The sequence below is a fragment of the Corynebacterium sp. genome (assembly GCF_030152825.1).
In the GTDB taxonomy this organism is placed as follows: domain Bacteria; phylum Actinomycetota; class Actinomycetes; order Mycobacteriales; family Mycobacteriaceae; genus Corynebacterium.
Map to the genome: position 1 here is coordinate 57672 of NZ_JASLIP010000006.1, position 56437 is coordinate 114108.

The 56437-nt window shown below is 66.9% G+C and carries 52 protein-coding genes (2 of these 52 only partly in view); 30 read left to right on the top strand and 22 right to left on the bottom strand.

All coding sequences use genetic code 11. From position 1 onward, the window contains the following. From Q1V78_RS00700 to Q1V78_RS00710, 3 genes are all read left to right on the top strand, one after another. Positions 1-487, top strand: partial view of a substrate-binding domain-containing protein gene (locus Q1V78_RS00700; protein WP_300610687.1) — the 3' portion only. Its footprint begins 488 nt before the window's first position; the window shows 487 of its 975 coding nt (coding positions 489-975); its start codon lies off the left edge, out of view; it ends in the stop codon at positions 485-487. A gap of 231 nt (positions 488-718) precedes the next feature. Further along, positions 719-1636: an ABC transporter permease gene (locus Q1V78_RS00705; protein WP_300610689.1), complete on the top strand. Its 918-nt coding sequence runs from the start codon at positions 719-721 to the stop codon at positions 1634-1636. Positions 1637-1794: 158 nt separating this feature from the next. Next, complete coding sequence (locus tag Q1V78_RS00710) at positions 1795-2538, top strand: ATP-binding cassette domain-containing protein (RefSeq protein ID WP_300610691.1); 744 nt, start codon at positions 1795-1797, stop codon at positions 2536-2538. Between the two features lie 153 nt (positions 2539-2691). On the opposite strand, the gene Q1V78_RS00715 is transcribed toward Q1V78_RS00710, so the two are convergent. The 4 genes from Q1V78_RS00715 to Q1V78_RS00730 all read right to left on the bottom strand — a co-directional run bounded on the left by Q1V78_RS00715 (position 2692) and on the right by Q1V78_RS00730 (position 5778). Next, positions 2692-3969 (bottom strand): hypothetical protein, encoded by a 1278-nt coding sequence (locus Q1V78_RS00715; protein ID WP_300610506.1) that lies wholly within the window; start codon positions 3967-3969, stop codon positions 2692-2694. Positions 3970-3980: 11 nt separating this feature from the next. Continuing rightward, positions 3981-4121: a hypothetical protein gene (locus Q1V78_RS00720; RefSeq protein ID WP_168167014.1), complete on the bottom strand. Its 141-nt coding sequence runs from the start codon at positions 4119-4121 to the stop codon at positions 3981-3983. Positions 4122-4285: 164 nt separating this feature from the next. Further along, positions 4286-5404, bottom strand: a complete 1119-nt coding sequence (locus Q1V78_RS00725; protein ID WP_300610534.1) for a C40 family peptidase — start codon at positions 5402-5404, stop codon at positions 4286-4288. Further along, positions 5404-5778: a hypothetical protein gene (locus Q1V78_RS00730; protein ID WP_300610536.1), complete on the bottom strand. Its 375-nt coding sequence runs from the start codon at positions 5776-5778 to the stop codon at positions 5404-5406. The genes Q1V78_RS00725 and Q1V78_RS00730 overlap by 1 nt, the downstream gene beginning before the upstream one ends. 135 nt (positions 5779-5913) lie before the next feature. Between Q1V78_RS00730 and upp the strand changes: the two genes are divergently transcribed. After that, positions 5914-6561, top strand: coding sequence for a uracil phosphoribosyltransferase (upp, locus tag Q1V78_RS00735; protein WP_300610539.1), 648 nt, complete (start codon positions 5914-5916; stop codon positions 6559-6561). Here the strand turns inward: upp and Q1V78_RS00740 are convergent. Together Q1V78_RS00740 and Q1V78_RS00745 are read right to left on the bottom strand one after the other, a co-directional pair. Continuing rightward, positions 6502-8109, bottom strand: coding sequence for a phospho-sugar mutase (locus Q1V78_RS00740; RefSeq protein WP_300610541.1), 1608 nt, complete (start codon positions 8107-8109; stop codon positions 6502-6504). The two genes, upp and Q1V78_RS00740, sit on opposite strands and share 60 nt — an antisense overlap. Next, entirely contained in the window at positions 8106-8954 is an 849-nt protein-coding gene (locus Q1V78_RS00745; protein WP_300610543.1) for a purine-nucleoside phosphorylase, read from the bottom strand. The genes Q1V78_RS00740 and Q1V78_RS00745 overlap by 4 nt, the downstream gene beginning before the upstream one ends. A 143-nt stretch (positions 8955-9097) precedes the next feature. Between Q1V78_RS00745 and Q1V78_RS00750 the strand changes: the two genes are divergently transcribed. Next, a complete protein-coding gene (locus Q1V78_RS00750; RefSeq protein WP_300610545.1) occupies positions 9098-10309 on the top strand; it encodes an amidohydrolase in 1212 nt (403 codons plus the stop codon). Positions 10310-10421: 112 nt separating this feature from the next. Here the strand turns inward: Q1V78_RS00750 and Q1V78_RS00755 are convergent, their stop codons facing one another. The 4 genes from Q1V78_RS00755 to Q1V78_RS00770 all read right to left on the bottom strand — a co-directional run bounded on the left by Q1V78_RS00755 (position 10422) and on the right by Q1V78_RS00770 (position 15266). Beyond that, the gene (locus tag Q1V78_RS00755) at positions 10422-10979 is read right to left on the bottom strand and encodes a DUF1707 domain-containing protein (RefSeq protein WP_300610547.1); all 558 of its coding nucleotides are present in this window, start codon (positions 10977-10979) and stop codon (positions 10422-10424) included. 9 nt (positions 10980-10988) lie between these two features. Next, positions 10989-12614, bottom strand: coding sequence for a glycerol kinase GlpK (gene glpK, locus Q1V78_RS00760; RefSeq protein WP_300610550.1), 1626 nt, complete (start codon positions 12612-12614; stop codon positions 10989-10991). A gap of 18 nt (positions 12615-12632) precedes the next feature. Continuing rightward, positions 12633-13211, bottom strand: a complete 579-nt coding sequence (locus Q1V78_RS00765; protein WP_300610553.1) for a hypothetical protein — start codon at positions 13209-13211, stop codon at positions 12633-12635. A gap of 312 nt (positions 13212-13523) precedes the next feature. Further along, positions 13524-15266 (bottom strand): biotin carboxylase N-terminal domain-containing protein, encoded by a 1743-nt coding sequence (locus Q1V78_RS00770; protein ID WP_300610693.1) that lies wholly within the window; start codon positions 15264-15266, stop codon positions 13524-13526. 331 nt (positions 15267-15597) lie between these two features. On the opposite strand from Q1V78_RS00770, the gene prpD reads away from it, so the two are divergent. Beyond that, the gene (prpD, locus tag Q1V78_RS00775; protein ID WP_300610695.1) at positions 15598-17121 is read left to right on the top strand and encodes a 2-methylcitrate dehydratase PrpD; all 1524 of its coding nucleotides are present in this window, start codon (positions 15598-15600) and stop codon (positions 17119-17121) included. Between the two features lie 130 nt (positions 17122-17251). Next, the gene (locus tag Q1V78_RS00780) at positions 17252-18439 is read left to right on the top strand and encodes a bifunctional 2-methylcitrate synthase/citrate synthase (RefSeq protein ID WP_300610555.1); all 1188 of its coding nucleotides are present in this window, start codon (positions 17252-17254) and stop codon (positions 18437-18439) included. Positions 18440-18538: 99 nt separating this feature from the next. On the opposite strand, the gene Q1V78_RS00785 is transcribed toward Q1V78_RS00780, so the two are convergent. Genes Q1V78_RS00785 through Q1V78_RS00795 form a run of 3 tightly spaced genes read right to left on the bottom strand, consistent with a single transcriptional unit; the run spans position 18539 to position 21124 of the window. Beyond that, positions 18539-19189 carry a nucleoside triphosphate pyrophosphatase gene (locus Q1V78_RS00785; protein ID WP_300610558.1) on the bottom strand — a complete coding sequence of 217 codons (651 nt, stop codon included), beginning with the start codon at positions 19187-19189 and terminating at the stop codon, positions 18539-18541. A 59-nt stretch (positions 19190-19248) separates the two neighbouring features. Beyond that, complete coding sequence (locus Q1V78_RS00790; RefSeq protein WP_300610560.1) at positions 19249-19581, bottom strand: hypothetical protein; 333 nt, start codon at positions 19579-19581, stop codon at positions 19249-19251. Between the two features lie 46 nt (positions 19582-19627). Further along, positions 19628-21124, bottom strand: a complete 1497-nt coding sequence (locus Q1V78_RS00795; protein WP_300610562.1) for an acyl-CoA carboxylase subunit beta — start codon at positions 21122-21124, stop codon at positions 19628-19630. A gap of 102 nt (positions 21125-21226) precedes the next feature. On the opposite strand from Q1V78_RS00795, the gene Q1V78_RS00800 reads away from it, so the two are divergent. Genes Q1V78_RS00800 through purE form a run of 4 tightly spaced genes read left to right on the top strand, consistent with a single transcriptional unit; the run spans position 21227 to position 24538 of the window. Continuing rightward, positions 21227-22108, top strand: coding sequence for a biotin--[acetyl-CoA-carboxylase] ligase (locus Q1V78_RS00800; protein WP_300610564.1), 882 nt, complete (start codon positions 21227-21229; stop codon positions 22106-22108). Beyond that, entirely contained in the window at positions 22108-22650 is a 543-nt protein-coding gene (locus tag Q1V78_RS00805) for a hypothetical protein (protein ID WP_300610567.1), read from the top strand. The genes Q1V78_RS00800 and Q1V78_RS00805 overlap by 1 nt, the downstream gene beginning before the upstream one ends. Next, entirely contained in the window at positions 22647-23981 is a 1335-nt protein-coding gene (locus tag Q1V78_RS00810) for a 5-(carboxyamino)imidazole ribonucleotide synthase (protein ID WP_300610569.1), read from the top strand. The genes Q1V78_RS00805 and Q1V78_RS00810 overlap by 4 nt, the downstream gene beginning before the upstream one ends. A 29-nt stretch (positions 23982-24010) precedes the next feature. Then, a complete protein-coding gene (gene purE / locus Q1V78_RS00815) occupies positions 24011-24538 on the top strand; it encodes a 5-(carboxyamino)imidazole ribonucleotide mutase (RefSeq protein ID WP_148791974.1) in 528 nt (175 codons plus the stop codon). Positions 24539-24677: 139 nt separating this feature from the next. On the opposite strand, the gene Q1V78_RS09375 is transcribed toward purE, so the two are convergent. The 5 genes from Q1V78_RS09375 to Q1V78_RS00840 form a co-directional block, all read right to left on the bottom strand. Then, positions 24678-25022 (bottom strand): hypothetical protein, encoded by a 345-nt coding sequence (locus Q1V78_RS09375; RefSeq protein WP_331550926.1) that lies wholly within the window; start codon positions 25020-25022, stop codon positions 24678-24680. 12 nt (positions 25023-25034) lie between these two features. Further along, on the bottom strand, positions 25035-25865 hold the full coding sequence (locus tag Q1V78_RS00825) for a carbohydrate ABC transporter permease (protein WP_012359712.1): 831 nt from the start codon (positions 25863-25865) through the stop codon (positions 25035-25037). Continuing rightward, positions 25862-26920 carry a carbohydrate ABC transporter permease gene (locus tag Q1V78_RS00830; RefSeq protein ID WP_300610699.1) on the bottom strand — a complete coding sequence of 353 codons (1059 nt, stop codon included), beginning with the start codon at positions 26918-26920 and terminating at the stop codon, positions 25862-25864. The genes Q1V78_RS00825 and Q1V78_RS00830 overlap by 4 nt, the downstream gene beginning before the upstream one ends. 307 nt (positions 26921-27227) lie before the next feature. Beyond that, positions 27228-28481 carry an ABC transporter substrate-binding protein gene (locus tag Q1V78_RS00835; RefSeq protein ID WP_300610575.1) on the bottom strand — a complete coding sequence of 418 codons (1254 nt, stop codon included), beginning with the start codon at positions 28479-28481 and terminating at the stop codon, positions 27228-27230. Between the two features lie 188 nt (positions 28482-28669). Further along, positions 28670-29746 (bottom strand): ABC transporter ATP-binding protein, encoded by a 1077-nt coding sequence (locus tag Q1V78_RS00840; protein WP_300610577.1) that lies wholly within the window; start codon positions 29744-29746, stop codon positions 28670-28672. Between the two features lie 61 nt (positions 29747-29807). Between Q1V78_RS00840 and Q1V78_RS00845 the strand changes: the two genes are divergently transcribed. The 4 genes from Q1V78_RS00845 (at position 29808) to Q1V78_RS00860 (ending at position 33929) form a co-directional block, all read left to right on the top strand. Further along, positions 29808-31061 carry a sensor histidine kinase gene (locus Q1V78_RS00845; RefSeq protein ID WP_300610579.1) on the top strand — a complete coding sequence of 418 codons (1254 nt, stop codon included), beginning with the start codon at positions 29808-29810 and terminating at the stop codon, positions 31059-31061. A 99-nt stretch (positions 31062-31160) separates the two neighbouring features. Beyond that, positions 31161-31958, top strand: coding sequence for a response regulator transcription factor (locus Q1V78_RS00850; protein ID WP_300610701.1), 798 nt, complete (start codon positions 31161-31163; stop codon positions 31956-31958). 174 nt (positions 31959-32132) lie between these two features. Further along, a complete protein-coding gene (locus Q1V78_RS00855; protein ID WP_300610581.1) occupies positions 32133-33104 on the top strand; it encodes an ABC transporter ATP-binding protein in 972 nt (323 codons plus the stop codon). Positions 33105-33170: 66 nt separating this feature from the next. Next, complete coding sequence (locus Q1V78_RS00860; protein WP_300610583.1) at positions 33171-33929, top strand: ABC transporter permease; 759 nt, start codon at positions 33171-33173, stop codon at positions 33927-33929. 96 nt (positions 33930-34025) lie between these two features. Here the strand turns inward: Q1V78_RS00860 and Q1V78_RS00865 are convergent, their stop codons facing one another. Further along, positions 34026-34811 carry a TIGR03089 family protein gene (locus Q1V78_RS00865; protein WP_300610585.1) on the bottom strand — a complete coding sequence of 262 codons (786 nt, stop codon included), beginning with the start codon at positions 34809-34811 and terminating at the stop codon, positions 34026-34028. A 203-nt stretch (positions 34812-35014) separates the two neighbouring features. Continuing rightward, complete coding sequence (locus Q1V78_RS00870) at positions 35015-36799, bottom strand: LCP family protein (RefSeq protein ID WP_300610586.1); 1785 nt, start codon at positions 36797-36799, stop codon at positions 35015-35017. Positions 36800-36984: 185 nt separating this feature from the next. Between Q1V78_RS00870 and Q1V78_RS00875 the strand changes: the two genes are divergently transcribed. From Q1V78_RS00875 to Q1V78_RS00890, 4 genes are all read left to right on the top strand, one after another. Then, complete coding sequence (locus tag Q1V78_RS00875) at positions 36985-38040, top strand: sugar nucleotide-binding protein (RefSeq protein ID WP_300610588.1); 1056 nt, start codon at positions 36985-36987, stop codon at positions 38038-38040. A 10-nt stretch (positions 38041-38050) separates the two neighbouring features. Beyond that, on the top strand, positions 38051-39007 hold the full coding sequence (locus tag Q1V78_RS00880; protein ID WP_300610590.1) for a glycosyltransferase family 2 protein: 957 nt from the start codon (positions 38051-38053) through the stop codon (positions 39005-39007). A 296-nt stretch (positions 39008-39303) separates the two neighbouring features. Continuing rightward, positions 39304-40416, top strand: a complete 1113-nt coding sequence (locus Q1V78_RS00885) for an NDP-sugar synthase (RefSeq protein WP_300610592.1) — start codon at positions 39304-39306, stop codon at positions 40414-40416. Positions 40417-40902: 486 nt separating this feature from the next. Next, complete coding sequence (locus Q1V78_RS00890; RefSeq protein ID WP_012359725.1) at positions 40903-41211, top strand: WhiB family transcriptional regulator; 309 nt, start codon at positions 40903-40905, stop codon at positions 41209-41211. Between the two features lie 125 nt (positions 41212-41336). Here the strand turns inward: Q1V78_RS00890 and Q1V78_RS00895 are convergent, their stop codons facing one another. Further along, positions 41337-41801, bottom strand: coding sequence for a metallopeptidase family protein (locus tag Q1V78_RS00895; RefSeq protein WP_300610594.1), 465 nt, complete (start codon positions 41799-41801; stop codon positions 41337-41339). Between the two features lie 79 nt (positions 41802-41880). On the opposite strand from Q1V78_RS00895, the gene Q1V78_RS00900 reads away from it, so the two are divergent. From Q1V78_RS00900 to manA, 3 genes are all read left to right on the top strand, one after another. Beyond that, positions 41881-42363 carry a DUF3499 family protein gene (locus tag Q1V78_RS00900; RefSeq protein WP_300610706.1) on the top strand — a complete coding sequence of 161 codons (483 nt, stop codon included), beginning with the start codon at positions 41881-41883 and terminating at the stop codon, positions 42361-42363. A gap of 76 nt (positions 42364-42439) precedes the next feature. Next, positions 42440-43828, top strand: coding sequence for a phosphomannomutase/phosphoglucomutase (locus tag Q1V78_RS00905; protein WP_300610597.1), 1389 nt, complete (start codon positions 42440-42442; stop codon positions 43826-43828). A 129-nt stretch (positions 43829-43957) separates the two neighbouring features. Next, entirely contained in the window at positions 43958-45229 is a 1272-nt protein-coding gene (manA, locus tag Q1V78_RS00910; protein WP_300610599.1) for a mannose-6-phosphate isomerase, class I, read from the top strand. Positions 45230-45327: 98 nt separating this feature from the next. Here manA and Q1V78_RS00915 read toward each other — a convergent pair whose 3' ends face one another. Further along, complete coding sequence (locus tag Q1V78_RS00915) at positions 45328-46137, bottom strand: hypothetical protein (RefSeq protein ID WP_300610600.1); 810 nt, start codon at positions 46135-46137, stop codon at positions 45328-45330. Positions 46138-46372: 235 nt separating this feature from the next. On the opposite strand from Q1V78_RS00915, the gene ahcY reads away from it, so the two are divergent. The 8 genes from ahcY to secA form a co-directional block, all read left to right on the top strand. Next, positions 46373-47860 carry an adenosylhomocysteinase gene (gene ahcY, locus Q1V78_RS00920; protein ID WP_300610602.1) on the top strand — a complete coding sequence of 496 codons (1488 nt, stop codon included), beginning with the start codon at positions 46373-46375 and terminating at the stop codon, positions 47858-47860. Positions 47861-47923: 63 nt separating this feature from the next. After that, positions 47924-48619: a dTMP kinase gene (locus tag Q1V78_RS00925; protein ID WP_300610604.1), complete on the top strand. Its 696-nt coding sequence runs from the start codon at positions 47924-47926 to the stop codon at positions 48617-48619. 81 nt (positions 48620-48700) lie between these two features. Continuing rightward, entirely contained in the window at positions 48701-49381 is a 681-nt protein-coding gene (gene mtrA, locus Q1V78_RS00930) for an MtrAB system response regulator MtrA (protein ID WP_300610607.1), read from the top strand. Positions 49382-49384: 3 nt separating this feature from the next. Then, positions 49385-51478 (top strand): MtrAB system histidine kinase MtrB, encoded by a 2094-nt coding sequence (gene mtrB / locus Q1V78_RS00935; RefSeq protein ID WP_300610609.1) that lies wholly within the window; start codon positions 49385-49387, stop codon positions 51476-51478. Continuing rightward, positions 51475-53205 (top strand): MtrAB system accessory lipoprotein LpqB, encoded by a 1731-nt coding sequence (gene lpqB / locus Q1V78_RS00940; RefSeq protein WP_300610612.1) that lies wholly within the window; start codon positions 51475-51477, stop codon positions 53203-53205. Before mtrB ends, lpqB begins: the two co-directional genes overlap by 4 nt. 116 nt (positions 53206-53321) lie before the next feature. Then, positions 53322-54041: a ComF family protein gene (locus tag Q1V78_RS00945; RefSeq protein WP_300610614.1), complete on the top strand. Its 720-nt coding sequence runs from the start codon at positions 53322-53324 to the stop codon at positions 54039-54041. Positions 54042-54178: 137 nt separating this feature from the next. Next, positions 54179-54856, top strand: a complete 678-nt coding sequence (gene raiA, locus Q1V78_RS00950; RefSeq protein WP_300610616.1) for a ribosome-associated translation inhibitor RaiA — start codon at positions 54179-54181, stop codon at positions 54854-54856. A gap of 174 nt (positions 54857-55030) precedes the next feature. Continuing rightward, on the top strand, positions 55031-56437 hold the 5' portion of the coding sequence (secA, locus tag Q1V78_RS00955; RefSeq protein ID WP_300610618.1) for a preprotein translocase subunit SecA. Its footprint extends 1188 nt past the window's final position; only the first 1407 of its 2595 coding nucleotides appear in the window; its start codon is at positions 55031-55033; its stop codon lies off the right edge, out of view.

A 56437-nucleotide genomic window follows, 5' to 3' on the forward strand; every position in this document is an offset into this window, starting at 1 on the left:
CTGCGTGATCCACGAGCAGGGCAATCCCTCCCAGGAGGCCCGCTGCGGTGGTGCCAAGAAGGCCCTCCAGTCCAAGGGCGGCGGCACGCTGGAGACCCTCTACGTTAACGGCATGGATATGACCAGCGTGACCTCCACGGTTCAGGCGAAGCTCGCCCAGGACCGCAACATCGACTGGGTGCTCAACCTCGTCGCCCCGGTCGCCCTGGCCTCCGTCAACTCCGCCCGCGCCGCTGGCTCTGATGCCAAGATCGCCACCTTCGACACCGACGCCGAGCTCGTCACCGCCATCAAGGACGGCAAGGTGCAGTGGGCCGTAGACCAGCAGCCCTACCTGCAGGGCTACCTCGCAGTCGACGCCCTCTGGCTCGCCAAGCGCAACGGCGCGATCCCGGGCGGCGGCCAGCCCGTGTTCACCGGCCCGGCCTTCGTGGACGCCAGCAACGTGGACAAGATCGAGGACGCCGCGAAGGAGGGCCTGCGCTAAATGACTGACCCGAAGCCCGAGCAGGCCACCGGCCCGGCAGCAGCGAAGAAGATCGACGAGGCGGCGCCGAACCTGACGTCGTCCCCTAAAAAGGAGACCACCGCGGAGACCGCAGCCGACGGCGCCGCGGACACGAACGCAGGCAAAGACGGCGAGAGCGCGATCCTCGCGGCCTTCAAGCGCCCCGAGCTGACCTCCCTGGTCGGCGCGATCCTCATCTTCGCGCTGTTCATGATCCTCGCCCCGGCCTTCCGCAGCGCGGATGCCTTCGCCACGGTGCTGTACTCCAGCTCCACGCTGGGTATCATCGCGCTTGGCGTGGGGCTGCTGATGATCGGCGACGAATTCGACCTCTCCTCCGGCGTGGCCGTGACCACCGCCGCGCTCGCCGCCACGATGCTGAACTACAACCTGTGGTTGAACTCGTGGACGGGCGTGTTCCTCTCCCTGATCATCTCGCTGTCCATCGGCGCGATCAACGGCTACCTGGTCACGAAGACCGGCATCCACTCCTTCCTCATCACCCTGGCGATGTTCCTCATGCTGCAGGGCATCAACCTCGCCGTGACCAAGCTGGTCACCGGGCAGGTCGCCACCCCGACGATCTCCGACATGGAGGGCTATAACTCCGCCAAGGCGTTCTTCGCCTCCAGCTTCGAGGTCTTCGGCGTGGACGTGCAGATCACCGTGATCTGGTGGCTGCTGTTCGTGGCGCTGGCCAGCTGGTTGCTGTTCAAGACCCGCTTCGGTAACTGGATTTTCGCCGTAGGTGGGGACGCCGACGCCGCACGCGCCGTGGGTGTTCCCGTGCGGCGCGTGAAGATCACCCTGTTCATGTTCGTGGCCTTCTCGGCGTGGTTCGTGGGGATGCACAACCTATTCGCCTTCGACTCGATCCAGGCCGGGCAGGGCGTGGGTAACGAGTTCCTGTACATCATCGCTGCCGTGATTGGTGGCTGCTCGCTGACGGGCGGCCGCGGCACCGCGATCGGCACGGCCATCGGTGCGCTGATCTTCGGCATGACCAACCAGGGCATCGTCTACGCCGGTTGGAACCCGGACTGGTTCAAGTTCTTCCTGGGCGCGATGCTGCTGCTGGCCGTGTTGACCAATAATTCCTTCTCTCGGGTGCAGGGAGGTGCCAAGTGACTCGCGGAAACAAGCGGAAGGACGCGGCGACGGTGACGTCGACCGGGAAGGGTGCGACAGGCGACGTCGACGTCGTTGATAAGGGCGTTGTCGCGGACGGCGCCGCTGATAAGGACGCCGCCGGTGCCGAGGGCGGCGCCACCCTGCCGATCATCGAGATGCGCGGTCTGGAGAAGGCCTACGGCGAGCGGCTGGTGCTCAAGGGGATCGACATGGAGATCCGCCCCAGCACCGTGACCTGCGTGCTGGGCGATAACGGCGCCGGTAAATCCACGCTTATTAAGGCGCTCTCCGGGCTGCACCAGCCCACCGGCGGCGAGATGCTGATCGACGGGGAGCCAGCGCGGCTGCGCAACCCGAAGGACGCCCTCGACCGGGGGATTGCCACCGTGTATCAGGACCTCGCGGTGGTGGGGCAGATGTCCGTGTGGCGGAACTTCTTCCTGGGCCAGGAGCTCACCGGTGCGCTGGGGCGGCTGAAGGCCGACGAGATGCGCGAGATCACCGCCGAGCAGCTGGAAAAGATGGGCGTGAACCTGCCGGACGTGGAGGTGCCGATCAGCACGCTGTCCGGTGGCCAGCGGCAGGTCGTGGCGATCGCCCGGGCGATCTACTTCGGCGCGCGCGTGCTGATCCTGGACGAGCCCACCGCAGCACTGGGTGTGAAGCAGTCCGGCATGGTGCTGCGCTTCGTGAAGAAGGCCCGGGAGTCCGGGGTGGCGGTTATCTTCATTACTCACAATCCGCACCACGCCTACCTGGTGGGGGATCGCTTCATGATGCTGAACATGGGCGAGCAGGTGATGAACGCCGACCTGGCGGACGTGACTCTGGAGGAGCTCACGGTGGAGATGTCCGGCGGTGGGGAGCTGGACGCGCTGAGCCACGAGCTGCGCAGCTAGGCGGGCGCCTGGCTGCGGGGGGACCCAGAGCAGGGGGCTGGGGTCAGCTCAGTGCCGGGGCTACGAACCTAGATGAATATCAAAGGGCGCCTGGCGAAAGATCATTCTTTCGCCAGGCGCCCTTGAGCTTGTTCAGGCAGCTAGCGGCTCAAGCTAGAACTTGCTGAAGCGCTTGGTGAGGTCCTCCTCCAGCTGCTTCCAGCCGCGCACCTCCTCGTCGAAGGGGGCGGTCGGGGTGGTTCCCGACGGGGAGCCCGTGACGTAGGCGATGTAGGTCTGCAGGCGCGGGAAGCCGACCAGAACCTTGTTCACTGCGTCGTCGCCCGCCCAGTCGGCGGCGTCGGCCAGCAGCTCGTACGCCCGGCTTAGCTGCTTCGGATCCACCGCGTCCACGGACTTGGCGATGTCCTCGCGCAGCCCGGTGAAGGTGTACTGGTTCATGTCGTGGACCGTGACCTCCAGCTCGCCGGCATTCGCGGCCTGGACGATGTCGCTCCAGGTCTCCATCTCCTCGAGGTCGTGCTGCGGGGCGTCGATGAGCCAGCGCACCAGGGAGCGCGGGTTGGGGAAGGTATTGATTTGGCCGTGGCGACCCAGGAACACCGGCTTGCCGCCCACGTAGCAGCGCAGGGTATACACCCGCTGTCCGTTCAGGGAGATGCGGATCGGGTCGATACCGGCCTGCGCCCACACCGTCTTGTCGTACGGGTCGGTGTCCTCGTCTGCGGCGTTACCGGCTGCGTCCTTCTCCGCAGCGGCGTCCTCGCGCTTCTTCGCGGCGGCGCTGGCATCGGCCGCGGCCTTCTCTACTGCGTCGATGCGCTTCTGGGACTCCGCGACGGACGTCTCGTCCACCTCGACCTCGGTGAGGCCGTCCTCGAGGTCGTCGAGCATTTCCGCCCACGCGCCGAGCACGATGCGGCCCATTGCGGTCCATTCTTCGACGCCGTTCTGGCCGGAGTAGTGGTCCGCGCCGCGGTAGATGTTCTGCAGCATGGAGTAGGAGCCGAACCACTTGTTGATGGACTCGATGCCAGCGACACCGCCGATGGACTGCAGCAGGCGGTACGCGCGGCTGACGTCCCTGACGTTCTCGTAGCTCGCCCGCCCGGCCAGCTGGTTCGGAGCCTCGATCAGGGAGATCTCCTGGATCTTCTGCGCCGACATCTGGGCGTCGGCGTCCGCCTTGAATTCCTTCCACTTCGGGTGTTCGGCGAGCACGTGATCATTGCTGCCGACAACGTGGGCGTGGAGCTCGGCGGGGGAGGAGAACACGGAGATCGTGTCGTCCTTACCCAGGAATGCCTGCCACTTTTCGCCCCTGACGACCCACAGCGGGGCCCAGACGGTGTACCAGGTGCCGCTGGTGGTCTCCATCTTCAGCGTCACGAGCTGGTTTGGTTTAAACGTTGTCGGTTTGGAAGCTGCCATGATTGCGGATTCTACCCGGCGGGATCGGAACTCATAGCCTCGACATTGCGAAGCCGGGCGTCGAGCACCTTCGGCACCACCGCCGGGGGTGCACCCAGGAACTGCGCCTGAAGATATTCCTGTTCTTCCGGCTGCGTGACGATCCGCGCCAAGCCCGGAGTGTTCCGGGAAGAATGAGCCCCACCCATGTTGTGAAATCCCCCTTTTGTTGAACCGGTCCTGCGTAAACCGGCCCAGCCTGAGCTGCCCCCGCGTGAACGGGTCCAGCGCGAACTAGCTCAGTGAATTTTTTGCAGTGCCCACAGACTAACCCCGGCTAGCCGGTGGGGCGGTAGAAACCGTGGAAACCCATGCCGATGTTCTCCGTACGGATCGGGCTGATACCCACCGGGTCGCCGGCCTCGATCAGCTGGCCGTCCTCGATGACCATCGCCACGTGACCATCCCACACCGCCAGATCCCCGGGCTGCACCTGGTCCATCGGGATCTGCGGCCCCACGGCCTGCTGGTCGGCCAGGCGGGGCAGCTCCACCCCAGCTTGTCCGTAGGCCCACTGGACAAAGCCGGAGCAGTCGAAGCCCTGGCCCGGTGTGGTGCCACCCCACACGTACGGGGTGCCCAACTGCGTCTTCGCCGCGGCCACGGCCTTGGCCGCCGCCTCGGTCGGGGCACCCGCCACAGCGTCGGGATCCGCAGCATCACCGGAACCCGCAGGCACCCCGCCGTGAGCCGACCCGGATCCCGTGGCCCCACCCGGGTTCACCGGAGCGGGAGGCTCCCCGCTAGCTCCCTCGGATGGCGCGGGTGCTGCCGGGATCGCCTCGGCAGGAACGACGGTGGCCGTCGCCTCCTCCGCCAGCCCCAGCAACTCCTGGCCCAGCGCCTGCACGCGGGCCTCCGCCCGTCCCAGGTGCTTGCAAGCAATCGCCTGCGCCTCCGCCAGCGCCACCGGCGCGGTCGGGCCGAGCAGTTGCAGCGGATTCACCGTGCTGCCGGTCTCCGCCAGGGCTTCCATCGCGATCGCCCCGATATCCTCGATCGCCGCCTGGACGGCCTGCTGCCCTCGCCCGGCGACCGCGTCCAGCCCCCGGCGGACCTCCTCGATGAGTTCCACCGCCTCCGAACCTTGCGCGAACTTGGCGGCCATCGCCCCACCGGCCTCGCCGAGCACGGCCGAGCCGACCGTCCGGATGACCTCCCCGGCAAGCCCACTGACCCCGGAGCCCAACAGCGCAGAAACCCCCGGCTGCAGCGGCTGCGGGATCAGGGCCGCGATGGGTTCCACCAGCCCCAGAAAATCCGGAACGCAGCCGCCCCCGCCGAGCAGGGTGCCAGCCACCTCCCCAAACGCGGAGCCAGCCATCTCCCCAAGAACGGTGCTGAGCACGTCCTCGACAACGGCCCCGCCAGCTGGTGCCAATACAGGTGCACTCATCACCGAACACCTCCCGCAAGCGCTTCAAAGCCAGCCTGGGTGGCCTGCTCATGCTCGTCGACGCGCCCCCGGAACTCATCCAGCGCGCCGGCAGCGCCCTGGTAGAACCTCGCCAACTCCCCGGTGGCCTCGTGGTGTCGAGCCCGAGCCTGCTGCAGCGCGGCGAGGAACTGGCCCAGCGCCGGTAGCAAGGGCAGCTCCACGTGCGGTGTGCGGGGCGGAGCCACTGCCGACAGCTGCTCCGCCACCGACCGCGCCTTGTGTGCTGCTGATTGAATCCGCTCCTGTTCGGCGACCACCTGGCCGCCAATGTGTCCCCCAGCACCAGGTCGCTCAGTACCTGGTGACTCAGTACCGTTCGTCAAAGGCACCATAATTCCCCCTGAATCTTCCCTGAATCGTCTCGGTGCGTGAAGCAACTCAGAGGTATTAGACAACGAGGACGGCCATTTGGTTCCCGGCCACGCCAATTTTCTCGCGGGCCCTGTGCTTAACGTAGATTTGGAGGCATGGACATCAAGGTGGTCAATCATCCTCTCGTGCGCGCCCGTCTGACGATTATGCGCGACGCCCGCAGCAACAACGTGGTCTTCCGCGACGCCCTCGCGGACCTCGGTGCGATGTTGATCTACGAGGCTAGCAACGACCTCGAGACTGAATCCTTCAACGTGGAAACGCCTGTCTCCACCGCCGAGGGGCACCGGCTGAAGAACCCGCCAATCATCGTCCCCATCATCCGCGCGGGCCTCGGCATGATCGACCCGGCCCTCTCGATGATCCCGGACGCCCAGGTGGGCTTCATCGGCCTGGCCCGCGACGAGAAGACTCACGAGCCGGTCCCGTACCTCGAGGCCCTGCCGGATGATCTCTCCGGGCAGCCCGTCATGCTGGTCGACCCGATGCTCGCCACCGGTGGCTCCCTGCTCAACGCCGTGGAGCTGCTCGTCGAGCACGGCGCGGACGACATCACCTGCGTGTGCATGGTCTCCGCCCAGCCGGGCGTGGACAAGCTGGTGAACTCTGGCCTGCCGGTGCGCAAGCTCGTCACCGCCACGATCGATCCGGCGCTCGACGAGAACGCCTACATCGATCCGGGTCTAGGCGACGCCGGCGACCGCCTCTACGGCCCGCGGAATATCGACCTCGAGAGCCGCTAGCGCAGCCTCCACCTGCTCGCGGTCCGCGGTCTCGCCCACGGCCTCCAGGTAGAACTTCGCCTTCGGCTCCGTCCCGCTCGGTCGGGCGACGACCCGCAGCGCCACGCCGTCTGCATTACCCACCAGGCGCAGGCCCTCCGCGGCCTCCTCACCCAGCAGCTCGGCGCTCATCGCGGCCCCCGCCAGGTTCTCCGGCGGTGTGGCCGCGAATTTTTTAATGACGTCCGTGGCTTGCCCGATGGAATCCAAGCGGATCGAGAGCTGGCTGGAGCGGAAGCAACCGAACTCCTGCTCGATCGCCGCCAGCTCGTCCGCCAGGCTCCGCCCCGCCGCGGCGAGCTCCGCCGCCCAGGCGGCCGCGACCAGCGCGGTGGCGATGCCGTCCTTATCTGCGACGATGCCGGGGGAGGGGCAGGTGCCGATGGCCTCCTCGTAGGCGAAAGCCAACTCGCCCGGGCGACCTTCCGCGGCGCGCGCCAGGTGCTTGAAGCCAGTCTTCGTCTCCACGTACTCCCACCCGCTGGCCTGGGCCATCACACCCAGCAGTTGGGAGGAGACGTAGGTCGTCGCCACCACCGGCGGGGCAGCGGAGTCTGCCGCCACGCCAGAGAGCACGCGACGGGCCAACAGCGGGCCGGCCTCGTTTCCGCTCAGCATCCGGTAGGCCGGATCGTTACCGGTGGGCACGCCGATCATGCAGCGGTCCGCATCCGGGTCGAGCGCGATCAGCAGGTCCGCGCCGACCTCCTTACCCAGTCCGAGCAGCAGATCGGTCGCGCCGGGTTCCTCCGGGTTGGGGAAATCCACGCTCGGGAACTCCGGGTCCGGCCAGCGCTGTGCCGCCACCGCGTGGATATCCGCGAAGCCATTGGCCTGCAGCACGGACTCCAGCGTGTCCCCGCCGACCCCGTGCATCGGGGTATAGGCGATGGTCAGGGCGCGCCGGGCGCTGAGCACCGCGTTCTCGCTGCTGACAACCGGTCCACTGATCGCGGCCTCGTAGCCCTGGGAGGCGCCGAGCTCCAGCTGCACGCTCCGGGAGCGGGCGACCTCCTCGGCCACCGGCTGGGCCGCCATGGCTGCCTCGATCTCGCGATCGGCGGGGGAGACTAGCTGGGAGCCACCAGAAAGGTACAGCTTGTAGCCGTTATCGCCCTTTGGGTTGTGCGAGGCGGTGATCTGAACGCCGGCGTCCAGACCCCGCTCGCGCACCAGCCAGGCCAGCACCGGGGTGGGGTTGTTGCCACCCAGCAGGGTGACGGTGAATCCCTTGGCTGCGAACACCTCGGCGGTGGCTCGCGCGAAGGTCTCGGAGCCGTAGCGGGCGTCGTGAGCCACGGCGACCGCGATATCGGCCGCGGGCCGCTCCGGGTGCTGGGCGATGAGCCAGTCGGCCACCCCGGCGGTCGCTCGGGTGACGGTGGCGACGTTCATGCGATCCGGCCCCACGCCCACCGGGGCGCGCAGACCCGCGGTGCCGAAACTCAAGCCCGGCTGGGAACTATTGTCCTGCTGGGCTGGAATCGTTTCCTGCGGGGAGGGGCTCACGACTGGATCACGCTCGCGAGCAGGGAACCCATCTCCTGGGCTGCGGCCTGGCCGGCGGCCAGCACCTCCTCGTGATTCAGCGCCTCGCCGGTAACCCCCGCCGCGAGGTTCGTGACCAGGGAGATGCCGAGCACGTCCACGCCGGCCTCCCGGGCGGCGATCGTCTCGTAGACGGTGGACATGCCCACCAGGCCCACCCCGAAGGTGCGCAGCATGTGGATCTCCGCCGGGGTCTCGTACTGCGGCCCTGGCATCATCGCGTACACCGCCTCACGAATGCCTGGGCGCAGGGCCTTGACCTTCTCGCGCAGCTCGGGGGAGTACGCATCCACTAGGTTCACGAAGTTCGCGCCCACCAGCGGGGTCTTCGCCGTGAAATTGATGTGATCGCTGATCAAGACCGGCTCGCCCACGGACATGCCCTCCGTCAGTCCGCCCGCGGCATTGGTCAGTACGACCTGCTTCACCCCCGCGGCGGCAGCGGTGCGCACAGCGTGCGCGCACCGCCACAGCTCGTGGCCCTCGTAGGCGTGCGTGCGGCCCAGCAGGATCAGCACGTTGCGCTCGCCGATGCGCAGCGCCCGAATGGTGCCGCCGTGGCCCTCTGCGGTGGGTGGCAGGAAGCCCGGCAGGTCGGACATCGGGAACTCCTGGACGTCGCTTTCCGCGGCCTCGCAGACCACGTCCGCAGCTGGTCGCCAACCGGAACCCAGGACGATGGCGACGTCGAAGGCAGAAGAACCAGTCTTCTGCAGCAACGCCGCGGCAGCCTGCTCCGCGAGCTCGTAGGGGGCCTGCCCGGGATTCGACGCAGCGGGCGAGGATTGCGCATTGTGGCTAGACATGGCCCAAGGCTACCGCGAAGTCACGTACCACAGGGGTGGGCATATAGAATGGTGTTTTATGCGGCGCAACTAGACTACTCGGTCTTGAAGCGCCACAATCAGCAGACATCGACAATTATTGGCTTTAAGCCGGGAGGCATGCAGTGCAACACGGCGGACCCACCTCTGAGGCGGCCCATCTCACTCAGTACGTCACCCTGTGGCTGAACGAGAACGTGGACCGTCTGATCGAGTGGCGGCGCCACCTGCACCGGAACCCGGAACTCTCCCACATGGAGGACGGCACCACCGCCTTCATCATGGGCATCCTCCGCGACGCCGGCCTTACACCACAGGAAATGACCTGCAAGGGAGCCACCGTCGACATCGGACCCGAGACCGCCCCGATGATCGCCTTCCGCGGGGACATCGACGCCCTGCCGGTCACCGAAACCACCGGCCTGGACTTCAGCTCCACCGTGCCCGGCGTGATGCACGCCTGCGGCCACGACATGCACACCACCATCCTGCTGGGCCTCATGGTCGCCCTGGCTGCCTACGTCGAGGAGTACGGCGAGGACGCCCTGAGCGTGCGGGTGCGCGGCATCTTCCAGCCCGCCGAGGAGGTTCTGGACGGTGGGGCCAAGGACGTCATCGCAGCCGGCGCCCTGCGCGGTGTGAACCAGATCTTCGCGGTGCACTGTGAGCCGAAGCTGCGCTGCGGGCAGATCGGCGTGCGCGTGGGCGCGATCACCTCCGCCACGGATGTCATGGAGATCGTCCTGCGCGGCCCCGGTGGCCACACCTCGCGCCCGCACCTGACGGCGGATCTCATCAACGCCGCTGGCCTGGTCGTCACGATGTTGCCGCAGCTGCTGAGCAGGCGGGTGGACCCGCGCAGCGGAACCGTCGCTGCCTTCGGTTCGGTCCACGGTGGGCAGGCCTTCAATGCGATTCCTGAGGAGGTCCGTCTCGTCGGATCCTTCCGCACCGCCGAGGTCGGGGTCTGGCGGGAGAGCGAGGCGATCGTCCGCGAGCTGCTGGACGAGATCGTCGCCCCGACGGGTGCGAGCGCGGAGCTGCACTACACGAAGGGCGTGCCGCCGGTGACCAACGACGACGTCGCGACCGCGCTGCTCGCGCAGTCTGTGCGCAACGTCGATCCGCACTCCCTGGTGGAGGCCCCGCAGTCCAGTGGCGGGGAGGACTTCTCCTGGTACCTGGAGCACGTGCCGGGCTCGATGGCGCGCCTGGGCACGTGGACCGGCGAGGGGGACAAGCCGGACCTGCACCGGCCGAATATCATCTTCGACGAGCGCGCCCTGGGCATTGGGGTCCGGCTCTTCGCCGGGGTCATCGACCAGTTCCGCCCCTAACTGGATCCCCCGCGCTGTACTCCTAGCCTGGGAGACGGCGCCGCTGGTGGGCGGAGTCAACTGGGGACAGCGCCACGGAACACCGCGGGAGCATCAACCCACGAGGGCAGTATTAGCGGTTCAGGCGGCGCTGCTGGCGTAGCTGGCGAACGGCGTGGCGCTGTTCGCGCTCGAGCTGCCGATTCGTCGGCATGTACCAGGACTCCGGGCCAATCTTGAGCATGTACAGCAGGATCGCCACGACGGGGATGATCCACAGGAACCATTCCGACACCGTGACCAGCATGAATGCGCTGACCACGGAGAGCGCCATGATCCCGCCGCGGATATTGCGCCCCCGCTTGGAGGCCACGGCGACCTCCTCGGCGGTGTACACTAGCTGCCCATAGCCGGGCACCGCAACCACCTGCGATTGCTGCGCCTGGTCGCCGCGTGGGATGCGGGGGAGATCCAGGAAGACCTCCGTCAGCTCGCCATGCACCCTCGCGTTGGCGATGTGGCGGCAGCGGTCGTCATATTCTGAAATGTCTAGCCGGCCCGCCTCGAGGTGCTTCGAAAGCAGGTCCATGGCCTCCTCGCGCTCCTTATTTCCGATGCGGACAGCGCTTCGGGGATCGGGTCGCGAACCGTGTTCCCCCGGCCGGTTCTGCGAGTCATTCGAAAAAGTCATATACCGAGCCTACGCTTTCGTGGCCCAGCCGAAGGTGCGTTCCACAGCCTTATTCCACATGCGGTAGAGCTCGTCTCGCTCCTCCTCGGATGCCCGCGGGGTGAAGGTGTGCTCCTCCTGCCACAGCCGCCGGATTTCCTCCTCATCTTGGAAGAATCCCACCGCGAGGCCAGCGGCATAGGCTGCGCCCAGGCAGGTGGTCTCCGTGATCTTCGGGATCGTGACGCTCACGCCCAGTTGGTCGGCCTGGAACTGCATCAGCAGGTTGTTTTCCACCATGCCGCCGTCGGCCTTCAGGCTGGTCAGTGGGACGCCGGAGTCCGCGTTCATCGCCTCGACGACCTCCCGGGTCTGGAAGGCGGTGGCCTCCAGGGCAGCGCGCGCGATGTGGGCCTTGGTGACGTAGCGGGTCAGCCCCGTGATCACCCCGCGGGCCTCGGGGCGCCAGCGGGGTGCTAGCAGTCCGGAGAAGGCGGGGACCACGTAGCAGCCGCCGTTGTCGTCCACGGAGCGGGCGAGGGGCTCGATCTCGTCGGCGGTGTTGAAGAAGCCCAGGGACTCGCTGAGCCACTGCACCAGCGAGCCGGTCACCGCGATGGATCCCTCCAGCGCGTACTTCGGGGGCTGATTCCCCAGCTGGTAGGCGATGGTGGTGATCAGCCCGTGCTTGCTGCGCTGCGGTTCGTCCCCGGTGTTGAGCAGCAGGAAGCTGCCCGTGCCATAGGTGGATTTAGCGTCCCCCGGTTCCAGGCAGGCCTGCCCGAAGGCGGCGGCCTGCTGATCGCCGAGGATCCCCGCGATCGGCACGCCCTGCACCGGACCCGAGCGACGCACGCGGCCGATGACCTCGCTGGAGGAGACGATCTCTGGCAGCAGGGACATCGGGATGTCCCAGATCTTGCAGAGTTCCTCGTCCCACTGCTGGGTGGACAGGTCCATCAGCATGGTGCGGGAAGCGTTCGTCACGTCGGTGACGTGCTTGGCGCGCTGGCGTCCTGCCTTGGCCCCGGAACGGCGACCGGAACGGTCCGCGGACCGGGAGCGGGAGGAGCGGGTCAGTTCCCAGATCACCCAGGTGTCGATGGTGCCGAAGGCCAACTCCCCGCGTTCTGCGCGTTCGCGGGCGCCGTCCACGTTGTCCAGGATCCAGCGGATCTTCGACGCCGCGAAGTACGTCGACGGCGGCAGGCCGGTGCGTTCTTGGATGAGCTCCCGCTCCTCACCGGTGAGAGCGTCGACGAGGTCGGCGGTGCGGGTGTCCTGCCAGACGATCGCGTTGTAGATCGGCTCGCCCGTAGCCCGGTCCCAGATCACCGTGGTTTCACGCTGATTGGTGATGCCCACGGCCGCGATCTCCTCCGGGGTGATGTCCTCGGAGGCGGCTGCGTCGGCCATGACGCGGCGGATATTGAGCCGGATCTCCTCCGGGTCGTGCTCCACCCAGCCCGGGTGCGGGAAGATCTGCTCGTGTGGCAGCTGGCTGCGGCTCGCGATCTCCCCGCGACCGTCGAAAATGATGCAGCGCGCGGAGGTCGTCCCCTGGTCGATGGAGAGGACGAATCCCCGACGGGAGTTGGTCAGGCGGGCGTATTGCTCAGCGACCTGGTTGGAAAACTGATTCGCGAGAGTGTCCATCGTGTGCGGCTGCGGGACCTAGCGATTTTCCCGACCGCGGAGAACTGCGGACACCACGAGCAGTGCGATACCGCTGCCCACGCCGATCATCGAGATCCAGCGGAGGGTATTCAGCGAGCCACCGGACTTGGTGGAGATGTAGTTCTTCCCCTCGTTACACGCGATGTGCGCGCCCTGGATGTTCTCGATGAACTCCACCCGGGCGTACACTCCCTTGACCTTGGTGAACGGCAGGGAGATGTCCTTGATCTTGACGTCCTCGTCGGTGAGGTCCTCCAGGTCCTTGACCTTGTCGTGGATGGGCTTGCTGCCGGGGCCAAAGAAACCGCAGGCGGTGGCCTCGAGGGCGTCCTTATCGGCGAGCAGGTAGTAGGAGGTCTCCGCCTTCACTGCGGTGGGGTGGTCCTCGGAGAAGCCCTTGACGGAGGAGAGGCTGACGATCCACGTGATCGTGCCGATGACCAGGAATACGGCGCCGATGATTCCCAGCAACTTGGGGGAGACCCCTCGGGTGCCGCGGTCGTGTTCTTCTGCCTCGGTCGGCTTGTCGGTCACCAGGTCCGGCTGGTCCTCGGGCTGAAGGTGGTTATCGGTCATAGCTCTTGAAACTCCGCAAAACAGGGTGGGCACCGGGAGTAAGCGAACCGCGCCGCGAACTCAAAGCCACGTTCGCAGCCAGGAGCGCCGCCCCCAGGTATAGGGCAGGCCTCATCACTGGGGCATGGGTGACCCCCAGCGTGGATCAGATCTACCAATCCATTCTAAACAGACCCCGGTGCCGGTGGGTAGACAACCCTCGATCTAGCTCCCTGCGGCGCCTGGCGATACTCTGCCGAAGGAGCCGGGAACGGCAGCGCCGAAGAAGGCCGGGAACGGCAGTGCAGAAGCGGGAGCGGGGTAGAAGGGGCGCTAGTCGTCGAGAATCTCGAAGAGCGCCTGGTTCTTCGTCACGCTATCGCCCGGGGCGATAGCGAGTCCGGTGACCACGCCCGACTTGTGCGCCTGCAGGGCGTTTTCCATCTTCATGGCCTCCAGCACCAGCAGGGTATCGCCCTCGGCGACGCGCTGGCCCTCCGAGACCTCGATCTTCACGATCGTGCCCTGCATCGGGGCGGCCACGGTATCGCCGGTGATGGCGGCCTCGCCCGCGGCGGCGCGGCGGCGAGGGGCCCGCTTCGTGCGACCGCCGGCGGCCATCAGCTCGCCCGGGACGGTGATCTCCACGCGGCGGCCCGCAACCTCGATGGTGACGCGCTGGCGAGGCAGCTTCTCCTCGCCGCCCGCCGCTGCAGTCCCATCCTCGGCGGCCTCGGGCAGGGAGCCATCCCACTCCTCTTCGATCCAGCGGGTGTAGACCTTGAAGCCATCCTCCGCGGTGAAGTCCGGGTTGTTCAGCATCTGCTGGAAGAAGGGGATGACCGTCGGCAGGCCAGCAACCTGGAACTCCCGCAGTGCACGCTTCGAGCGCGCAATGGCCTGCTCGCGGTCCTCGCCCCACACGATGAGCTTGGCCAGCATGGAGTCGAACTGGCCACCGATGACGGCGCCCTCCTCGATGCCGGAGTCCATGCGCACACCAGGGCCCGAGGGCTCACGGTAGCCGGTGACCATGCCCGGGTTCGGCATGAAGTTATTGGCCGCGTCCTCGCCGTTGATGCGGAACTCGATGGCGTGGCCACGCAGCGTCGGGCGGCTCGTTCGGGAGAGCGGGCGACCTTCTGCGATGCGGAACTGCTCGCGCACCAGATCCCAGCCGGTGATCTCCTCGGTGACGGGGTGCTCGACCTGCAGGCGGGTGTTGACCTCTAGGAAGCTGACCAGGCCGTCGGAACCAACCAGGTACTCCACGGTGCCCGCGCCCTGGTAGCCCGCGGCGCGGCAGATCTCCTCGGCGGACTCGTAGATCCGGCGATTCTGCTCGGCGGTCAGGAACGGGGCCGGTGCTTCCTCGATGAGCTTCTGGAAGCGACGTTGCGTGGAGCAGTCGCGGGTGGAGGCGACCAGGACGTTGCCGTGCTTATCGGCCATGACCTGCGCCTCCACGTGGCGGGCGCGGTCGAGGTAGCGCTCGACGAAGCACTCGCCGCGGCCGAAGGCTGCGATGGCCTCGCGGGTGGCGGAGTCGAAGAGATCCGGGATCTCCTCCATCGTGTAGGCGACCTTCATGCCGCGGCCACCGCCGCCGAAGGAGGCCTTCACCGCGACCGGGAGGCCGTGTTGCTTGGCGAACTCCTCGACCTCGGCGGCGCTGGAAACGGGGTGCTTCGTTCCCGGTGTCATGGGAGCATCGACCATCGCGGCGATCTGGCGTGCGGTGACCTTGTCGCCGAGGCGGTCGATGGCCTCCGGTGGCGGACCGATCCAGTTCAGGCTAGCGTCGATGACGGCGCGGGCGAAGTCCGCATTCTCTGCGAGGAAGCCGTAGCCGGGGTGGACGGCATCGGCGCCGGACTCCTTGGCCACGGCGATCAGCTTGTCGATGTTCAGGTAGCTCTCGGCGGAGGTCTGCCCACCCAGCGCGAAGGCCTCGTCGGCCATACGGACGTACGGGGCATCGGCATCCGGCTCGGCGTAGACCGCGACGGAGGCGATGCCCTCGTCCTGTGCGGCGCGGATGATGCGGATTGCGATTTCGCCGCGGTTGGCGATCATCACCTTCTTGATGGGGGTGATGCCCTCGGAGCTCGCCGTCGCAGCAGCACCTTGAGCTGGCGCGCTCGACACCTGATCCGTCTTGGCCGTCACGACGTTAACTCCTCCAATGTGGGTACTCTTTGAACTCATCACCCTACCGCTATTTGTTGCTGAATTGTTACCTGGCGCGCGGTGTTTCGCTCAAGCTCTTCTGAACTGGGGTGGGGCTGACGTGCTCTCACAAGCCAACTATGAATTCTCCCACTCACTGGCTTTGGGAAAGCGCTTCGCGTGTCCGCTATGCGGTCTATTATTTTCGCCAAGCTAAGGAGTTGTGAGGAGGCTCATGGTGAAAAACCACGTTGTCCGTACCCGAAAGTCTGCCGAAGAGTTCCCCAGGGAGGAACATCTGGCCTGGAAGATCGCGATGATGGCCGCCGACCCCGTCGCCGTCGACGAGGACGTCGAGGAGATGGTCGTCAACCGCGTCATCGATAACGCTGCCGTCGCGGTGGCCTCGGTGCTGCGCCGCCCGGTGTCTTCTGCCCGCGCCCAGGCCCTCTCGGTCGGCCGTCCGCTGCAGGGGGAGGGCGCGACCGTCTTCGGGGTCGAAGAAAGGGTCTCCCCGGAATGGGCGGCCTGGGCCAACGGGGTGGCGGTGCGAGAGCTGGACTTCCACGACACCTTCCTGGCCGCGGACTACTCCCACCCGGGGGATAACATCCCCGCCGTGCTCGCGGTCGCCCAGCACCGCGGCGCGGACCTGGGGCTGAGCGGCAAGGATGTGGTCCGGGGGATCACCACCGCCTACGAGGCCCAGGTCAACCTCGTGAAGGGGATCTGCCTGCATAAACACAAGATCGACCACGTGGCCCACCTGGGCCCCGGCGTGGCTGCGGGCCTGGGTACCCTGCTGTCGCTGGAGCCGGAGCAGACCTACCAGGCCATCGGTCAGGCACTGCACACCACGACCGCGACCCGCCAGTCCCGCAAGGGTGAGATCTCCAGCTGGAAGGCACACGCCCCAGCCTTCGCCGGGAAGATGGGCATCGAGGCCGTAGACCGTGCATTGCGCGGAGAGGGCGCGCCCGCCCCGATCTGGGAGGGTGAGGACGGCGTGATCGCCTGGCTCCTGGACGGGCCGGGGGGCGAGTACACGGTTCCGCTGCCGGAGCCGGGGGAGCCCAAGCGCGGGATCATGGACACCTATACCAAGGAGCACTCCGCCGAATACCAGTCCCAGGCGCCCATCGACCTGGCCCGGCGCATGCGCGATCAGGTCGGTGACCTGAGCCAGATCGAATCCATCGTGCTGCACACCAGCCACCACACGCACTACGTCATCGGCACTGGCTCCGGAGACCCGCAGAAGTTCGACCCGCACGCCTCGCGCGAGACCCTCGACCACTCGGTGATGTACATCTTCGCCGTGGCTCTCGAGGACGGCACGTGGCACCACGAGCACAGCTACGCCCCGGAGCGGGCGCAGCGGCCGGAGACCATCGAGCTGTGGCGGAAGATCTCCACGGTGGAGGACCCGGAGTGGACCCGCCGCTACCACTCCGAGGACCCCGCGGAGAAGGCTTTCGGGGCACGCGCGGTGATCACCCTGAAGGACGGCACCGTCATTGAGGACGAGCTTGCCGTCGCCGACGCGCACCCGTTGGGCGAGCGGCCCTTCGAGCGCGCCAACTACGTCGAAAAGTTCCGGACCCTGGCGGAGGGCGCCATCGACGAGGCGGAACAGAACCGCTTCCTGGATGCAGCCGAAAACCTGCCGTCGATGAGTGCTGCGGACTTCGGGGAGCTCAACATCCGATTCTCGGCGGACACCCTGTCCCGCTCGCCACAGATCCCGCGGGGCATCTTCTAAGCCACAGCGGAACCCCGAAGGGGACGACGAGCAACAGCAACCGATGCCACGCAGCACCCGAGTCACAGCAACACCAAAGACCAACAGCACCACCTGAGCCACAGCAACGAGGAGCAAAGGAGCTTCCACCATGAGCACGAACACTCAGAACGCCAACGCCCAGAACGCCGCAGCCGAGCAGCCGGAGGTCCGCAAGGGGCTCTACGGTGTGGTCGCCGACTACACCAGCGTCTCGAAGGTCATGCCGGAGACGAACTCGCTGACCTACCGCGGCTACGCCGTCCAGGACCTCGTCGAAAACTGCAGCTTCGAGGAGGTGTTTTATCTCCTGTGGAACGGCGAATTGCCCACCGAAGCCCAGCTCACCGAGTTCAATAAAGCAGGCCGCTCCTACCGCAAGCTCGATCCCGGGCTGATCTCGCTGATCCACTCCCTGCCCACCGACTGCCACCCCATGGATGTCATGCGCACCGCGGTGAGCTACATGGGAACCAAGGACCCGGAGCACTTCACCCCAAACCGGGAGCACATCACGCACGTCGGCCACAACCTGCTGGCCCAGCTGCCGATGGCCATGGCGATGGACATCCGCCGCCGAAGGGGCGAGGACATCGTCGCCCCGGACCCGGAGAAGGGGGTGGCGGAAAACCTGCTAGCCATGGTCTTCGGTAACGGGCCTGATTCGCCGGCGAGCAACCCCGAGGACGTGCGGGACTTCGAGAAATCCCTCATCCTCTACGCCGAGCACTCCTTCAACGCCTCCACCTTCACCAGCCGCGTGATCACCTCGACCCGCTCCGACGTGTATTCCGCGATCACCGGCGCGATCGGCGCGCTGAAGGGGCCGCTGCATGGTGGTGCCAACGAGTTCGTCATGCACACCATGCTGGAGGTCGACGACCCGGCGAAGGCGGAGGAGTGGGTCAACACAACCCTCGATAACAAGGAGCTCATCATGGGCTTCGGCCACCGCGTCTACAAGAACGGGGATAGCCGCGTGCCGAGCATGGAGCAGTCGTTCCGCGCGCTGGCCGAGCGCCACGACGGGGCCAAGTGGGTGGCGATGTACGAGAACCTCGCCGCGGCGATGGACAAGCGCACCGGGATCAAGCCGAACCTCGACTTCCCGGCCGGGCCCGCCTATTACCTGCTGGGCTTCCCGGTGGACTTCTTCACGCCACTATTCGTTATCGCCCGCGTGGCGGGGTGGACGGCGCACATCGTGGAACAGTTCGAGAACAACTCGCTGATCCGCCCGCTGTCGGCCTACAACGGGCCCGAGCAGCGGAAGGTCGTGCCAATCGCCCAGCGAAGCTGATAACCAGAGAACACAGCGAGGCTGATAGCCCGACTAGTCAGCGAAGCCGGCACCGGCGGCGCGCCGGGGAGGTGACCGTATCGGCCACCCTGGCCGCCGCTAGCGGTTCCAGAAGTCCGAGACGCTGAGGCCGAAGTGCTCCAGCGCCCGGCGCACCAGCGGTAGGGAGAGCCCAATGACGCTGGAAGGATCTCCCTCGATGCGGTCGATAAACCAGCCGCCGAGGGCCTCCAGCGTGAAGGCACCCGCGCAGCCCCAGGGCTCGCCGGAGGCAGCGTAGGCCTCGATATCCTTATCGCTGGCATCCGCGAAGAACACACTGGTGGCCGAGGAGTCCTCGAACCATTGCCCGCCGTGGTAGATCGCGTGCCCGGTGATCAGCTCCGCCCGCTTGCCCCGTTGCTGCTGCCAGCGGCGCACGGTTTCCTCCGCGGTGTGCGGCTTTCCCTGCAGCTCCCCGTCCAGCAGCAGCATGCTGTCCCCACCAATCAGCACGTCGCCCTCGCCCAGCCGGAGCCCGTCCTCCAGGACCGCGGTCGCCTTCGCCTTGGCTAGATGGCAGACCTTCTCGGCGGGGGTGGGGGTGCGCCCCTGGCTCGCGGCCTCGTCGATCAAACGCTGCATCGCGGCGTCCTCGTCCACGCCGGAGACCTGGACGACCGGCTCCACCCCGGCGCTGCGCAGGATGGAGAGCCGGGAGGGGGAGGAGGACGCCAGCACGATGCGTGGGGTGGCCTGGGAGTCAGGCATGTCTCGCTCCTTGAAAGGGACGGGAGGAAATATCAGTGTGCCGCCGCGCGGTGCGGCAGCTAGGCCTGTGGCAAATTCGGGTTACGGAAGCCCGCCGGGTTCGGCTCCGGGGCGCCTGCAAAGGGCTCGTCGGTGGTGCCGTACCAGCCCCGGGTGTTCGGCTTGGCGCGGCGGCGCTCCTCAGCCTGCTCGGTGAGCTCACCCACCAGCTGTTCCAGAGCCTGGCGCTGGACGGGCGTGGGATTGCCCTTCACCACCTCGACGGCGGCCTGTTGCTCCGCCTGGGGTGCTTCCTGCTCGGCAAACGTCGCGCCAGGGCGGTGCGTCAACCGTGCGCTGGTCAGCTCTGTTGGCTGTGTACTGCGGCGGGCGCGGGAAAACTTTCTGCTCATGGGTGCTCCAAACGGGGGCTCGGCGGGGCTGGGGCGCAGCGGGGCGCTAGAACGTGACGATGCTGTGCTTGCGCGGGTAGCCGTCCTCAACCTTGCGCTCCAGCAGACCGAGGCCTTCCACCAGCTTCTGGCGGGTCTGGCTCGGCGGCAGCACCGCATCCACCAGCCCGCTCGCGGCGGCCTCGTAGGGATCCTGGGGGGTCGCCTCGTCCGCGCCGATCTCGGCGGCGAAGGTATCCGCGTCCGCCACCGCGACCTCCGCGGTCGGCCACGCGAAGACCAGGTCCGTGCCCATCCGCTTCGCAGCCAGGGCCAGGTAGGCAGAGCCGGTGGCCTTGCGGGTAATCACCGTGATCTTGCCGACCGACGCTGCAGCCGTGCTGTGGTAGAGCTTCGCGGTGCGGCGGATGACTGGCGCGTCCGGCTCCTCCGGCAGGAAGCCCGGGGCGTCGACGAAGGAGACCAGCGGCACGTTGAAGGCGTCGCAGAGCTGGATGAAGTAGCTGACCTTCTCCGCGGAGTCGATGTCGATGCCGCCGGCCTTCACGGTCGGCTGGTTGGCGATCACGCCGACTGCGCGACCTTCAAGGCGGGCGAAGCCGGTGATGATGTTCGGCGCGAAGCCCAGGCCCAGCTCCAGCAGGCTGTCCTCGTCCAGCACTGCGGCCAGCACATCGCGCACGTCGTAGGTTTCGGACGCGGAGTCCGGGATCAGGTGGTCGATCTCGCTGCTCAGCGCGGCGTCATCGGCGCCTTCCTCGGCGCGACGATTCGCCAGCTCGGTATTCACTGGCTCCGTGGCCGGGGCGATCGCCCGGTTATTGGAGGGCAGGTAGCTCAGCACGTCGGCCACCGTGTCCTGAGCGGCGGACTCGTCGGGGACCACGATGTGGGCGGTGCCGGTCTCCTGGGCCTCGACCACCCCGCCGGGGTTGGCGTCCATAGACAGGGAACCCTGCCCGTCGACGGAGATGACGACGTCGGACATCGCGATCCCGTGCACCTGAATGCCACGGCACTCGCCGGCGACGACCGCGATCTGCGGGATCACGCCGGAGGCCTGGGTCTGCAGGCGCAGGATGCGGGAGTACATGTCCAGGGCGATGATGCCCTCCTTGAGGCGGGCGCCGGCGCCGTCGTAGAAACCGATCACCGGGGTGCCGGACTTCAGAGCCAGCTCCAGCACCTTGATGATCTTCGCGCCGGTGGTTTCACCGATCTTGCCCTCGAACAGGGTCGCGTCCTGCGAGAAGACGCAGACCGGGCGGCCGTCGATGGTGCCGTGGCCGGTGACCACGCCATCGGTCAGCGGGCGCTCCTTCTCCAGGTCGAAGGCCTTGGAGCGGTGGCGCGCCAGGGCGTCGATCTCCACGAAGCTGCCATCATCCAGCAGCGCTTCCACCCGCTCGCGGGCGGTGAGGCGACCAGCGTTGTGCACTGCCCGCACCGCGTCCTCCCCGGCGGGTTGGCGGGATTTCGCCAGGCGGTCCTGGAGGTCCGCGATCTTTCCGGCCGTGGTGGACGTGTCATTCTGAGGATTCATGGCACACAGTCTAGATCATGTGGCGGGGCAGTCCCTACGCCACACGGGCTGGGCAGCTGCGGGCGGCGGGGTGTGTCCGCGCCGTGTTCTAACATCAAGGGCATGCAAACTTCCCGTGTTCTTCTCGACGCCGCCACCTTGCACGAGGTACTGCCCGCCCTCGGATGTGGGTCCGTGGAGGTGCTCGATCAGACCACGAGCACCAATAGCGTGCTCGCTGAGCAGATTCGTGCGGCGCTGGCGGCAGGCGAGGAGGTGCCGGAGTTCTCCGTGCTCTTTGCCGAGGAACAGACGCAGGGCCGGGGGAGGCTGGATCGGGCGTGGGGTGCGCCGCGCAGCAGCCAGCTGATTGTTTCTGTGGCCGTTCGGCTGCCCGGGGTGGACATGGCGACCCGGCTGGGCTTGCTGCCACTGCTGACCGGTGTCGCTGCGGTGGACGCGGTGCGCGCGGTGAGCCGGGCGGCCGGTGCGGAGGTCCCGGCGGAGCTGAAGTGGCCCAATGACGTGATGGTGGACGGCCGGAAGCTCGCTGGGATCCTCGTGGAAGCCGTGCAGCTTGAACCCGAACCGATTGTGGTGATCGGATTGGGGTTGAACGTGGACTTGGACCGCTCGGAGCTGCCGGTGCCACACGCGACCTCCTTGGTTCTGGAGGGCATTCCGAGCGACCAGGAGTCGACCGAAGACGGCCCCGGCGTGCGCACCCGCCTGGCCATCGCGCTGATCGACGAGCTGGTGGGCGGACTGCGCCGCTTTATCCAGCTGGGAGGGGCGCCGCAGAGCGTGCTGCCGCGCTACCGGCAGGTCGTCGACACCCTCGGCACGAAGGTCGTGGTCCATCTTCCGGACGGCACGACCACCCACGGCGTTGCCCGCGACGTGGCGGGCACCGGTGCGCTGGTCGTTGACGTCGACGGCGGCGGTGCGCTGGTCGTCGCCGCCGGGGACGTCACCCACCTGCGCCCCGCGGAAGGGGAATACTGATGGCCTTCGGGAAAATCACCTTCGAGCCAGGTGAGAGGATCCTCGCGGAGCTGTGCCCCAACCGCCGCTCCCTGCTCTTCCCCGTGTTGGAGCTGCTGCTGATCACCGGGGTGACCTGGGCGCTGATCGGGCTGATCGACCACTTCCTCGACGCGGAGGCCCTCCGCCTGCTCGGCTATAGCTTGCCGGTGCCCAGCCAGCTGGCGCTGCACGTCAACGATCCGCTGTACCTCACCGCCCAGTGGGGCCGGCGCGCGCTGGTGGTGCTGTGGATCTTCCTGGCCTGGCGGCGCTGCGGGCGGCAGATGATCTTCCGCGCCCGCAGCCGAATGATGCTCACTAACGAGCGCCTCATCACCGCCACCGGGCACTGGCGTAGCCAGACCGCACAGGTGCCGCTGGAGTACATCGTGGATGCCCGCGCGAAGGGCTCCACCGTCTCCGTGTTCGTGATGGGAACCCGCAATCCGATCGTGCTGCGGGACGTGCCCTATGCCAAACGCTTCGTCCGCCTGATCCGCAGTTACACGCGGGCACTATGATTGGCCGTGTGAAAGATTCAGCTCATTCTTCTGCACCATCCGGTTCCGACTCCACCGCTGATTCCGGCATGACGCGCGCCGCCGACTGCTCCATCGCCCGGGCGGCTGCCCACGCGCCGGGCGCCCCGTTGGTCACCATCATCGGTGATGGCCAGCTGGCCCGCATGATGCAGCAGGAGGCCGTGGAATTGGGCCTGTCTGCCCGCGTGCTCGCCGGCTCCGCCGATGCCTCCGCCGCGCAGGTCACTGCAGACGTCGTGCTGGGGGACTACACCAATAAGGCGCACGTCGCGGAGGTCTCCAAGGACGCCGACGCCGTGACCTTCGACCACGAGCACGTGCCGAACGAGTTCCTCGACGATCTCATCGCCGCGGGCATCAACGTCCAGCCGCAGCCGAAGGCCCTGATCAATGCGCAGGACAAGCTGGTCCAGCGCCGGCGCCTCTCCGAGTTGGGCGCCCCGGTCCCGGCCTTCACGGCCATCGAGAACACCGAGGACGCCGCCGCCTTCTGGGCTACCACCGGCGGCAAGGTCTGCCTCAAGGCCCGCCGCGGCGGTTACGACGGCAAGGGCGTGTGGTTCCCGGGCTCCGAGGCCGAGCTCAAGAAGCTGGTCGCCGAGCTGTTGGACAAGGGCGTGTCGTTGATGGCCGAGAAGAAGGTTGAGCTTGTCCGCGAGCTCTCCGCCCTGGTCGCCCGCACCCCGTCGGGGGAGGCGAAGGCCTGGCCGATCACCGAGTCCGTGCAGGAGCGCGGCATCTGCGTGGAGGCCGTCGCCCCCGCACCGGGTCACGACGGCGAGGTTCTCAATCAGGCTCGCGAACTGTCCCGCACCATCGCCACCGAGCTGGACGTCACCGGCGTGCTCGCCGTTGAGCTCTTCGAGTTCCGCGACGCCGACGGTGAGCTGGCGATCAGCGTCAACGAGCTGGCCATGCGCCCGCACAACACCGGCCACTGGACCCAGAACGGTTCCGTGACCAGCCAGTTCGAGCAGCACCTGCGCGCGGTGTTGGACCGCCCGCTGGGCAGCACGGATCTCACCGCGCCCGCCACTGTCATGGCCAATGTGCTGGGGCACGACGACGCCGACCCAGCCATGCCAATGCACGAGCGAATGGACCAGGTGTGGCGCCGCTTTCCGGCGGCGAAGATCCACATGTACGGCAAGGATTGGCGCCCGCGCCGCAAGATCGGGCACGTGAACCTCTCCCTGCCCGCCGACCAGCCCGCGACCGACGAAGCGGTGGCACAGCTGCGCCGCGACGCCCGCCTGGCTGCGGACTTCCTCGTCGCTGCCGAGTGGTCCGACGGCTGGACCGAGGCCTAGAAAACGATCAGCCCCAGGAGGCACACAACATGACTGATAACAAGAACTCTGCCCCCACCGGCCCACAGGTCGGCCTGATCATGGGCTCCGATTCCGACTGGCCGACCGTCGAGCCCGCCGCCGAGGTGCTGGCGGAGTTCGGCATCCCGATGGAAATTGGCGTGGTCTCCGCGCACCGCACCCCGGAGCGCATGCTTGACTACGCCCGCGAGGCGCACAAGAACGGCGTGAAGGTCATCATCGCCTGCGCTGGTGGTGCCGCGCACCTGCCGGGCATGGTCTCCGCAGCCACGCCGCTGCCGGTCATCGGCATCCCACGTGCCCTGAAGAACCTCGACGGCCTGGACTCCCTGCTCTCCATCGTGCAGATGCCGGCGGGCGTTCCGACCGCCACCGTCTCCATCGATGGTGCGAAGAACGCCGGCCTGCTGGCCGTCCGCATGCTCGCGGTGGCTGACCCGGAGCTCATGGCGCGCATGGTGAAGTACCAGGAGGATATGCGCGATAGCGTCATGGAGAAGGACGCCGCCCTCAAGCGCAAGCTCCTCGGCGAGTAGTTACCAACCGCCGCAGCTACCGGGCAATGCGGCTGCCGGGCCGCGCCGCCCGGCAAAGCCAAAGAAAAAGCGCCCCTCGGGGCGCTTTTATGTTTTCCATCACCGCCAGGGGCGATCGTTGTCCTGCGTGAGCTCGGCTCTAGTACTCCCGGTAGCGGCGGTAGCCACGCCACACGAGCCAGCTCAGCAGCAGCAGGACCGCGAAGAACACTCCGGGCCAGGGGGAGGGCTCGGGCTGGAATACATTCCACACTGCCTGCACCCCGGCCAGCAGGGTGAAGAAGCCCACGAAGCCCAGGGCGGACTCCCAGACCAGCTTCTTGCGCTGGCCTTCCGGGTCCACATCGCCGGTTGGTGCGCCACTCCGGGCAGCTCCAGCGGCGCGCTCGTCCGATCCACCGGTGCGCTCGTCCAGCCCGCTGGCAGCCCCGCCGACTGGCCGATCCTTGCGCGCGTCCCGCGCCGCATCCTCAGGCTTCGACACGATCAACCACCCCTACTTCACGCCACCGGCGGTGAGCCCGGAGACGATGCGGCGCTGGAAGACCAGCACCATCACGACCAGCGGCACCGTCACCAGCGCACCAGCAGCCATCGTCGCCGCGTACGGGAACTCGTAGGCCGAGGCCCCGGAGAAGCGGGCGATCGCCACCGTTACCGGCTCCACCGCAGGGGTGGACAGCTGCTTGGCGAGCATGAACTCGTTCCAGGTCGCGATGAACGCCAGGATGGCCGTCGTAAACAGAGCGGGCGTGGCCAGCGGAAGAATGACCTTGCGGAAAGCCAGGCCACGGGAGGCGCCGTCCACGCGGGCGGCCTCCTCCAGCTTCCAGGGCAGCTCGCGGAAGAAGCTGGTCAGCGTGTACACCGTCAGTGGCAGCACGAAGGAGATATTCGGGATGATCATCGCCTGGTAGGTGCCGATCCACTCGATCTTCGAGAAGAGCTGGAACAGCGGGGTGACCAGCGCGATACCCGGGAACATCGAGGCCGCCAGGATAATGCCCGTGACCAGCCCCTTGCCGCGGAAGTCCACGCGGGCCAGCGCGTAGGCGGTGAACACGCCCACCGTGAGCGCAATCGCGGTGGTCGCGGCACCGATGAGTAGCGAGTTGCCGATCGCCCGGAGGAAGTTATTGCCCGCGTCAGTGGCCAGCGCGTCGCGGAAGTTCTCCAGCGTGAGGTGGCTGGGCAGCGGGTTGGTGGAGAAGGTGTAGCGCTTGTCGCGCAGCGCGGTGACCACCATCCAGTAGAACGGCGCGAGCCCCCACGCCAGGATCACGATGACGGCGAGGTAGTTACGCAGAGTCTGGGTTGCCTTCTTCATCGCTGTCCTCCCGTCGCTGCGGTATCCACGGTGTTCGCGCTCTTGGCGCTCGTTGCGTTGCCCTTGTCGGGGACGTCGCCGCGGTCGGCCTCAGCCTTACCGTCCTTCTTCTTCGTGGCGACGCTCCCGCCGCGCAGCCTGCTCAGCAGAGACTTCTTTGGCTTGCTACCCGTCTCCTGGGTCCCCCCGATATCGGCGCCCAGGAACCTCACCATCACGTAGGCCACCCCGAAGATCAGCAGGAAGATGAGGGTGGACAGGGCGGAGGCGGAGTTGTAGTTGCCCTGCTTGGTATCCGTAATCACCAGCTGGCTGATCACGGCGGTGGGGGAGTTGGAGGACTCGGAGATCATGATGACCGGCAGGTCGTACATGCGCAGCGCGTCCAGGGTGCGGAAGAGCACCGCGACCATCAGCGCCGGGCGGACCAACGGCAGGGTGATCTGGGTGAACTGCTGCCACTTGGAGGCGCCGTCCACGCGCGCGGCCTCGTAGACACCCTGCGGGATCATCTGCAGGCCGGCGAGGATCAGCAGCGCCATGAAGGGTGCGGTCTTCCACACGTCCGCGATGATCACCGCGAAGCGGGCGGCCCAAGGGTCGGTGGTCCAGTGGATCTGGGTGCCGAGCAGGGAGTTGATGATGCCCTGGTCGGCGAAGATGAACTGCCAGAGCTTCGCCGTCACGGCGGTGGGGATCGCCCAGGGCACGAGCACGGCGGCGCGCAGCAGGCCGCGGCCGAGGAAGCTGCGGTTCATCACCAGTGCCATCCATAGGCCCAGCAGGGTCTCCAGGCTGACGGTGACCACCACGAAGAACAGGGTGATGCCGAGCGCGGGGTAGAAGTCCGTCGGCAGCATGCCGGAGGTGCACTCCACCACGGTGCCGTTCGGGCTCATGCAGCGCTGGGCAATCCATGTGAGGTAGTGGTCGAAGCCCGCGAAGCCACCCTCCACGAACATGCCCGTGTCTGGGTCGAGGTGCCGGTTGGCCTGGAAGGAAAGATAGATAGCCCGCAGGATCGGGTAGCCGATGACCAGGGCCAGCAGCAGCATGGCCGGGCCGACGAGCCAGACTGCGCGCAGGTCGCGGCGGGGCTTGCTGGGGCGTGCCGCCTTCGCCTTCCTGCCGTGCGGCGCGGCACCCGGTGCAGGCGCCTGGTCGGCCGGTGCCGCCGATGTCGGCGAGGTGCTCACAGGCTTTCTCCTTTTGCCGTTGACGGGCCCGCCGGGGAGACCAGCGGGCGGGTTGCACAAAAAGCATAGTCGCCACCCTCGACAGAAATGGCGAGGCGGCCACCACATCATGGTGATGCGGTGGCCGCCTGAGTATCGCGCATAGCGACGAGAGGGGAAGAGGCGCTTAGTCCTGCGCGGACTCGATGGCCTTCTTCATGTCCTCGGTAGCCTTGTCGACCTCGCGCTTCTGGGTCAGGGCTGCGTAGGAGTTATCCTGCACCGCCTTGGACAGAGCGTCGTAGGTCGGGGAGGCCGGGCGCGGCTTCGCGTTCTCCAGGGAGACCTTCAGGGCCTCCATGTACGGGAACTCCTTCTGGATGTCCTCCTCGTCGTAGATGCTTGCCAGCACCGGCGGGAAGGATGCCTTGGCGAAGGAACGCTGGTTCTCCTCGTTGATGATGAACTCGATGAACTCCTTGGCCGTGGCCTTGTGCTTGGAGTTGACGTTGATGCCGTTGTTGTAGCCACCCAGGGTGGACACGCCGACGCCGTCCTTACCGACCAGCGGGGAGACCTCGGTCTTGCCCTTCACCGCGGAGCCCTCCTCCTCGGCGTTGGTGTACATGTACGGCCAGTTGATGGCCATTGCGGTCTGGCCCTGCGTGAAGGCGAGGTTGACCTCTTCCTCGGTTGCGCCGGTGGAGGCGGAGGAGATGGTCTTGTCTTGGTAGGCGTCCACGAGAGCCTGCAGGCCCTCCTGGGACTTCTCATCGGTGACGGTGACGTTGCCGTCACCGTCCATGATGGCCCCGCCCCAGCCGCGCATGAAGCTGTCGGTCATGACGGTCAGGCCCTCGTACTGCTTCAGGGTCGCGGTCAGGCAGTCCTGGTCCTTGACCTCCTTGCACTTCTCGACGAGCGCGTCCCAGTTCTCCGGGGTCTCCTTGACGATGTCGGTGTTGCGGTACAGCAGCTGCGCGTTGGTGTTCTGCGGCAGCGCGTAGAGCTTGTCGTTGTAGGTTGCGGACTCCACGGTCGGCTGCAGCAGCTTGCTGGTGTCGACCTCGAGGTCGCCCTCCAGCGGTGCGAGCCAGCCGTTGGCTGCGAACTGCGCGGTCCAGACGACGTCCAGTGCCATGACGTCGATGTCATCCTGACCCGCCTGCAGGGACTGCACCAGGGTGTCGCGCTGGGCGTCGGCCTCACCGGCGAGCTCCTGGAGCTTCACCTGCTCGTCCGGGTGCTCCTCGTTCCACGCGTCGATGATCGGGCGGAGCTTGTCGGTGTCGTTCTTGCCCATCGCGAAGGTGATGGGGCCGCGGGCGTCGGCGCCCTCCTGGCCCTTGGCGGAGTCGTCGGAGCCGCCGTCGGAGCAGGCTGCCAGAGCCATGCCGGATGCCGCGAGGATGGCCAGCATCTTCTTGTACTGGTTTGCCATAGTGGAGCCTTTCTAGAAGGTATTCCCGGCTGACCGTTCCCGGCGAGAGATACAGGGAAGCGACCCACCAACGCGCCGTGGGGCACGCTGATGAGTGTCAGTCAGCGGGAAAGCTGAAAAGTCTGCACCCCAAGTTTAGGTAATCGGGGGGGTAGATCCCACGATGAATATCTTTCTAGTGGTGAATTCTAGCCCCGGCTGTTACCCCCGACCCGCTCCTGGGTCTGGGCGTCGAAGAAGTGGATCCGGGCGCCTGCCGCGGGGGAAATCACCACGGTCTCCCCGATGGCGGGCTGCGCGCCTGCCCCACCCCTGGCCACGAGGGTGCCGTAGTCCGTCTCTGCATAGATATAGGAGTCCGCGCCGAGCTCCTCGACGAGGCTGACCTCGCCGCGCACGCCGTTGGCCGAGCCCGCGGTGTCGAGGGTGAGGTGCTCCGGGCGCACGCCCACGATCAGCTCCTTAGCGCCACCATTGCCCGCGTAGCCGGCCGGCAGGGTCTCATCGAAACCCGGCAGCGGCTCGGTCGTGGTCAGCAGGTTCATCGCCGGCGAGCCGATGAAGCCGGCCACGAAGGCGTTATCCGGGTTCTCGTAGAGCTCCTTCGGGCTGGCCACCTGCTGCAGCACGCCGTCGTTGAGGACGGCCACGCGGTCGCCCATCGTCATCGCCTCCACCTGGTCGTGGGTGACGTAGACGGTGGTCACTCCCAGGTTCTTCTGCAGTTTCACGATCTGCGCGCGGGTCTGGACGCGCAGCTTGGCGTCCAGGTTGGACAGCGGCTCGTCCATGAGGAAGACCTGCGGCTCGCGGACGATCGCCCGGCCCATGGCCACGCGCTGGCGCTGGCCACCGGAAAGGTCCTTCGGCTTGCGGTCCAGGAACTCCTCCAGCCCCAGGATCTCCGCCGCGCGGTCCACCCGCTCGGCGATCTCGGACTTCGAGCGCTTGGCGACCTTCAGCGCAAAGCCCATGTTCTCTCGCACCGTCATGTGCGGGTAGAGGGCGTAGTCCTGGAAGACCATCGCGATGTCGCGAGCGGCCGGCTCAGTGCCGGTGACATCCTTGCCGCCGATGGCGATGTGCCCGCCGCTCGTCGCCTCCAGGCCGGCGAGCGCGCGCAGCGTAGTGGACTTTCCACAGCCGGACGGCCCCACGAGCACCAGGAACTCGCCGTCGGCGATGTGCAGGTCGAGGTCCCGCACGCTGGGTCGTTCCGCGCCGGGGTACTGGATCGTTACGTCATCGAATTTCACGTCGGCCATGGGGAAGATGATACTTCAGGACGACGAAGCCCCGCCCCAGCCGACCCTAGAATGTCGAACTATGCCCGAAAGCAAAGTTCCCGGCGCGCTCGCTCCCAGCACTATGGGGTCCAGCACCCTCGGCTCCACCGCGGCGTGGTGGCGGGATCCCGGCCGCCGCCTGCAGTTCCTCGTTATTTCGCTGCTTTTCCTGCTGCTCGCCCTCCCGGAGATTGGCGTCGCCTATGACCAGCTCGGAGGGTGGCAGGGGACGATGCTTTTCGCTGGTCTCGCCATCTCCTACACGGGCCTGCTCGCCCAGCAATGGCGCGTGGAGCTGGGGGTGGCGCTTATCGCGGTCGGCCTGGCCCTCTCCACGCTGTCCAATGGTTTTGTAGTGTTACTCGGGTATCCGCTGGTGTGCTGGCAGGTGTACGTGATCCGAGCTCATCTGCCGCGGCGCCGGAGGATGTGGCTGACGATCGCAGTGGTCGGAAGCCTCGCGGCGATCACCTTTCAGTTCATCGTAAACCGGCTAAATAACCCGATCTTTGAGGAAGAAAACAGCCTAGAGGCGGTGCTGGCCGAGCCAGAGGTATGGCTGACCATCGGCTTGGCGAGCCTGCTGGCCCTCGTGTCCATCGCACTGTGCTGGCAGTTCGGTAAGCAGGCCTATGCGCGCCAGGTGGAGGTCGCCAACCTCGCCGCCCGCGCGGAACTGGCTACGCTCTCCGAGCGAAACCGCATCGCCCGAGAGATGCACGATATTGTCGCGCATTCCCTGACCGTGGTGATCGCGCAGGCTGATGGCGGCCGTTACGCGGGGCGCAAGGATCCGGAGAAAGCCATCGAGGCGCTCGAAACGATCTCCACCCGCGGGCGTGAGGCGCTGACGCAGATGCGCAGCCTGCTCTCCGTCCTCCACACGGAGGATAACCGGGACGTCACCGCCACCCCGGGCATTTCCGGTATCCAGGACCTCATCAGCGACGCCAACCGCTCCGGCGCCCACGCCATCCTCGCAGTCGCGGGGGAGGAAGCTCCGCTCGACGAGGCGAAGGGGCTGACCGTCTACCGGGTGGTGCAGGAATCCCTCACCAACGTCATTAAGCACGCGGGCCCCGCCGAGGTGCGCGTCCGCTTGCTGTGGGAGGACGAGCGCCTGACCGTCATGGTGGATAACGCGCCGGGCGAGGAGCAGCTGACGGGCAGCGGCCGGGGACTGACCGGCATTAAAGAGCGCGTGCGGATCCACGGTGGGAAGGCCAGCTGGGGGTCGAGCGCGCTCTTCCCCGGCGGGTGGAATGTCACGGCCACCATCCCACTCGGTGCGTAGGGGGCTGCGTGTGTGACCACAGTGCTACCGTGACGGCAGCAGCTGCAGAAGGCAGCACTCATGAAGGAAGAATTTTTACGAGGCGAGGGGCGAAGAAGCATGATCACCGTGGGATTGGCTGATGACCAGCAGCTCGTGCGCGCCGGCTTCGCGATGGTGCTGGATAGCCAGGATGATATCTCCGTGGCCTGGGAGGCCGCCGACGGGGCCGAGGCCTGCGAACTGGCAGCGGCCCGGCCCGTGGACATGATCCTGATGGATGTGCAGATGCCCACCATGGACGGCATCTCGGCGACCCGCCGAATCCTCAACGAGCTCGCCCCCACGGGACCTGCCGGGGAACCGACCCGGGTGGTCGTTCTCACCACCTTCGATAGTGATAACTACGTCCTCGGCGCTGTCACCGCCGGGGCCAGCGGCTTCCTGCTCAAGGACGCCGACCCGGAGGAGCTCATCAACGCGGTTCGCACCGTCGGGGAATCAACGGCCGTGATCAGCCCGGCGGCGACGGCCAAGCTCATTCAGCGCCTGCGGGCGGACGGGGCGACTGCCCACCCGGCGGAGGCTCCACCGGGTGCACTCGCGCCGCGCGATGGCCCGAGAAACATCGCAGCCACGGAACCGGCGGCGACGCGGCAGGGCACGCCGGATGCCGAGGATGACCTCGGGCTGGTGGACCCGCTCACCCCGCGCGAACGGGAGATCCTCTGTCTCATCGCGATGGGGGAGAGCAACCAGGAGATCGCGGAGAAACTCTTCATCTCCCTGCCCACGGTGAAAACCCACGTTGGGCGGGTGTTGATGAAGACCGGCTCGCGGGACCGGGTGCACGCCGTGCTTTTCGCCCTCAAACACCGCCTCGTGGATCCGGAAGAGCTGCTGACCGCCGAAAACTAAGCGTCAACCGGGGCAGGCACGCCAGCCCGGTGGGGGAACACAGCGGAACCAAGGTGAGCCCTGGGGATGACCGGAAGGGCCGGACGTCATACCCCGGTATGAAAGAACAGAAACGGCGATAATCATCCGCCGGACCGATGTGCCGGGGTGGGGGCAGGAGCGAAACTGCGAAGCATGATCACAGTTGAACAGCTCAGCAAGAGTTACGGAAAGAACAACGTCCTGAAGGACATCAGCTTCCACGTTCCGGATGGAAAGGTCACCGGCTTCCTCGGGCCGAACGGCGCGGGCAAGTCCACCACGATGCGCTGCATGCTCGGCCTGGACCGGCCAACCGCCGGGCACGTCACCTTCAGCGGCAAGTATCGCGACGGGCAGTCCTACGACGGGGCCTTCGCGACGCTGAAGAACAAGACTCAGATCGCCGGCGCGGTGCTGGATGCGTCCTGGTTTACCCCGGCACGCACCGGCCGCAACCACCTGCGCGTGCTGGCACACGGCGCGGGTATCAGCGACAAGCGCGTGGACGAGTGCCTCGACATCGTGGGTCTGAGCAGCGCGGGCAAGAAGAAGGCCGGTGGTTACTCCCTGGGCATGAAGCAACGCCTCGGGCTGGCGGCGGCACTGCTCGGCGACCCGCAGCACCTCATCATGGACGAGCCGGTCAACGGCCTGGACCCCGAGGGTGTCACCTGGATGCGCAACACCATCCGCGCACTCGCGGCGGAGGGGCGCAGCGTGCTGGTCAGCTCCCACCTGCTCAGTGAGATGCAACTGACGGCAGACCGCCTCGTGGTGATCGGCAAGGGGCAGCTGATCGGGGAGTACTCATTGGATGAGTTCCTCGCCGGCGGCACCGTGGTCACCGCGGAGTGCCGGGAGGCTGTGCTGCTCGCCGAGAAGCTGCAGCACAAGGGCCTGAAGGTGGAGCTGCAGCGGCCCCGAAGCATGCGCATCGCCCTGCCGGAGGAGCGGAGCGAAGAGGAGCTGCGCGAGTTGGTGGCGCAGACCGCGATGGAGGAGAACTTCCTCATCACGAAGCTGGCCGCGGAGACGGCGAACCTGGAGCAGCGTTTCTTGGCGGCGACGTCCGAAGCTCAGGAATACCGGACGGGCGCGGTGGCTGGGGCTGGTGTGCACCGCTAGACGACCGCAACAGCTGAATTTCAAGAAGAAACCACAAGCGCAGAATAAAGAAAGAAGGCGCACCCCATGAGCAGCTTCCTCAACGCAGTGAAATCCGAAACAACTAAACTCCTCACCCTGCGCAGCACGTTGGTCTACTTCATCATGCTGGGCGGTTCCATCGGCGGCCCGGTGTTTTTGTACCTCCTTCTGTCAGATACACCCCTCAAGGTGAACTTCGCGGATGTCGGCATCGGCGGCATGATCGCCCTGATGATCTGCATCATCTTCGGCGCCTCGACCGCAGCCGGCGAAATCAGCACGAAGATGCACGCCCAAGCATTCCTCACGCAGCAGTCGCGCTGGAACTGGCTGGCCGCCCGCGGCGTGGTCGCCAGCCTCTTCGTGCTGTTCACCCTCGCGCTGGCGATGGCGCTGACCGTGTTGATGATCGTGATCTGGCCAGGCGCGACATTCGTGGACGAGCAGAACAACACCGTCTGGTCGCTGCTGATCGGCGGGGCAGCGTTTACCCTGCTGGCGCTCGGGACGGCCGCACTGCTGCGCTCCCGTGTCGCAGGCATCGGTGTGCCGCTGGTGTGGATGCTGGTCGTGGAGCCGCTGATTTCCCTCGGCGGCGGGCGTTTCTCGGTTCTGCAGAAGGTTTCCGACGTGATGCCGGCGGGCACGATCACTGAGATCCAGCGGTACTACACCTTCCAGGCCGACGGCGTTTTGATGGAGGGTGCGCACACCCCGGCGTTCTACCTGACTGTGCTGGCGGTGTGGGTCGTGGTCCTGCTGATCCTGGGCTTCTTCCGCAACTCCCGCACGGACGTGCGCTAGGCGATCGTCGCAGGGGGTTGGCAATACTGGCGCGTGGCTTCGGCCACGCGCTTTTCGCATTTCGGCGCTTGTCAGCGGGCTGGGTACCCGTCGTTATTAGTTAACGAGGCGGGCGTTTTCCGAGGCCGCGAGTTCCGCGAGCCGCTCCGGGGAGGCGTCCGTGCTCATGACGACGGCCCCGCCCGCCGCCCAGGGGTGCAGAGTCTCCGCCAGCTCAACTGCGTTGTCCCAGGGGCCGAAGACCAGACGCTCGCCGTCCGCGGCGCCGTCGTCGTCCCTAGCGGTGGCCAGCCACTGACCCTCGGTGAGTTGCCCGCCGCCGCTGGCTGCCAGCACCCGGCCCGCATCGGCCGGGGCGGCCGTGCCCAGGAATGCATCGGGCTGAACCCGCAACTCGGGGGAGAAGTCGTTCAGGCCGAAGGGCAGCTCGCCGCCCGATTCCGTCACGCCACGGCCGAAGGGGTCGGTGGAGAGGACGAAGACCTCCTCGATTGGCTCGCCCAGTTCACCGAACCCATCCACCACATCCAGCCCGGCCAACCCCTCGTCGGCCAGCTGCTCGGCCAGCTCGACAGAGTCCGTGAACGCGGCGACAGGCGGGCCGGCGGCGGCGGAAAGGGAGTCGGGGAGGGGGCCGCGGGCGTCCACGACGGTCGCGCCGATCAGCCACGCGCCCACCGCGATCGTCACCGGCTGCCAGCCAGCCTCGGCGTCGCAGACGATCAGCGTGCCCGGACCCGCACCTAGGCCGAGCAGGAGGTTAGCCACCTTGGACTGCCAGTTCTGCAGCGTTTGGCCGGATAGCTCCATGCGGCCGGCCTCGGTGTAGGTGGTCAGCCGCGGGGCGGCGGGATCGGTCAGAAGGGCAGAGAGAGCATCCATGCGCCCCATCCTAGAGACCCGCACGCGCGGGGTGCCGTGAGGCTGCGCGGGATGTGGTGGGGTTATGCGTGGCACGGTAGGGCCCACAACGCGGTGTGGCGGTCCCACAACACGGGGGACCTGGCCCCACACGCAATAAGAGCCCGGCCCAATGGGCGAGGCTCGTCATGCTGTGAGTGGGCGTGTCAGCCGCGCGGGTGCGCTTAGTTCACGCACATGGGGCCGTCGCTGCCCGCGTCGATCTCCTTGACCGGAGGCTTGGCCTTCGGGTCCTCGGTGTTCTCCACCGGGTTGCCGTCGCCACCGATGCTGCCCGTCTGTCCGACGGTGTTGCCCTCCTCGCCGGATTCGGTGCCCTCGTCCGGGATTCCGTCGCCGTCCAGGTCGCGCATGCCCTCGGTCAGGGTGCCCGCATTCGGGTCATTCGGCTCGACCAGTGGTGCCGTGCCAGGGACGGAGCCCGGGCCGGTGTAGGTGCCCGCCAGGGTGACGGAGAGTTCCTTGTCATCCAGGGAAGGATCCTCGACAATCTCCAGGCCGCCGAGCTGCTTGGCCAGCCCACGGGCAGCCGGGTCGTTCTTATCCTTCGCGTTGACCTGGGACTCCGAGACGCCGGTCTCCTCGGAGTTTCCGACCTCTCCCTCCTTGTATCCGTAGTTTCGGGTCAGCTCGGAGACGTTCGCGGCCGCCCCCGGGATGTTGGAAGCGTTGAAGACATTCACGCGGTAGTCCTCCGCGTCGTAGTCCTCGATCGGACCGTCCTTGTCCTTATCCTTGGTGGCCTTCTCGCCGCCGTCCTCCGGGGCATCATCGCCGAGCAGTTCGTTGAAGAACTCGTGGACCTGGTCGACGTCGACGGTGACGATGGATTCGCCCATGTCGCCGACCCCGTCGATGGAGGTCACGGGGATGGTCTGGAACTTGACGTTGCCGCCAGCCAGGTCCTGCATCTGGGTTGCCAGGGACATGACGTCCCAGCCCTGGTCCAGGACGACGGAGCGCTCCACGGCGTCGTTGATGCGGTTCAGCGCGGAGGGGTCGGTCAGGGTCTTGGAGGAGAGCACCTTGTTGACCAGGGAGGCCATGTAGGCCTGCTGGCGGGTGATGCGGTCCAGGTCGCCGCGGGGCAGGCCATGGCGCTGGCGGACGAAGCTCAGTGCCTGGGAGCCCTTCAGCGTGGAGCGGCCCTTCGGGAAGTTTGCCCCGGAGAGCGGCTCCTTGACCTTCTCCTTCAGGCAGACGTCCACGCCGCCGACCGCGTCGGTGAGCAGGACGAAGCCGAGCAAGCCGATCTCGGCGTAGTGGTCCACGGTGATGCCCGTCAGGTCGGCGACGGAGTGGATCAGTGCCTGGCGGCCGGCCTGCTTGGAGGCCTCCTCGTCGCTCTTTTCCTGCTCGGCGTCCACCGGCTCGGTGCGGCGCTCGGCGATTTTCTGCTCTTCCTCGAACTTCGCGGTGCCGTAGACGCCGTTGAGCTTCATGTTGCCGTTCGGGGTGGCGACGTACGTGTCGCGCGGCAGGGAGACGGCGGTTGCCCCGGAACCGTCGTTGGGCACGCGGATGAGGATGATCGTGTCCGTGTTGGTGGCTTCCTCCTCACCCGCGTTGAGCATGTCGATCTCCTTCTGGCTCAGCGGGTTGCCCTGAGCGTCCGTGCGGGAGTCGATGCCGACCAGGAGGATGTCGGTCGCGCCGTCCTGGTTATCGCCGAGGGAGAGCTCGCCGGTTTGGGCGAGTCGTCCGTCGAGCTGGCCGATCGCCTTGTACCCCACGGCACCGATCAGCAGCACCAACGCGGACACAGCTGCGAGCACCATGCGCACTGGCCTCGAGCCGATCTGGCGGGTGGCGGTATCCCCGGGGGCGGGCATGATCTGGCGGGAGGAGCGCCGCGGTGTTGCAGGCTCCGAATCCACCCTGCCTGCGCGATCTGCCCGCGAGCGGTAGCCGCGGGGCTGCTGGTCGCCAGCATTGGGGGGCATAGTCATAGGGTTTTCTTCTCATTCCCGGTTGGCAGATCCGCTGGGTTGCGGGCGGCCTCGTGGCACACAAAACTCCGATAATTATAGGCCTTTTCTCCTGCCAAGCCCACTACCTCCGCGGTGGGCGCAGCAATAGCCCGGGCGGCCTCTGTCTCCCCGACTGGCTGTGGGGCCTTAGTAATCTGGACGCCATGTCACAGTCACAGAATTTCCCGGCCAGCCCCGAGCAACCGATGGGCATTGACGGCAGCGTCGAACCCAGCAGCGTTGTACCCGGGACCCGCGTGCCCGGCATCGTCGTACTGGGCGCCGGGGGTCAGCTCGGCGCCGCCTTGGTAGTTGAGCTCGCAGACTACGCCGCGCCGGTCGTCGCTCTCGGCCGCGGCGAGCTGGACCTGACCGCCAGCGACGAGGAGTGCGCCACCGCCCTGCGGGCAGCCATCGAGCAGGCCGGTGGCCGCGACGTCGTGGTCATCAACGCCGCTGCGTGGACGGCGGTGGACGCCGCGGAGGAAGCTGCGAATACAACGACGGTCGAGCGGGTGAACGGGATCGCGCCGGGCGTGCTCGCGCAGGAGGCAGCCGCGCAGGGGGCGGGTTTCATCCACGTCTCCACTGACTACGTCTTCAGCGGGGAAACGGGCGGGCCGCGGGCGGTGACCCCGGATGATTCCCCAGCGCCGGTGAATGAGTACGGCCGCACGAAGCTGGCGGGGGAGCGCGCGGTGCTGGATGCCGGCGGAACCGTGGTGCGCACCGCTTGGGTCTTCAGCGGACCCACCGGCCCTGGACGGGATTTCCTGGACACGATGGCGGGGCTGGCTGACCGCGGTGTCGACCCGAAGGTGGTGGACGACCAGTGGGGCCGGCCGACCTTTACCGGGCACCTCGCCGCGGGGCTCGTCGAGCTGGCAACCAAGCTGTGTCGCCAGCGTCGGGCCGGGGAGCATTCGCAGATCAGCGCGCCGTCGTCGGGCGGGAGCGAGGATGAGGCGCGCACGCCCGAGCTGCCGCGACTGCTGCACGCCACCGGCAGCGGGGAGGCCACGACCTGGGCGGGCTTCGCCGCCGCGATCTTCGAGACCACCGGCCACGACCCGGCCCGCGTGAGCCGAATCCCCACCGCGGAGTACCCCACCCCGGCGCGCCGCCCGATCGGGGTGTACCTGGACACGGGGTGCTGGGAGGCCGCCGGGCTTTCCCCGCTGCCAGCGTGGCAGGACGGACTGCGGGCGGCTCTGGGGTAACGTTCCCCCCGTGGCACCCATAGCGATTATTACGGTGACGTACTCGCCCGGCGAGTACCTCACAAAGTTCCTGGACTCCATCCCCGCTGCCGCCGCGCAGGGGGCGCACGTCGTCATGGTCGACAACGGTTCGACGGACGGCGCGCCGGAGGCTGCCGTCGCCGACCGTGGCGGACGTATCAGCGGACCCGGAGTTGGGGCTCAGGACGCAGCCCCGGATGCGGCCGGAACCGCGAAGGAACTGGGCCTGGAGCTGCGCTATTCGGGTGGCAACATCGGCTACGGTTCCGCGATGAACCTCGGCGCCCGGAACCTGCGCGTGCTGCGCGAGGCAGGCGATATCGACGACGAATTCCTCATCATCTCCAACCCGGACGTCGTCTTCACCCCGGGGTCCATCGACGCGATGCTGGAATGCGCCCGCCGCCACCCGCGCGCAGGTGCGATCGGCCCACTGATCCGCGAGGCCGACGGCTCCGCCTACCCGAGCGCACGCAGCGTCCCGCGCCTGGGGGCTGGCATCGGGCACGCCCTGCTGGGCGGGGTGTGGCCGTCCAACCCATGGACGAAGCAATACCGCCACGACGATGACCTGGACCGCGAGCGCGAGGCCGGCTGGCTGTCCGGCTCCTGCCTGCTGCTGCGGTGGAAGGCCTTCGAGTCCGTCGGCGGCTTCGACGAGCGCTACTTCATGTACATGGAGGACGTGGACTTGGGCGATCGCCTGGGCCGGGCGGGTTGGCAGAACATTTTCACGCCCACCGCGGAGATCAGCCACGCCAAGGGGCACGCCGCGGGCGAGCATCCGGAGAAGATGCTGCCCGCCCACCACGAGTCCGCGTACCGCTTCCAGTCCGACCGCCTGCCGGGTGCGAAGAACGCGCCGATCCGCCTGCTGCTCAAGGTGGGGCTTTCGGTGCGCGCCAAGGTCTCGGTGCGGCTCGCCGAGCGGAAACGCCGGGGCTAGCGCCGAAAGCACCGGCGTCGAAACGCCCACGCCGAGATGCGCCGTGTCGTGGCGCCCCGCATGATCGTGGCCGAGCCTTTCTCCCGGCCCATCGAGCCTGAAGGAAAATTGGCCCCAGTGTCTCGCCTTACCGGCGTGGAGGCGGGATTATCGTCCGCGGGCGCGCTAACGTCCCTAGGGAAACAAGCCCCACGATTGGGCGTCCTCAGCGCCGCGCGCCGGGGAGCCGTCCAGCCGGGCCGAAGCTAATAGTTTTTGACTGTCTACAGCAGTAGCCGAACACGAGGGAGTAAGCGATGGCACAGGCGCCTCAGGACAGCCTTGATACCCGAGCTCTGGCGGAGCAGACCGACGCGGTGATTCTCGTCGGTGGGAAGGGCACCCGGCTGCGTCCCCTCACCAACAGCATCCCGAAGCCGATGCTTCCGGTGGCGGGAGCCCCGTTCCTGCAGCACTTGCTGGCCCGCATCAAGGCCGCGGGGATGACCCACGTGGTGCTGGGCACCAGCTTCAAGGCGGAGGTCTTCGAGCAGTATTTCGGCGATGGCTCCGAGATGGGCCTGGAGATCGAGTACGTCGTCGAGGACGAGCCACTGGGCACCGGCGGTGGCATCCGTAACGTCGCGAGCAAGCTGCGCCACGACCGCGCGATGATCTTCAACGGCGACGTGCTGGGCGGCACGGACCTCGGCGCGATCCTGCGTACCCACGTGGAGCAGGACGCGGAAATCACCCTGCACCTGCTGCGCGTGGCCGATCCGCGTGCCTTCGGCTGTGTGCCGACGGACGCGTCCGGCCGTGTCGAGGCTTTCCTGGAGAAGACGGAGGATCCGCCGACGGACCAGATCAACGCGGGCAGCTACGTCTTTAATAGGGACGTCATCGAGTCCATCCCACAGGGACGTGCGGTGTCCGTGGAGCGGGAGGTCTTCCCGGAGCTGCTGAACAGCGGGGCGCGCGTGTTCGGGCACGTGGATCAGGCGTACTGGCGCGACCTGGGGACCCCGGGGGACTTCGTGCGCGGTTCCTCCGACCTGGTGCGCGGGATTGCGCCCTCTCCGCTGCTGGAAGGACGTCACGGCGAGGCGCTGGTCGACGAGTCCGCCGCGGTGTCCAGCGGTGCGCTGGTTTACGGCGGTTCGGTGATCGGCCGTGGTGCGGAGATCTCCGGTGGCGCTCGCGTGGAGTCCTCGGTGGTTTTCGATGGCGTGCAGATCGAGGCTGGGGCCACGGTGGAGCGCTGCGTGATCGCGGAGGGCGCGCGCATTGGGGCGCGGGCACACCTCGAGGACTGCGTGATCGGCGAGGGGGCCGTGATCGGTGCTCGCTGTGAGCTGGAGTCCGGCGCGCGGGTGTGGCCGGGCGTTGCGATCCCGGACGGCGGAATCCGCTTCAGCAGTGACGTTTAGCGCGGCCTCGTCGTGCTAGGGGCGGGGCCGGTGGAGCCCGCCGGCGACACCGGTGAGGCGGCATGCCGGTCCTGCGACGGGACTTTCGGGGGTGGAAATAAAATTTCTTCGAATTTCCAATATCTTGTGCGCGAGACGTCACTTCCGGTGATCGCAGGCCCATATGTAGTGGTTTCGGTCGGGGTGTGCGGGATATCTCGTTACCTTCGAACGTCTGTTCTAGTTGTCTGTCGCGGACGATATAGTGACCTCTGTGACAGCTGTGACTTTTGGGGCGGGCGGGTTTTTCAGAAAGTTTGACGGGACGTAACTACACGTGTGTAATCTTCGATATAGCTGCAATAACAACACACCCGGTGAGGCGCTTGACTTTCACCTCAGGCGATACATCCACAGCGCCGGGAGTGCGAACCAGTAAGGAGTATTGCCGTGGATAAGCCAGCGAGCTCGGCCTATCCCACCCCGCCGCAGCAGGGGTCAGCGGCAATGGAAAGGGAGGCTCGAGTGGACACAGGTGCCCGCCAGCACAACCTCTTCGACCTTACGCAAGACTTCGACAAGCTCTTCGACGCCGTGGAGCAGGACTGGCAAGAGCAGGCGCTGTGCGCCCAGACGGACCCGGAGGCCTTCTTTCCGGAGAAGGGTGGCTCCACCCGCGAGGCTAAGCGGATCTGCATGGCCTGTGGCGTGCGAGATGAGTGCCTCGAGTATGCCCTCGCTAATGACGAGCGCTTCGGCATCTGGGGTGGCCTCTCCGAGCGCGAGCGACGCAAGCTGAAGAAGCGCCTCGGCTAACTACCCGGCTTCTATGCCCGGTCGCTATGGCCGGACTGCACGAGTGACCTCACGCGCTCTGAACGGGACCGCGTGAGTTTTTCTTTTCCCGGGGGCTTTCCCCGGCGTTCCCGCGCAGTGGCCGACTAGCGGTCCCAGTCGAAGCGCGGGTCGATGGTCTCCGGGCCGACGTTCAGATAATGCGCGACCAACCGGGTCACGATGTAACGGAGCATGTCCGCCCGTTCCTCTTTGCTGCGCGCCCGCATCTCCACGGGGCGGCGGAAGACGATCAGCCGGGGACGGGTGGGGGAGCCGCTGGAATCCACGCCCGCGGGGATCAGCCGACCCAGCGGCACCTTGCCGTCGGCGACGACATCCGAAGGCCACTGCGTGTAGCCGCTCTGCAGCCGCATGCGAGGAACCAGGTCCACCGCGAGGTCCAAAGAGGCGAGCTGATCGTCGAAGCGGTCGAGGATCCGCTCGTAGGCATCCAGCACCGCCTGATCGAAGTCCTCAGAGCGGGTCCGGTAGCGCGGCAGATCCGGCAGCAAAATGCCGCGCGGGCCGCGCCCCCGGGGGTCGTTCCTCACTCTGCGGATGTGGCTCATGGGTATTGAGCCTACGCGGTCGGTGGGCTTGCGCCCCGCGGCGCGCGGGCAGATGTACAAGCTGGTGAATCTGGCTAAGATGTTCCGCGTGACTGTACACCGAAATTGCTCCCGCCCCGGCTGCCAGCGCCCGGCCGCGGCGACGTTGGAGTTTAATTACGCGGATCAGATCGCCATCATCGGACCGCTGCAGCCGGCCGGCAATCCCCACCGCTGGGATCTTTGCGAGGACCACGTGGAGCGCACGTCCGTCCCGCAGGGGTGGCGCCTCGTCCGCAAGACTGAGGACGCAACCCTGCCACCGGCCCTCGGCGGCGCGAGCACCGTCGGAGTAGCCGACGGCCACGCGGCGGACGACGAGGCCGATGAGGAGGAGCTCCTCGCCCTCGCCGAGGCGGTGCAGCAGGCCTATGAGGAGTCCGGCGAGCTGCCGAAGGACCCTGGCTCGCGTCTCGTGCGCCGCGAGGAAATCCCGTTGCCCACCGGCCACCACCCGGCCCGCGGCAACCTGCCGAGCAGCCGCCCCCGCCGCCATCTGCGTGCGGTGCAGGAAAACGACTAGAATCTGACCCAGAACCAACGCCGACCCCGCCCGACCGCCCAGCCTGCGCTGGGCAGTATTGCAATCAGGAGAGAATATGGCACAGCAGTCCGCCCAGCGCGATATCGACGCCGTGAACGCCGTCATCAAGGCCTACGACGTCCGGGGTGTGGTCGGCGACCAGGAAGGCCAGATCAGCGAGGGCTTCGTTCGCGACGTCGGAGCCTCCTTCGCCCGCCTCATGCGCGCCGAGGGCGCGAAGAGCGTGGTCGTTGGCCACGACATGCGCGATAGCTCGCCCGGATTGGCCGCCGCCTTCATCGAGGGCGTGACCGCCCAGGGGCTGGATGCCGTGAACCTCGGCCTGACGAGCACCGACGAGCTCTACTATGCGGCGGGCGTGGGGGAGTGCCCGGGCGCGATGTTCACCGCCTCCCACAACCCGGCCCAGTACAACGGAATCAAGCTCTGCCGCGCCGGTGCCAAACCGGTCGGCCAGGGCACGGGCCTGGAGTGCATCGTGGAGGAGCTCGTCGCTGGCGTTCCGGCGTACGACGGCGAGCCGGGGATGTCCTCCGAAAAGGATGTTCTCGACGGGTACGCGGACTACCTGCTCTCCCTGGTCCCGATGGACATCCGCCCGCTGAAGGTCGCGGTGGATGCCGGCAACGGCATGGGCGGGCTGACCGTCCCGGCCGTGTTCGGCAAGCTGCCGGTGGAGCTGAAGGACCTCTACTTCGAGCTAGACGGCAACTTCCCGAACCACGAGGCCAACCCGTTAGAGCCGAAGAACCTGGTGGACCTGCAGAAGTTCACCGTGGACAACGGCTGCGACCTGGGCATCGCCTTCGACGGCGACGCCGACCGCTGCTTCATCGTCGACGAGAACGGGGACGCGGTCAGCCCGTCCACGGTCTGCGCGATGATCGCCGAGCGCTACCTAGGTCAGAATCCGGGTGCGACGATCATCCACAACCTCATCACCTCGAAGTCCGTTCCGGAGATCGTCACCGAGCTGGGCGGCACCCCGGTGCGCACCCGCGTGGGACACTCCTTCATCAAGGCGAAGATGGCCGAGACGGGCGCGGTCTTCGGCGGCGAGCACTCCGCGCACTACTACTTCTCGGACTTCTTCAACGCGGATTCCGGCATGCTGGCCGCGCTGCACGTGCTGGCCACCCTCGGGGCGCAGGATAAGCCGCTCTCCGAGCTGAAGGGCAAGTACGAGCGCTACATCGCCTCCGGGGAGATCAACTCCGAGGTCGCGGATCAGGCCGCCAGCACCAAGGCGGTCGTGGAAGCCTTCGCGGATCGCACGGAGAGCAGCGACGACATGGACGGCGTAACCGTTGAGCTGACCGGCGGGGCGTGGTTCAACGTGCGCGCGTCGAACACCGAGCCACTGCTGCGCCTCAACGCCGAGGCGGCGACCCAGGAAGAGGTGGACGCGATCGTCGAGGAGGCTCTGCGCCACATCCGCGGCTAGCTGCGGGAACGCCGCGGGCACACCCCGCGGATTACCGCCGGCGGGCGGGTGAGAGGCTAGAATAGCCGGCTAGTTGAATGGCCGACCCGGCGGCGGTGAGCGGTCGACGAGCGTTGAAGGCTGAGGAAAGTGTATCTACTGAAGGGCAACATCCACTCTTTCGAGTGGGGCTCCACTGAACTCCTTGCAGGAGTCATGGGGCGCCCTTCGCCGACCCCGGAACGCGAGGCGGAAGCGTGGTTTGGCGCGCACCCGGGCGGACCCAGCGAAATTCTGGCGGGCTCTCCCGGTGCAGCATCGGCGCTGCCCCACGACCTGGCCGAGGCTATTAGCCAGGACCCGGCGGGCCAGCTGGGCCCGGACCTGGCGGAGCTGCCCTTTCTAGTCAAGCTGCTGGCCGCCGATAAAGCGCTGAGCATCCAGGCGCACCCCTCCAAGGCGCAGGCCGAGACCGGGTTCGCCGCGGAGCATGCCGCCGGGCTGCCGGCTGGTGATCCGACCCGTAATTATCAGGATAAGAACCATAAGCCGGAGCTGCTCGTCGCGCTGACGGAGTTCCACGCGCTCGCTGGCTTCCGGCCGCTGGCGCAGACCGTCGAACTGCTGCGCGACCTGAACGTGCCGGAGCTCGCCCCTCAGTGCGAGGCGCTCGCGGCCGCCCTGCCGGGCGCGGAAGGCGACCCGGCTGGGGTCACCGAGTCGGCCGCCCTGCGTGAGGTGCTCGGCGAGTGGCTGAGCCTTTCGCCCGCCGATGCTGAGGGGCGCGTCGCCGCCCTGCTCGAGCGTTGCGAACCGCTGCGCGGGGAGCCGGGCATCTTGGGCGAGGCGGCCCGCACGGTGGTGGAGCTGCAGCGTGATTACCCTTCCGATCCGGGCATCCTGGTCGCCCTGCTGCTCAATCGCGTGTCCCTGCGCCCTGGAGAGGCAGTGTTCCTTGCCGCAGGCCAGCTGCACGCCTACCTGAAGGGCATGGGCGTGGAGGTCATGGCGAACTCCAATAACGTGCTGCGCGGTGGCCTGACCGCCAAGCACATGGATGTGGCCGAACTGCTCAATATCTTGGACGCCTCTCCTCTTGCCGAGCCGCGCTGCGAGGTCTTCGCTGACGGCGACCAGGCGACGGCTGAGTACCGCACCCCGGTGGCGGACTTCCGGGTGCGCACGCTGCGACCGGGGGCCAGCATGGTGCTCGAGGAGCCCGCGGTGGTTCTCGCCGCTGGCGGTGAGCTGACGGTGACGTCAGCGACGCAGGAGCTGCCCGTCGCTTCCGGCTCCGCCGTGTGGGTGGGGGCCACCGACGGCCGCGTGTCCGTTACTGCTCGCGGTGAGGGAACCAGGGAAGCTGAGTTCGACGCCACCGCCTTTATCGTGACCGTGGGCGACGCTACCGCGCTCGACTAGCCTCGCTGCGACGGTGTGGTTCAGCCTTGCGGGGTTAAAACTGCGCTCGCGAAAGGATCCCGCGTGACGGGAGCGGGGAAGGACACCGCTCCTGCGCTTTAGCGCTCTGGACGGGGCGTCGGCTCGGGGGTTGGGGCCACCTCAGGCTGCGGGGAGTCCTGCTTGTCTGCTCCCTCGCCGTCGGTCTTGGTGCCGTTATCCGGCTTCGTTGACGGGGCGGGCGTACCGCCCTGGCCACTGTCGCTCGAGCCTGTGTTCGGCCGATCGGGCTGCTCACCCGAATCGACCTCGCCACCGCCCGGCTTCGTGGTCGTATCGTTCGGTGCGCCTGGCGTCGGCGTGGTCGGCGTGGACGGCTTCGGGTTGTTGGTAGCCGGTGGCTTCCCAGGAACGCCCGGCAGCGTGGAAGGCCACTCGGTGGGCAGGGGCGGGAGCTTGATGCCCGGAATCTGCGACTGGTCCGGAAGGTTCTTTGGGGACGTGACGGGGGGCTCTGCGTCCTCCACGATCGTCTGCTGCGGGGAGGGTGCCTGGTAGCCGCCCCGCCAGGTGTCCGGCGGTAGCAGCGGGTCATTACCCAGCGGGGCGAGGTTGCCGCCGTGGGCGGGCGCGTCGATCTTCTCGGTCGGATCCGCCGGGGTTCCGTTGCCGCCTTCATCCTGCTCCGGTGTGGGGGAGGAGGTGGAACGGGTGGCCTTCGAGCTGGAGCTCGTGGCGGTGGACCGGGAAGCCTGATCGCTAGCGAGCTGGCTCGTCGCAGCGGTGCTCGTTTCGTCCAGGTCGGCTGCGGTGTTGGACACCGCGGAATTCCAGGTCCAGGCGGTGATGCCCACAGCGAGGGTCAAACCGGCAGCGACGAAGCTGAGGATGCCCTTGGAACCAGAGCGTGGCTCGTCCGTGTTAGTCACGGCACTATCCTCCTTCGTCGTCTTCGGCTGCGTGTTTATGTTGCGTGATCGTGCAGAGTGCCGATCAACACCATTTATAACGTTTTCATTACGCTATCTGATCTCGGCAGCTCACGCCACCCCCAACCCGGGATTATTTCCGACCGCTCCCGCGCCCAGCTCGGCACCTTATCGGGCGAGAGGGCTAGACTTGGGCGAGTTAAAGCATTCAGTAGCCCAAGGAGAGTATTCGAATATGGCAACCCTGACTCCAGACAGCATCGGAGACCTCGAATTCAAGATCCGCGACCTCAGCCTCGCTGAGTCCGGCCGCCACCAAATCCGCCTGGCGGAACACGAGATGCCGGGTCTGATGGAGTTGCGCCGCGAGTACGCCGACGAGCAGCCCCTGGCCGGCGCCCGCATCGCAGGTTCGATCCACATGACGGTCCAGACTGCCGTCCTCATCGAGACCCTCACCGCCCTGGGCGCGGAGGTTCGCTGGGCTTCCTGCAACATCTTTTCCACGCAGGACGAGGCCGCAGCGGCCATCGTCGTGGGTGACGGCGCCCCGGAGCAGCCTGCGGGCGTGCCCGTCTTCGCCTGGAAGGGGGAGACCCTGGCCGAGTACTGGTGGTGCCTCGAGCAGATTTTCACCTGGGGCACCGACGCCAACGGAGAGCCCGTTTATCCGAACATGATCCTGGACGACGGTGGCGACGCCACCATGGCCGTCATCAAGGGCAAGGAGTTTGAGCAGGCCGGCCTGGTCCCGGAGCCGGGCGAGGGTGACTCCGATGAATACGGCGAGTTCCTGGGCATGCTGAACCGTGTCTTCCAGCGCGATAACACCTTCTGGACCAACAACGCCGAGCAGATCAAGGGTGTCACCGAGGAGACCACCACCGGCGTGCACCGCCTGTACCACTTCGCCGAGCAGGGCACCCTCCCGTTCCCGGCGATGAACGTCAACGACGCGGTCACCAAGTCCAAGTTCGATAACAAGTACGGCACCCGCCACAGCCTCCTGGACGGCATCAACCGCGCCACCGACATGCTCGTCGGCGGCAAGTCCGTTCTGGTCTGCGGCTACGGCGACGTCGGCAAGGGCTGCGCCGAGGCCTTCGCTGGTCAGGGTGCGCGCGTCGTCGTCACCGAGGCGGACCCGATCAACGCGCTGCAGGCGCTGATGGACGGCTTCCCGGTCGTCACCGTCGACGACGCCATCGGTACGGCGGACATCGTCATCACCGCGACGGGCAACCTGGGCATCATCACCTTCGAGCAGATGCAGAAGATGAAGGACCACGCCGTCCTGGGCAACATCGGCCACTTCGACAACGAGATCGACATGGCCAGCCTCCTACACCGCGACGACGTCACCCGCGTAAACATCAAGCCGCAGGTCGACGAGTTCAGCTTCCCTAACGCCGAGGGCGAGCAGATCAGCATCATCGTCCTCTCCGAGGGGCGCCTGCTGAACCTGGGTAACGCCACCGGCCACCCGTCCTTCGTCATGTCCACCTCCTTCGCAGACCAGACCATCGCGCAGATCGAGCTGTTCAAGAACACCGATCAGTACAGCAACGAGGTCTACCGCCTGCCGAAAGTCCTGGACGAGAAGGTCGCCCGCATCCACGTCGAGGCGCTCGGCGGCAAGCTCACGAAGCTGACCAAGGAGCAGGCGGAGTACATCGGCGTGGACGTCGAGGGTCCGTACAAGCCGGAGCACTACCGCTACTAAAGGCACGTCCCCGCCCGTTGCTGGGGCGGCGAACGGTAGGAAAGTAGAGACCGAGAAGAACCCATGATCATCGCTTTTGAGGGCATCGACGGCGCCGGGAAGAACACCCTGGTCACCGCGCTGGAGGCCGAGCTGCTGGCCCGGGAGCTGCCCGTCGCGCGGGTGAGCTTCCCCCGCTACGAGGACTCCGTGCACGCCCAGCTCGCGCAGCGGGCACTGACTGGGAAGATGGGAGACCTCATCGACTCGGTCCACGGCATGGCCACCCTCTTCGCGCTGGACCGCGCGGAGGTCGCCGAGCAGCTCGAGGACCTGGATGCCGATGGCTACATCGTGCTGATGGACCGCTTCGTGGCCTCCAATGCGGCGTACTCCGCGGCCCGGTTGGCTGGCGAGGCGGCCGAGGGCGAGGAGCCTGTGGATCCCGCCGAGCACCCGGTGGTGGAGTGGGTTCGCAGCCTGGAGATCGATGATCTGGGTTCCCCGGTGCCGGATCTGCAGGTGCTGGTGGACGCCAGCGCGGAGGTTGCCGGTGAGCGGGCGAAGTCCCGTGAGCAGCAGGACGCCGCCCGCACCCGCGATGCCTATGAGTCCGACGGCGGGCTGCAGCAGCGCACCCTTGAGGCCTACCGCAGCCTGGCCGCCGCCGAGTGGCTGGGCCCATGGCAGGTCGTGGCCTCGGAGGCCGGGGGCGTGGCTGAGCGGGCCAGCCAGCTCGCCGACCGGATTGAGGCCGGGTACCGGGAGCTGGACTCCTAAACCCCACGGGCGTGTCTGCCCGGCATAGTACAAAGAAGCTAAGACTTTAAACTCAAGAAAAGTGAAGGAAACACTGCGCTCATGACAGCCAAGATTCTGGTGGTCGACGACGATCCGGCGATCTCGGAGATGCTCACCATCGTGCTGCAGAACGAAGGTTTCGACACGGTCGTGGTTGGCGACGGCAACGACGCTGTCACCGCAGCCCGGGAGCACGACCCCGACCTGATTCTGCTGGACGTCATGCTGCCCGGAATGAGTGGGATCGACGTCTGTCGCACGGTGCGCGAGTTCTCCACGGTGCCGATCGTGATGCTCACCGCCCGCACGGACACGGTGGACGTCGTGCTCGGCCTGGAGTCCGGCGCGGATGATTACATCACCAAGCCCTTCAAGCCGAAGGAGCTCATCGCCCGCGTCCGCGCCCGCCTGCGCCGTAGCCCGGAGGAGGCCACTGAGTCCACCACCATCCGCGTGGGAGAGGTGGAGATCGACACCGCCGGTCATGAGATCACCCGGGGCGGGGAGGTCATCAACCTGACCCCCATCGAGTTCGACCTGCTGACCACCCTGGCCTCCCGGCCGGGGCAGGTGTTCAGTCGCGAGGAGCTGCTGGAGAAGGTCTGGGGCTACCGCAAGTCCGGTGACACCCGCCTGGTGAACGTGCATGTCCAGCGCCTGCGCTCCAAGGTGGAGCGCGACCCGGATGACCCACAGGTTGTGCTGACCGTCCGCGGTATCGGCTACAAGTCGGGCGAGTAGCTTATGCCCAACCCCGTCCCGCCGAATGGCCCGGCCGAGCCCGATGCGCTGACTGATACCGAGTCGCGCCGCTCGGCCGGCTCGCCGGTGCGCGCGGACGGGGTTGGCTCGGCGCTGACCGCGGGTGTGGACCGCGTAGCGCAGCCAGGGGAGAGTGCCTCGACGGCAGTGTCCGCTGAGGAGGGCACGCAACCCGCAGATGGGGCTGTTGCGACAGGGGCCGGTGGGGCAGGGCCTTCCCCGGAGCTTGAGGTCGCGCCGGCGTCGGGGCCGGAGAGGCCCACGTGGCGCTCCGCGCTGCGTCACCCTGCCGCCACGGCGAAAAGCCTGTGGTACCGCCTGCTGTTCAAGTGGCGCACCTCGATCCAGGTGCGCGTGATTGGCTCGGTATTCCTCTCCTCGGTGCTGGTCATTCTGGCGCTGGGCTTCGTGCTCATCAGCTTTTTGAACCAGCAGCTGCTGAGTGCGAAGTACTCCTCGGCCACCGAAGAGATCCACCGGGCACGCGCGACCGTGGAGGAACAGATCGCCGCCACGGATACCTCGAACCCGCTGCCCGTGCGGCTCAGTGCAGCCAGAGCGGTGCTAGCGGACTCCGGCTCCACCGCGAAGGCAAATTCCGCGGTCTACGAGCCGGTGCTGATGGCAAGCTCTTCTGCTGGCGACGAGGTCCGGGTGCCGCAGGAGGCGGTGATCCCGCCGAGGCTGCGCAACTTCGTGCAGCAGGGGCAGGTTTCCTACCAGTACACGACGATGACGGAGGGCACGCAGACCTTCAAGGCCCTGGTCATTGGCACGCCCGTGGCCAGCGATGTGTCTGGCATCGAGCTCTACTTGGTGATGCCGCTGGACGCGGAGGAAAACACCTTGAACCTGATGCGCGGTCTGCTGCTGGCGGGCGCGATCGTGCTGCTGGTTCTCTTGGTGGTCATCGCGTGGGTATTCGCCCAGCAGCTCACCGTCCCGGTGCGTTCCGCATCCCGCATCGCGGAGCGTTTCGCGGCCGGTCACCTGCGCGAGCGCATGGTCGTGGATGGCCAAGACGAGGTCGCGCGCCTGTCTATTTCCTTCAACGAGATGGCTGAGTCGCTGTCCGCGCAGATTCGCAACCTGGAGGAGTTTGGCTCCCTGCAGCGCCAGTTCACCTCGGATGTCTCCCACGAGCTGCGCACGCCGCTGACGACCGTGCGCATGGCCGCGGACCTCATCAAGGACAACGCGGAGAACCTCGACCCGTTGACCGCGCGTGCAGCGGACCTGATGGACAAAGAGCTCGATCGTTTCGAGATGCTGTTGGGCGACCTGCTGGAGATCTCGCGCCACGACGCGGGCCAGGCGAATCTCTCGGCGGAGAAGATCGATATGCGTGGTGTGGTCCATTCTGCGCTGGCGCAGGTCCGTGGCCTTGCCGAGGACCTGGGCGTGGAGTTCCACCTGGATCTACCGGAGGAGCCAGTCACCGCGGAGGTGGACTCCCGCCGCGTGGAGCGCATCCTGCGCAACCTGTTGGCCAACGCGGTGGACCACTCTGAGGGGCACCCGGTGGAGGTTGCCTTGGCGGCCACGGAACGCAACGTGGCGATCACCGTCACGGACCACGGCGTGGGACTGAACCCGGGCGAGGAGGAGATGGTGTTCAACCGCTTCTGGCGCTCGGACCCATCCCGCGAGCGCCGGACTGGCGGCACGGGCCTTGGCCTGGCGATTGCCAGGGAAGACGCCAAGCTGCACGGCGGTGTGCTGGACGCCATCGGCGAGCCCGGCGTGGGCTCCTGCTTCCGGCTGACCTTGCCGCGCAAGGCGGGCTCGAAGGCCGGGACCTCGCCGCTGCCGCTGGCCGTCCCAGCGGTGGTCGAGCACGATACCGAGGACGTCCAGACCGATGGCGTCCAGGATGCCGAGCCCCAGGATGCCCAGATCCAGGGCGATGAGCACCAGTCCGAGGGAATAGGGGCAGCTGGAACCCAGACCAATGCGGATCATGAAGTTCAGCCTGTCGACAACGCAGCGGAACGCCGTGACGAGCACGCCGCGCGCCGCGCGTCCGGCGGTTCCAGCGGTGATGAGGACCCGCAGCCGGAAGGGGAGGACTCGTGAGGAAGCTCAAACTGATCGGCACCACGCTGGTGGCCTGTGGCACTCTCGTGGCCACCGGATGCACGACGTTGCCGGGTGATTCCGCACCGGAGGTGATCAGCTCCTATTCGCCCATGCCGGACGTGGAGGACGTCGTCGAACCGAAGGACAACCAGCCCTCGGACCTGCTGCTGCGCGACTTCTTTGCGGCGAGTGCCCACCCGGCCAGCGATTACGCAGCGGCCCGGAAGTTCCTCACCACCGAGCGGGCGGATCAGTGGCGCCCGGAGCGTAAAACGAAGGTGCTGGACCGCGTGTTCATCAATTCTGATGGCGCGGTCCGTGACGGCACGATCACCTACCGCGTGCGCGGCAACGTGCTGGGCACGCTCTCCCCGGGCGGGGTGTTCACCCCGGAGTTCACGGGCTATGAAACCACCTACGAGATGGTGCAGGAGCGGGGCCAGTGGCGGATTTCCAATCTGCGCGACGCGGTAGTGCTGGATCGCGCGGACTTTTTCTCCGCCTACGAGGCTCGGGACCTGTACTTCGTGAACCCGCGTGGTTCGATGCTCGTACCCGACCGGCGGTGGGTATACGCCCGCCAGCAGTCCATCGGGGCCTCGATGGTCTCGCTGCTGAACAATGGTCCGAACCCGCTGCTGGGCGATGCGGTGAACTCGCTGATCCCGCCGATGGCGACGGTGCGAACCCAGCGGACCGGGGAGGGCGAGTTTGAGGTAGAGTTCACCGGCCTGACCGGGCTGAATCCGGAGGCTCGCCGGCTGCTGGGAGCCCAGGTGGTGTGGACGTTGGCGGGTGCGGACGTGCGCGGCCCGTACCGGCTGATCGCGGACGGCACCCTGCTCTCCGAGGAGGTCGGACAGACGTGGCGGGTCAATGACGTCTCCGAGTTCGACCCACGAGCCAGCGCTGCGGGGACGCTGCGCGCGGTCTCCGGTGGCCAGGTGCGTGAACTCAGCGAGTCCGATGCCGATGCCGTGGCGATGGGCGGCTGGTTGGCGTCGAACTACATCGAGTCCTTGGCGGTCTCCGCCCAGGAGAACATGTTCGCCGCCGTCGCGGGAATGGGCGAAAGACCGCGCCGCCTGCTGGTCGGCAAGTCGGAGGGGGCGCCGCAGGAGCTGTTGGAATCGAAGTCTCTGACCCGCCCGACGTGGAGTGGCGACGCCCGCGCCCTGTACACGGTTGCCGACGGGCAGGAAATCAAGCGCTTCGTGCGCTCTGGCCGTACCGGAAACCTCGTGGAGGAGCCGGTGGAGGCCGGGGCGGTGGAGCGCCTGGGGCCGGACGCGCGGATCAGCATGTTCCGGATCTCCCGCGACGGCGTGCGCGCCGCCCTGCTGATCGACGGCAAGGTGTACGTCGCGGTCCTGCACGACCGGGAGCGCGGCGGGGTGCGCCTGGGCAAGCTGGAGGAGATCGGCTATCAGTTGGGGGACACGGCCGTCTCGGTGGGCTGGCAGCACGACGGCACCCTGCTGGTGGGCACCCGCGCCAACGACGCCCCCGTATGGCACCTGGCGGTGGATGGGTCGATGGCCCGGCAGGAGTCCGCGCGTAACATCGCTGCCCCGGTGGTGGCGGTGGCGTCCACGGGACAGGCGCTGTACGCCACGGATGGTCGGGCGCTGGTGATGCTGAACCGGGATGATTCCGACCCGAAGTACTGGCGTGAGGTGCCGGGGCTGGTGGGGCAGCGGGCGATACCGGTGGTCGCCCACTAGCGTTGCGCGATTGCGGGGGTCTCGCGAGCACGTCCTGCAAGAAAATGTTCGATCCCGGGGCTCCCGGGACGACGCCGGGGTAAAACAAGGGGAGTGCGGGGACAAGGGGGCTCTACGTGTCAGCTGGGGGCTGGATCGAGACGGCGGCGGATCTGCTGCTGCGTAACGACTGCATGTGCTGCGGCCGGGTCGCGGAACGGGCCAGCCGGGCAGGCGGCTTGGCCGGGGCAGCGCTGTGCGTGGACTGCGCCCTCGAACTCACGGTGGCTCCGCAGCGGATCGACCCGCGGGTGCCGAGCGTCCCGGTGTTCGCCTGCGGACCCTACGGCGGGGCGCACCGGGCGATTGTTCTCGCGGCCAAGGACCACATGCGAGCACCCGCCACGAAGGTCATCGGTCGGGTCTGGGCCGGGGCGGTGGAGTACCTCGCGGCCGGGGGAGAACTCCCGCACCCAGGGTTGTGCCCGGTCGCGCTCGTCCCAGCGCCCACGCGCCGGGCGGCGGCGAAGGCCCGGGGTGGGGATATCGTCACGGCGGCCGCCCGCGAGCTGGCGCACGCACTGCCTGGGGCGCAAGTGGCAGCCATCGCCGAGCTGGACGACCGCGCCCCGGACGCAGTGGGGTTGAGCAGGCTGCAGCGGCGGGCCTCCCTGGCGGAGAACCTTAGGTTGAGCCGAGGTGACATCCGAAAACTCGCGGAATTCAGCCGTGCGGGAGGGGAGGTGCTGATCGTGGATGACGTCTGCACGACCGGGGCGACGATCGCCCAGTTGGCGCTGGCCCTGGCAGCCCGAGGCGTGCCCGTCCGGGCGGCGCTGACCGCATGCCACGCATAGCCGGAAAAGCTCCACCGGGGGCTTGAAAATCCGCTGCAGCCGGGGTGGCGGATCGGTATAGTTGCGGGTGAAGCATTCGTTACCAGCCAGTGGCAAATCCGCCACTGGTCTGAAGCGAAAGAACCAGGAGGGTGAGCATGTCGACCGACAACAAGAAGGCTGATTTCCAGGCTGAGGAGCGGGCTGTGCCGAACGCTCAGGTCGAGATCACCGGTCGTAATGTCACGGTGCCAGAGCACTTCGCGGAGCGCGTCAACACGAAGTTGGCCAAGATCGAGCGCCTGGACCCGACCCTGACGTACTTCCACGTGGAGCTCAAGCACGAGAACAACCCACGCCGCGCGGATGAGTCCGACCGCATCCAGATCACCGCGTCCGGCAAGGGCCACATCGCCCGCGCCGAGGCGAAGGAGGACTCCTTCTACGCAGCGCTCGAGGTTGCGCTGGCCCGCATGGAGCGCTCCCTGCGCAAGGTGAAGGTGCGCCGCAAGACCCCGAAGTCCGGCCACCGCGCGCCGGTCGGCATGGGCGAGGCGACCGCAGCCCTGGTCGAGGAGGCAAAGCCGCACCAGGAGGAGAAGCCGGGCAAGTACGACGTCGACCCGTACGAGGATCAGTTCCAGCCGGGTCAGGTCGTGCGTTCCAAGACCCACTCCGCGAAGCCGATGAGCGTCGACGAGGCGCTCAGCGAGATGGAGCTGGTGGGCCACGACTTCTACCTCTTCGTCAACGAGGAGAACTCGCAGCCTTCCGTGGTGTACCGCCGCCACGCTTTCGACTACGGCCTCATCACGCTGAAGCCGGAAAACAACTAGCGGATAACTCCTGAACTCGGGGTGGCCACGAAGCCTAGAGCCGTGTGGCCACCCCGAGTTTTTATGTGTTGCCGTCAGCCCCATCCAACAGAGTAGAATGATGGGCTGATTATGCGTCGAAGCTAGACAACGAACGTACGAGACGTAAGAAACGTAGAAAAGGACGAGCAGGACGTGCTAGGACTATCCAAGATTTTGCGCTGGGGCGAAGGCCGCGCCGTCAAGCGGCTCGACAAGATTGCCGATCAGGTAATGGAGCTCGATGACGAGTACTCGGCTCTCAGCGATGAGGATCTCCGGGCGAAGACGGACGAGTTCAAGAAGCGCCTCGAGGACGGCGAGAAGCTCGACGACATCCTGCTCGAGGCCTTCGCTACCGCCCGCGAGGCATCCTGGCGCGTGCTCGGCCAGAAGCACTACAAGGTGCAGATCATGGGCGGTGCCGCCCTGCACTTCGGTTACGTCGCCGAGATGAAGACCGGTGAGGGTAAGACCCTGACCAGTGTGTTGCCAGCCTACCTCAACGCCCTGGAGGGCAAGGGCGTGCACGTCGTTACCGTGAACGACTACCTGGCCAAGCGTGACTCCGAGTGGATGGGCCGTGTCCACCACTTCCTGGGGCTGAGCACCGACGTGATCCTGTCCGAGAAGCGCCCGGCCGAGCGCCGCCGCGCCTACAACGCGGACATCACCTACGGCACGAACAACGAGTTCGGCTTCGACTACCTGCGCGACAACATGGCGCACTCCCTCGACGACCTGGTTCAGCGCGGCCACCACTACGCCATCGTCGATGAGATCGACTCGATCCTCATCGATGAGGCCCGCACCCCGCTGATCATCTCCGGTCCGGTCGAGAGCTCCTCGCAGTGGTTCACCGCCTTCGCGCGCATCGCCCCGCGCCTGACCCGAGACATCCACTACGAGGTCGACGAGCGCAAGAAGACCATCGGCGTCAAGGAGGAGGGCGTGGAGTTCGTCGAGAACCAGCTGGGCATCGACAACCTCTACGCCCCGGAGCACTCGCAGCTGGTCAGCTACCTGAACAACGCCATCAAGGCCAAGGAGCTGTTCATCCGCGACAAGGACTACATCGTCCGCGACGGCGAGGTCATGATCGTCGACGAGTTCACGGGCCGCATCCTGGACGGGCGCCGCTACAACGAGGGCATCCACCAGGCGATCGAGGCGAAGGAAAACGTCGAGATCAAGAACGAGAACCAGACGCTCGCGACGATCACCCTGCAGAACTACTTCCGCCTCTACGACAAGCTGTCCGGCATGACCGGTACCGCGGAGACCGAGGCCGCGGAGCTGAAGCAGACCTACAAGCTCGACGTCGCACCGATCCCGACGAACCGCCCGAACAAGCGCGTGGACCACGTCGACTTGATCTACAAGACCCAGGAGGCGAAGTTCGAGGCGGCCGCCGAGGACATCGCCGAGCGCGTGGAGAAGGGCCAGCCGGTGCTGGTCGGTACCACCTCCGTGGAGCGTTCCGAGTACCTGTCGAAACTACTGCAGAGCCGCGGCATTAAGCACAGCGTCCTCAACGCGAAGTACCACGAGCAGGAGGCGGAG

What these genes read in the sequence shown, in the direction of transcription:
- Q1V78_RS00860 (WP_300610583.1), top strand. Translation starts at nt 33,171, where the DNA reads ATGAGCAGCTTCCTCAACGCAGTGAAATCCGAAACAACTAAACTCCTC.
- Q1V78_RS00765 (WP_300610553.1), bottom strand. Translation starts at nt 13,211, where the DNA reads ATGACCGATAACCACCTTCAGCCCGAGGACCAGCCGGACCTGGTGACC.
- Q1V78_RS00825 (WP_012359712.1), bottom strand. Translation starts at nt 25,865, where the DNA reads ATGAAGAAGGCAACCCAGACTCTGCGTAACTACCTCGCCGTCATCGTG.
- Q1V78_RS00705 (WP_300610689.1), top strand. Translation starts at nt 719, where the DNA reads ATGATCCTCGCCCCGGCCTTCCGCAGCGCGGATGCCTTCGCCACGGTG.
- Q1V78_RS00755 (WP_300610547.1), bottom strand. Translation starts at nt 10,979, where the DNA reads ATGACTTTTTCGAATGACTCGCAGAACCGGCCGGGGGAACACGGTTCG.
- Q1V78_RS00875 (WP_300610588.1), top strand. Translation starts at nt 36,985, where the DNA reads ATGTCACAGTCACAGAATTTCCCGGCCAGCCCCGAGCAACCGATGGGC.
- Q1V78_RS00855 (WP_300610581.1), top strand. Translation starts at nt 32,133, where the DNA reads ATGATCACAGTTGAACAGCTCAGCAAGAGTTACGGAAAGAACAACGTC.
- Q1V78_RS00780 (WP_300610555.1), top strand. Translation starts at nt 17,252, where the DNA reads ATGAGCACGAACACTCAGAACGCCAACGCCCAGAACGCCGCAGCCGAG.
- Q1V78_RS00730 (WP_300610536.1), bottom strand. Translation starts at nt 5,778, where the DNA reads ATGGTGCCTTTGACGAACGGTACTGAGTCACCAGGTACTGAGCGACCT.
- Q1V78_RS00925 (WP_300610604.1), top strand. Translation starts at nt 47,924, where the DNA reads ATGATCATCGCTTTTGAGGGCATCGACGGCGCCGGGAAGAACACCCTG.
- Q1V78_RS00830 (WP_300610699.1), bottom strand. Translation starts at nt 26,920, where the DNA reads ATGCTGCTGCTGGCCCTGGTCATCGGCTACCCGATCCTGCGGGCTATC.
- Q1V78_RS00800 (WP_300610564.1), top strand. Translation starts at nt 21,227, where the DNA reads ATGCAAACTTCCCGTGTTCTTCTCGACGCCGCCACCTTGCACGAGGTA.
- ahcY (WP_300610602.1), top strand. Translation starts at nt 46,373, where the DNA reads ATGGCAACCCTGACTCCAGACAGCATCGGAGACCTCGAATTCAAGATC.
- Q1V78_RS00850 (WP_300610701.1), top strand. Translation starts at nt 31,161, where the DNA reads ATGATCACCGTGGGATTGGCTGATGACCAGCAGCTCGTGCGCGCCGGC.
- Q1V78_RS00890 (WP_012359725.1), top strand. Translation starts at nt 40,903, where the DNA reads ATGGAAAGGGAGGCTCGAGTGGACACAGGTGCCCGCCAGCACAACCTC.
- Q1V78_RS00745 (WP_300610543.1), bottom strand. Translation starts at nt 8,954, where the DNA reads ATGTCTAGCCACAATGCGCAATCCTCGCCCGCTGCGTCGAATCCCGGG.
- glpK (WP_300610550.1), bottom strand. Translation starts at nt 12,614, where the DNA reads ATGGACACTCTCGCGAATCAGTTTTCCAACCAGGTCGCTGAGCAATAC.
- Q1V78_RS00835 (WP_300610575.1), bottom strand. Translation starts at nt 28,481, where the DNA reads ATGGCAAACCAGTACAAGAAGATGCTGGCCATCCTCGCGGCATCCGGC.
- Q1V78_RS00865 (WP_300610585.1), bottom strand. Translation starts at nt 34,811, where the DNA reads ATGGATGCTCTCTCTGCCCTTCTGACCGATCCCGCCGCCCCGCGGCTG.
- Q1V78_RS00770 (WP_300610693.1), bottom strand. Translation starts at nt 15,266, where the DNA reads ATGATCGCCAACCGCGGCGAAATCGCAATCCGCATCATCCGCGCCGCA.
- Q1V78_RS00870 (WP_300610586.1), bottom strand. Translation starts at nt 36,799, where the DNA reads ATGACTATGCCCCCCAATGCTGGCGACCAGCAGCCCCGCGGCTACCGC.
- mtrA (WP_300610607.1), top strand. Translation starts at nt 48,701, where the DNA reads ATGACAGCCAAGATTCTGGTGGTCGACGACGATCCGGCGATCTCGGAG.
- Q1V78_RS00895 (WP_300610594.1), bottom strand. Translation starts at nt 41,801, where the DNA reads ATGAGCCACATCCGCAGAGTGAGGAACGACCCCCGGGGGCGCGGCCCG.
- Q1V78_RS00785 (WP_300610558.1), bottom strand. Translation starts at nt 19,189, where the DNA reads ATGCCTGACTCCCAGGCCACCCCACGCATCGTGCTGGCGTCCTCCTCC.
- Q1V78_RS00715 (WP_300610506.1), bottom strand. Translation starts at nt 3,969, where the DNA reads ATGGCAGCTTCCAAACCGACAACGTTTAAACCAAACCAGCTCGTGACG.
- mtrB (WP_300610609.1), top strand. Translation starts at nt 49,385, where the DNA reads ATGCCCAACCCCGTCCCGCCGAATGGCCCGGCCGAGCCCGATGCGCTG.
- Q1V78_RS00840 (WP_300610577.1), bottom strand. Translation starts at nt 29,746, where the DNA reads ATGGCCGACGTGAAATTCGATGACGTAACGATCCAGTACCCCGGCGCG.
- Q1V78_RS00905 (WP_300610597.1), top strand. Translation starts at nt 42,440, where the DNA reads ATGGCACAGCAGTCCGCCCAGCGCGATATCGACGCCGTGAACGCCGTC.
- Q1V78_RS00805 (WP_300610567.1), top strand. Translation starts at nt 22,108, where the DNA reads ATGGCCTTCGGGAAAATCACCTTCGAGCCAGGTGAGAGGATCCTCGCG.
- Q1V78_RS00885 (WP_300610592.1), top strand. Translation starts at nt 39,304, where the DNA reads ATGGCACAGGCGCCTCAGGACAGCCTTGATACCCGAGCTCTGGCGGAG.
- raiA (WP_300610616.1), top strand. Translation starts at nt 54,179, where the DNA reads ATGTCGACCGACAACAAGAAGGCTGATTTCCAGGCTGAGGAGCGGGCT.
- Q1V78_RS00710 (WP_300610691.1), top strand. Translation starts at nt 1,795, where the DNA reads ATGCGCGGTCTGGAGAAGGCCTACGGCGAGCGGCTGGTGCTCAAGGGG.
- Q1V78_RS00795 (WP_300610562.1), bottom strand. Translation starts at nt 21,124, where the DNA reads ATGAATCCTCAGAATGACACGTCCACCACGGCCGGAAAGATCGCGGAC.
- Q1V78_RS00810 (WP_300610569.1), top strand. Translation starts at nt 22,647, where the DNA reads ATGATTGGCCGTGTGAAAGATTCAGCTCATTCTTCTGCACCATCCGGT.
- upp (WP_300610539.1), top strand. Translation starts at nt 5,914, where the DNA reads ATGGACATCAAGGTGGTCAATCATCCTCTCGTGCGCGCCCGTCTGACG.
- Q1V78_RS00725 (WP_300610534.1), bottom strand. Translation starts at nt 5,404, where the DNA reads ATGAGTGCACCTGTATTGGCACCAGCTGGCGGGGCCGTTGTCGAGGAC.
- Q1V78_RS00845 (WP_300610579.1), top strand. Translation starts at nt 29,808, where the DNA reads ATGCCCGAAAGCAAAGTTCCCGGCGCGCTCGCTCCCAGCACTATGGGG.
- Q1V78_RS00790 (WP_300610560.1), bottom strand. Translation starts at nt 19,581, where the DNA reads ATGAGCAGAAAGTTTTCCCGCGCCCGCCGCAGTACACAGCCAACAGAG.
- purE (WP_148791974.1), top strand. Translation starts at nt 24,011, where the DNA reads ATGACTGATAACAAGAACTCTGCCCCCACCGGCCCACAGGTCGGCCTG.
- Q1V78_RS00900 (WP_300610706.1), top strand. Translation starts at nt 41,881, where the DNA reads ATGTTCCGCGTGACTGTACACCGAAATTGCTCCCGCCCCGGCTGCCAG.